55 protein-coding genes (1 of these 55 only partly in view) are annotated in these 57,671 nt (G+C 36.6%); 26 read left to right on the top strand and 29 right to left on the bottom strand.

Translation table 11 applies throughout. The annotated features are described in order from the left end of the window. Window positions 1–65: 65 nt before the first annotated feature. Window positions 66–1,388, bottom strand: a complete 1,323-nt coding sequence (locus tag GQR59_RS04065; RefSeq protein ID WP_160060809.1) for a DUF6602 domain-containing protein — start codon at window positions 1,386–1,388, stop codon at window positions 66–68. Between the two features lie 442 nt (window positions 1,389–1,830). On the opposite strand from GQR59_RS04065, the gene GQR59_RS04060 reads away from it, so the two are divergent. After that, window positions 1,831–2,130 (top strand): 2OG-Fe(II) oxygenase, encoded by a 300-nt coding sequence (locus tag GQR59_RS04060; RefSeq protein ID WP_160060808.1) that lies wholly within the window; start codon window positions 1,831–1,833, stop codon window positions 2,128–2,130. Window positions 2,131–2,290: 160 nt separating this feature from the next. On the opposite strand, the gene GQR59_RS04055 is transcribed toward GQR59_RS04060, so the two are convergent. Continuing rightward, complete coding sequence (locus GQR59_RS04055; protein WP_160060807.1) at window positions 2,291–3,229, bottom strand: CPBP family intramembrane glutamic endopeptidase; 939 nt, start codon at window positions 3,227–3,229, stop codon at window positions 2,291–2,293. Window positions 3,230–3,313: 84 nt separating this feature from the next. After that, the gene (locus GQR59_RS04050; RefSeq protein WP_160060806.1) at window positions 3,314–4,570 is read right to left on the bottom strand and encodes a hypothetical protein; all 1,257 of its coding nucleotides are present in this window, start codon (window positions 4,568–4,570) and stop codon (window positions 3,314–3,316) included. A 395-nt stretch (window positions 4,571–4,965) separates the two neighbouring features. Here GQR59_RS04050 and GQR59_RS04045 point away from each other — a divergent pair, with 395 nt between their 5' ends. The 4 genes from GQR59_RS04045 (at window position 4,966) to GQR59_RS04030 (ending at window position 8,854) form a co-directional block, all read left to right on the top strand. Continuing rightward, window positions 4,966–5,937, top strand: coding sequence for a DUF2157 domain-containing protein (locus tag GQR59_RS04045; protein ID WP_160060805.1), 972 nt, complete (start codon window positions 4,966–4,968; stop codon window positions 5,935–5,937). Next, window positions 5,934–7,067 carry a DUF4401 domain-containing protein gene (locus GQR59_RS04040; protein WP_160060804.1) on the top strand — a complete coding sequence of 378 codons (1,134 nt, stop codon included), beginning with the start codon at window positions 5,934–5,936 and terminating at the stop codon, window positions 7,065–7,067. The genes GQR59_RS04045 and GQR59_RS04040 overlap by 4 nt, the downstream gene beginning before the upstream one ends. Continuing rightward, complete coding sequence (locus tag GQR59_RS04035; RefSeq protein ID WP_160060803.1) at window positions 7,057–7,563, top strand: GDYXXLXY domain-containing protein; 507 nt, start codon at window positions 7,057–7,059, stop codon at window positions 7,561–7,563. Before GQR59_RS04040 ends, GQR59_RS04035 begins: the two co-directional genes overlap by 11 nt. A 1,030-nt stretch (window positions 7,564–8,593) precedes the next feature. After that, on the top strand, window positions 8,594–8,854 hold the full coding sequence (locus tag GQR59_RS04030) for a hypothetical protein (RefSeq protein WP_160060802.1): 261 nt from the start codon (window positions 8,594–8,596) through the stop codon (window positions 8,852–8,854). Between the two features lie 443 nt (window positions 8,855–9,297). On the opposite strand, the gene GQR59_RS04025 is transcribed toward GQR59_RS04030, so the two are convergent. Further along, a complete protein-coding gene (locus tag GQR59_RS04025) occupies window positions 9,298–10,476 on the bottom strand; it encodes a cystathionine beta-lyase (RefSeq protein ID WP_025563199.1) in 1,179 nt (392 codons plus the stop codon). A gap of 269 nt (window positions 10,477–10,745) precedes the next feature. On the opposite strand from GQR59_RS04025, the gene GQR59_RS04020 reads away from it, so the two are divergent. Beyond that, entirely contained in the window at window positions 10,746–11,249 is a 504-nt protein-coding gene (locus GQR59_RS04020; RefSeq protein ID WP_160060801.1) for a YcxB family protein, read from the top strand. 74 nt (window positions 11,250–11,323) lie between these two features. Here the strand turns inward: GQR59_RS04020 and GQR59_RS04015 are convergent, their stop codons facing one another. Continuing rightward, window positions 11,324–12,193 (bottom strand): LysR family transcriptional regulator, encoded by an 870-nt coding sequence (locus GQR59_RS04015; protein ID WP_160060800.1) that lies wholly within the window; start codon window positions 12,191–12,193, stop codon window positions 11,324–11,326. Window positions 12,194–12,294: 101 nt separating this feature from the next. Between GQR59_RS04015 and GQR59_RS04010 the strand changes: the two genes are divergently transcribed. Beyond that, complete coding sequence (locus GQR59_RS04010; RefSeq protein ID WP_201288013.1) at window positions 12,295–13,500, top strand: MFS transporter; 1,206 nt, start codon at window positions 12,295–12,297, stop codon at window positions 13,498–13,500. A 200-nt stretch (window positions 13,501–13,700) separates the two neighbouring features. On the opposite strand, the gene GQR59_RS04005 is transcribed toward GQR59_RS04010, so the two are convergent. From GQR59_RS04005 to truC, 4 genes are all read right to left on the bottom strand, one after another. Further along, a complete protein-coding gene (locus GQR59_RS04005) occupies window positions 13,701–14,030 on the bottom strand; it encodes an NGG1p interacting factor NIF3 (protein WP_236546643.1) in 330 nt (109 codons plus the stop codon). A 35-nt stretch (window positions 14,031–14,065) separates the two neighbouring features. Next, window positions 14,066–14,470, bottom strand: a complete 405-nt coding sequence (locus GQR59_RS04000) for a hypothetical protein (RefSeq protein WP_160060799.1) — start codon at window positions 14,468–14,470, stop codon at window positions 14,066–14,068. A gap of 100 nt (window positions 14,471–14,570) precedes the next feature. Then, complete coding sequence (locus tag GQR59_RS03995) at window positions 14,571–15,506, bottom strand: hypothetical protein (protein WP_160060798.1); 936 nt, start codon at window positions 15,504–15,506, stop codon at window positions 14,571–14,573. Between the two features lies 1 nt (window position 15,507). Beyond that, window positions 15,508–16,281 carry a tRNA pseudouridine(65) synthase TruC gene (gene truC / locus GQR59_RS03990; protein WP_160062384.1) on the bottom strand — a complete coding sequence of 258 codons (774 nt, stop codon included), beginning with the start codon at window positions 16,279–16,281 and terminating at the stop codon, window positions 15,508–15,510. A 533-nt stretch (window positions 16,282–16,814) separates the two neighbouring features. Here truC and GQR59_RS03985 point away from each other — a divergent pair. From GQR59_RS03985 to GQR59_RS03945, 9 genes are all read left to right on the top strand, one after another. Then, window positions 16,815–18,056 carry a glycoside hydrolase family 88 protein gene (locus GQR59_RS03985; RefSeq protein WP_160060797.1) on the top strand — a complete coding sequence of 414 codons (1,242 nt, stop codon included), beginning with the start codon at window positions 16,815–16,817 and terminating at the stop codon, window positions 18,054–18,056. 282 nt (window positions 18,057–18,338) lie between these two features. Beyond that, window positions 18,339–18,992, top strand: coding sequence for a PEP-CTERM sorting domain-containing protein (locus GQR59_RS03980; RefSeq protein WP_160060796.1), 654 nt, complete (start codon window positions 18,339–18,341; stop codon window positions 18,990–18,992). A 721-nt stretch (window positions 18,993–19,713) separates the two neighbouring features. After that, on the top strand, window positions 19,714–20,598 hold the full coding sequence (locus GQR59_RS03975; protein WP_160060795.1) for an NAD(P)-dependent oxidoreductase: 885 nt from the start codon (window positions 19,714–19,716) through the stop codon (window positions 20,596–20,598). 587 nt (window positions 20,599–21,185) lie between these two features. Beyond that, the gene (gene katG / locus GQR59_RS03970; RefSeq protein WP_160060794.1) at window positions 21,186–23,339 is read left to right on the top strand and encodes a catalase/peroxidase HPI; all 2,154 of its coding nucleotides are present in this window, start codon (window positions 21,186–21,188) and stop codon (window positions 23,337–23,339) included. 457 nt (window positions 23,340–23,796) lie between these two features. Further along, window positions 23,797–24,843 carry a DUF3549 family protein gene (locus GQR59_RS03965; RefSeq protein WP_160060793.1) on the top strand — a complete coding sequence of 349 codons (1,047 nt, stop codon included), beginning with the start codon at window positions 23,797–23,799 and terminating at the stop codon, window positions 24,841–24,843. Between the two features lie 14 nt (window positions 24,844–24,857). Next, complete coding sequence (locus GQR59_RS03960; RefSeq protein ID WP_236546642.1) at window positions 24,858–25,175, top strand: DUF3301 domain-containing protein; 318 nt, start codon at window positions 24,858–24,860, stop codon at window positions 25,173–25,175. Between the two features lie 11 nt (window positions 25,176–25,186). Beyond that, window positions 25,187–25,531 (top strand): hypothetical protein, encoded by a 345-nt coding sequence (locus GQR59_RS03955; RefSeq protein WP_160060792.1) that lies wholly within the window; start codon window positions 25,187–25,189, stop codon window positions 25,529–25,531. A gap of 2 nt (window positions 25,532–25,533) precedes the next feature. Then, the gene (locus GQR59_RS03950; RefSeq protein WP_160060791.1) at window positions 25,534–26,310 is read left to right on the top strand and encodes a Zn-ribbon-containing protein; all 777 of its coding nucleotides are present in this window, start codon (window positions 25,534–25,536) and stop codon (window positions 26,308–26,310) included. A gap of 10 nt (window positions 26,311–26,320) precedes the next feature. Further along, window positions 26,321–26,857 carry a CreA family protein gene (locus GQR59_RS03945; protein WP_160060790.1) on the top strand — a complete coding sequence of 179 codons (537 nt, stop codon included), beginning with the start codon at window positions 26,321–26,323 and terminating at the stop codon, window positions 26,855–26,857. A gap of 408 nt (window positions 26,858–27,265) precedes the next feature. Here GQR59_RS03945 and hemH read toward each other — a convergent pair whose 3' ends face one another. From hemH to GQR59_RS18960, 9 genes are all read right to left on the bottom strand, one after another. Beyond that, window positions 27,266–28,303: a ferrochelatase gene (gene hemH, locus GQR59_RS03940; protein WP_160060789.1), complete on the bottom strand. Its 1,038-nt coding sequence runs from the start codon at window positions 28,301–28,303 to the stop codon at window positions 27,266–27,268. A 328-nt stretch (window positions 28,304–28,631) separates the two neighbouring features. After that, window positions 28,632–29,384 (bottom strand): bifunctional 2-polyprenyl-6-hydroxyphenol methylase/3-demethylubiquinol 3-O-methyltransferase UbiG, encoded by a 753-nt coding sequence (gene ubiG, locus GQR59_RS03935; protein ID WP_160060788.1) that lies wholly within the window; start codon window positions 29,382–29,384, stop codon window positions 28,632–28,634. Between the two features lie 164 nt (window positions 29,385–29,548). Further along, on the bottom strand, window positions 29,549–29,818 hold the full coding sequence (locus tag GQR59_RS03930) for a DUF3081 family protein (RefSeq protein WP_160060787.1): 270 nt from the start codon (window positions 29,816–29,818) through the stop codon (window positions 29,549–29,551). 646 nt (window positions 29,819–30,464) lie between these two features. After that, window positions 30,465–31,799, bottom strand: a complete 1,335-nt coding sequence (locus GQR59_RS03925) for a DEAD/DEAH box helicase (protein ID WP_160060786.1) — start codon at window positions 31,797–31,799, stop codon at window positions 30,465–30,467. A gap of 187 nt (window positions 31,800–31,986) precedes the next feature. Continuing rightward, complete coding sequence (locus tag GQR59_RS03920) at window positions 31,987–32,319, bottom strand: DUF406 family protein (RefSeq protein WP_236546641.1); 333 nt, start codon at window positions 32,317–32,319, stop codon at window positions 31,987–31,989. Window positions 32,320–32,439: 120 nt separating this feature from the next. Further along, on the bottom strand, window positions 32,440–34,917 hold the full coding sequence (locus GQR59_RS03915; protein WP_160060785.1) for a glycogen/starch/alpha-glucan phosphorylase: 2,478 nt from the start codon (window positions 34,915–34,917) through the stop codon (window positions 32,440–32,442). A 354-nt stretch (window positions 34,918–35,271) separates the two neighbouring features. Beyond that, on the bottom strand, window positions 35,272–36,924 hold the full coding sequence (pgm, locus tag GQR59_RS03910) for a phosphoglucomutase (alpha-D-glucose-1,6-bisphosphate-dependent) (RefSeq protein ID WP_160060784.1): 1,653 nt from the start codon (window positions 36,922–36,924) through the stop codon (window positions 35,272–35,274). Window positions 36,925–36,962: 38 nt separating this feature from the next. After that, window positions 36,963–37,241: a hypothetical protein gene (locus GQR59_RS18965; RefSeq protein ID WP_442966176.1), complete on the bottom strand. Its 279-nt coding sequence runs from the start codon at window positions 37,239–37,241 to the stop codon at window positions 36,963–36,965. A gap of 5 nt (window positions 37,242–37,246) precedes the next feature. Further along, entirely contained in the window at window positions 37,247–37,603 is a 357-nt protein-coding gene (locus GQR59_RS18960) for a hypothetical protein (protein ID WP_442966175.1), read from the bottom strand. A gap of 152 nt (window positions 37,604–37,755) precedes the next feature. Between GQR59_RS18960 and GQR59_RS03900 the strand changes: the two genes are divergently transcribed. From GQR59_RS03900 to fur, 5 genes are all read left to right on the top strand, one after another. Next, window positions 37,756–38,541 (top strand): alpha/beta fold hydrolase, encoded by a 786-nt coding sequence (locus GQR59_RS03900; RefSeq protein ID WP_160060783.1) that lies wholly within the window; start codon window positions 37,756–37,758, stop codon window positions 38,539–38,541. Between the two features lie 402 nt (window positions 38,542–38,943). After that, complete coding sequence (locus GQR59_RS03895) at window positions 38,944–39,165, top strand: DUF2788 domain-containing protein (RefSeq protein WP_160060782.1); 222 nt, start codon at window positions 38,944–38,946, stop codon at window positions 39,163–39,165. Between the two features lie 64 nt (window positions 39,166–39,229). After that, window positions 39,230–39,508, top strand: coding sequence for a LexA regulated protein (gene ybfE, locus GQR59_RS03890; RefSeq protein WP_160060781.1), 279 nt, complete (start codon window positions 39,230–39,232; stop codon window positions 39,506–39,508). Window positions 39,509–39,518: 10 nt separating this feature from the next. Then, a complete protein-coding gene (fldA, locus tag GQR59_RS03885; RefSeq protein ID WP_160060780.1) occupies window positions 39,519–40,046 on the top strand; it encodes a flavodoxin FldA in 528 nt (175 codons plus the stop codon). 28 nt (window positions 40,047–40,074) lie between these two features. Then, the gene (gene fur, locus GQR59_RS03880; protein ID WP_160060779.1) at window positions 40,075–40,512 is read left to right on the top strand and encodes a ferric iron uptake transcriptional regulator; all 438 of its coding nucleotides are present in this window, start codon (window positions 40,075–40,077) and stop codon (window positions 40,510–40,512) included. 60 nt (window positions 40,513–40,572) lie between these two features. Here the strand turns inward: fur and GQR59_RS03875 are convergent, their stop codons facing one another. The 7 genes from GQR59_RS03875 to clcA form a co-directional block, all read right to left on the bottom strand. Beyond that, on the bottom strand, window positions 40,573–41,904 hold the full coding sequence (locus tag GQR59_RS03875) for an IS4 family transposase (RefSeq protein ID WP_160060778.1): 1,332 nt from the start codon (window positions 41,902–41,904) through the stop codon (window positions 40,573–40,575). A 218-nt stretch (window positions 41,905–42,122) separates the two neighbouring features. Then, window positions 42,123–43,235 carry a TAXI family TRAP transporter solute-binding subunit gene (locus GQR59_RS03870; protein ID WP_236546640.1) on the bottom strand — a complete coding sequence of 371 codons (1,113 nt, stop codon included), beginning with the start codon at window positions 43,233–43,235 and terminating at the stop codon, window positions 42,123–42,125. Further along, window positions 43,232–44,566: an amino-acid N-acetyltransferase gene (argA, locus tag GQR59_RS03865; RefSeq protein WP_160060777.1), complete on the bottom strand. Its 1,335-nt coding sequence runs from the start codon at window positions 44,564–44,566 to the stop codon at window positions 43,232–43,234. The genes GQR59_RS03870 and argA overlap by 4 nt, the downstream gene beginning before the upstream one ends. Before the next feature lie 141 nt (window positions 44,567–44,707). After that, window positions 44,708–45,334, bottom strand: a complete 627-nt coding sequence (locus GQR59_RS03860) for a trimeric intracellular cation channel family protein (protein WP_160060776.1) — start codon at window positions 45,332–45,334, stop codon at window positions 44,708–44,710. Between the two features lie 222 nt (window positions 45,335–45,556). Continuing rightward, window positions 45,557–45,907 carry an iron-sulfur cluster insertion protein ErpA gene (erpA, locus tag GQR59_RS03855; protein WP_160060775.1) on the bottom strand — a complete coding sequence of 117 codons (351 nt, stop codon included), beginning with the start codon at window positions 45,905–45,907 and terminating at the stop codon, window positions 45,557–45,559. Window positions 45,908–45,985: 78 nt separating this feature from the next. Next, a complete protein-coding gene (locus GQR59_RS03850) occupies window positions 45,986–46,708 on the bottom strand; it encodes a DUF6776 family protein (protein ID WP_160060774.1) in 723 nt (240 codons plus the stop codon). An 11-nt stretch (window positions 46,709–46,719) separates the two neighbouring features. Further along, a complete protein-coding gene (gene clcA / locus GQR59_RS03845; RefSeq protein WP_160060773.1) occupies window positions 46,720–48,144 on the bottom strand; it encodes a H(+)/Cl(-) exchange transporter ClcA in 1,425 nt (474 codons plus the stop codon). A 213-nt stretch (window positions 48,145–48,357) separates the two neighbouring features. Here clcA and hemL point away from each other — a divergent pair, with 213 nt between their 5' ends. The 4 genes from hemL (at window position 48,358) to rraB (ending at window position 53,382) form a co-directional block, all read left to right on the top strand. Next, window positions 48,358–49,635: a glutamate-1-semialdehyde 2,1-aminomutase gene (gene hemL, locus GQR59_RS03840; protein ID WP_160060772.1), complete on the top strand. Its 1,278-nt coding sequence runs from the start codon at window positions 48,358–48,360 to the stop codon at window positions 49,633–49,635. A gap of 284 nt (window positions 49,636–49,919) precedes the next feature. Then, the gene (gene parC / locus GQR59_RS03835; protein ID WP_160060771.1) at window positions 49,920–52,199 is read left to right on the top strand and encodes a DNA topoisomerase IV subunit A; all 2,280 of its coding nucleotides are present in this window, start codon (window positions 49,920–49,922) and stop codon (window positions 52,197–52,199) included. A 3-nt stretch (window positions 52,200–52,202) separates the two neighbouring features. Continuing rightward, window positions 52,203–52,946, top strand: coding sequence for a 1-acylglycerol-3-phosphate O-acyltransferase (locus GQR59_RS03830; RefSeq protein WP_160060770.1), 744 nt, complete (start codon window positions 52,203–52,205; stop codon window positions 52,944–52,946). 70 nt (window positions 52,947–53,016) lie between these two features. Continuing rightward, complete coding sequence (rraB, locus tag GQR59_RS03825; RefSeq protein ID WP_025563312.1) at window positions 53,017–53,382, top strand: ribonuclease E inhibitor RraB; 366 nt, start codon at window positions 53,017–53,019, stop codon at window positions 53,380–53,382. A 230-nt stretch (window positions 53,383–53,612) separates the two neighbouring features. Here rraB and GQR59_RS03820 read toward each other — a convergent pair whose 3' ends face one another. From GQR59_RS03820 to GQR59_RS03805, 4 genes are all read right to left on the bottom strand, one after another. Continuing rightward, window positions 53,613–54,020: a DUF2750 domain-containing protein gene (locus GQR59_RS03820; RefSeq protein ID WP_160060769.1), complete on the bottom strand. Its 408-nt coding sequence runs from the start codon at window positions 54,018–54,020 to the stop codon at window positions 53,613–53,615. 8 nt (window positions 54,021–54,028) lie between these two features. Continuing rightward, a complete protein-coding gene (ubiK, locus tag GQR59_RS03815) occupies window positions 54,029–54,343 on the bottom strand; it encodes a ubiquinone biosynthesis accessory factor UbiK (RefSeq protein WP_025563314.1) in 315 nt (104 codons plus the stop codon). A gap of 208 nt (window positions 54,344–54,551) precedes the next feature. After that, entirely contained in the window at window positions 54,552–55,433 is an 882-nt protein-coding gene (gene ilvY / locus GQR59_RS03810; RefSeq protein WP_160060768.1) for an HTH-type transcriptional activator IlvY, read from the bottom strand. Window positions 55,434–55,497: 64 nt separating this feature from the next. Then, window positions 55,498–56,367: a sulfurtransferase gene (locus GQR59_RS03805; RefSeq protein ID WP_160060767.1), complete on the bottom strand. Its 870-nt coding sequence runs from the start codon at window positions 56,365–56,367 to the stop codon at window positions 55,498–55,500. A gap of 303 nt (window positions 56,368–56,670) precedes the next feature. On the opposite strand from GQR59_RS03805, the gene ilvC reads away from it, so the two are divergent. Beyond that, window positions 56,671–57,671 carry the 5' portion of a ketol-acid reductoisomerase gene (gene ilvC / locus GQR59_RS03800; protein WP_137298003.1) on the top strand. Its footprint extends 484 nt past the window's final position, so only the first 1,001 of its 1,485 coding nucleotides appear in the window; the start codon lies at window positions 56,671–56,673; the stop codon falls past the right edge of the window.

Here is a 57,671-nt window from a genome sequence, read left to right as displayed (position 1 = left end):
AAAATGTGTAGCGAAGCGAAACGTAACCCACTGTTTTAGTTCCGTTTAATTGCTTTGTTATACGTTTATTCCACGAAGATTATATTCATATAACTAGGGGTGATATTATTGTTTTCACACCACAAATCAAATTTTTCGCTTTCCGATGAAGCATATCCACTTCCGTCATCATTAGTTAAAACATGAGTCAAATTATTAATAGGTCTTAAATAACCTCCATCAACCATGAATTCTCGGCTATTAGTTAAAGAATCGATAACATTTTCTAAAGTAGAGCTTTCACTGTTTTTAAGATACTCTTGCATTTCATTATCTAATGGCAAATAACCACCCTGCATAGCCATAATATTAATGGCGGCCATTTCTGCGGAACCTAGATGATGTGGGTACCATGTAGTATCATCTTCTCGCTTTAAATATTTTTCCTTCATTTCTATAGTTTCATATAACCAGCCTACTCGCTCTCCGATTTCTTTAGGAAGAGCTAATAGTAAAGGTTTAATATTATCCATATGGAGACCATCGTCCCATGGCATCTTTATATTGAAATATATTGAAATTTTCGACCAAATTAATTCTAGAATCATTTTGGCTGGATTATGTCTTGTTGAAAAAGATACAACCCAAGAATTTTTATCTTTAAAAACAGAGAAAGGAATACCATTACTTTTAACAATGCAATATTCATTAGATGTAACCAATGTAGGAATGCTTGGAACCCCTGCTCCTTGAGCACCTTTTTTAGATTTTTCATCAAGGATATCTAGAAAAGCAGTTCTTAAGCCTTTTTCACTTTTATATCCTTCATAGCCATGAATTATACTAACAGGAGCAATAGATTCTTGGACTAATGAATAAAACAAAAGTGCATCACATTTTGAAAGAGAGTGAAGATCTAAGTATTTTTCAGGAGCAATCTTCCCTGTCATTTGTGAAAAAATCTTCCTCGCAACTGTGATATCAGGTTCAAATTTTCCACTTCTGAGCTTGTTTTCAAAATGTTGAGAAAATTTCTTTCTTATTTTACCCAAGTGTTCAAAAGCATCTAAATAGTCTTTTTTTCTGAGAGTTTTCTTTACTTCAAATATACAAAGTATGTTTTCTATTTCATATATATATTCATCTGTTAATCCATACTTAACACCAACCCCATGAACAAGCATGCAATCGATCTGCTCCGGCAACATTTCACCTCCTACAGAAACAAATCCAGACACGACTTGTAAATTCAAATTTTCAGGAAGAATAAAAGATTGATCAATTCCATTTTTTGTAACCTTTTCATATGCGCTACCTAAAGTTGGCATATGAGGCATTTTAAAACCTTTTAATTTTGTAGTTTCTTCTTGAATAAATAATTCTAATAGTTGGGAAGCTTTAATTATCATTGATGAACTCTATTTTTAAAAACGTATAACAGCTTTATTAACTCACAAAATGTCACTTTAACCGCGAAAACACGACAAGAGTTAATGATTAAAATATTACATAACTCTACGTTGATTTAACGATAAAACAAAGAGATATAATAAAGTTATGATTTATTAATCATGGTGAAAGGTAGCAGACTGTCATAATTGTGGTGGAAAGACTGCAAATTAGAAAATAGATGAGAATTTATTCGTCGTTTAATTTTTTGAAAGCTTTAACCATCATTCAATGTAACGATGTCTCCCCTTTATACTTAAGATTTTCCAAATGAGACAATCCTTTTCACATCGTAACAAGCAAACTATTTGGTTATATCTCATCGTATTTTGATATCACTAAGCTAACGTATTACAAGGTGACTCAATGCTACAATAAAGCCGTAAACAACGTGGAGATAATATGACGGCAACCATTAAAAACAAAACCATTTTTTATAGTAAGCTATTTTCAATAAACCTAGTGACCTACCCTATTAACCACAGTGTGATGAACCATGTCGATAATGTACAAAAAGGGCGTTATTACAAACTCAATTTAATCTTGGTACAACCAAAAGTGGGTGGTGTGTTTAAGTGTACAAAATGCATTATTAACTTATTTAACCGTGTGTATTTATTTAGACCCGACAGGTACGAACACAGCGTCACTAAAATCGAATCAGGAAAGCGTGTCCTGCTCAGTTTTGCACTCAATATATAAGCTTTGTAAAAAGGTTTACCTTCACATAAGAAAAGCAAGATCGCCGCTAAGGCAAAACACCAAGTAAATAAACGTCTAAATGCTTCAATGAGTTCAGGCTAACAATACTGTAAATAAAACCTAAGTTGATCGGATGAGCGCAGACGACCCCTCTAAAAAATCAAAGAGGGGCCACCTCTCCTATCATCGGATAAGTAAACAAAAAGAAGTGTGAAACATTCACTAACCAATGACACAAAATAGCCCATTCTAACCGCTGTGTTTTATAAAAAATATAACTGTAACCAAAACCTGCCACACCTGATACCAACACATAACTCCATCCCCCTATAAAATGCGCCAAGGCAAAAATAGCTGCCGTTATAAGCGGTGCAAAAATAGCTAAACGTTTAACTGTGATTAATTGCGACAACTTAGTTTGTAACAAACCTCTAAAGAACGCCTCTTCAGCAACACAGGTAAACAAAAGATTAATAGCAATAAAGGCTAACCAAAAGTCTGGCACTTTAGGACTAAACCCAACGAGCCCAATCATTAACGCTACCGTCAAGGTCGCTAACACGGTACAAATAATAATGAAAAAAGGCTGATTAAGTTTTGTTACCGTACTGATTTTTACTGTAGTTGTATTTGAGGCTGTAGTTGTATTTGAGGCTGTAGTTGAGGGTATAGTTGTATCTAAGGTTTTAGTTGTTTGGCTCTTAGCAAAAAAGTAAGCACAAACCAACAATCCCGCCATTCCCTTATCAAAGTTAGCATAAAGGGTATAAGGAATGGCATCGCTGGTGATCAGCTCATTAATAACAATAGGTAAGTTATTAAAACCGGGTACGACATGCACGGCTAATGCCAATGAACTGGTGATAAAAGCAGTACTTGATATTGCCCGTATGATTGGCTGTTTTATGTAAAGCGCGCCATGATATAAAGCGACATAAACCACGATACCCACCAACCCAACAGTATCTATATGTTGTTCGACGTAACCACTAACAACACTCAAAGCCATTAACCATAACCAAAGCGGTTGCTTGATGATTGATACTTTACAGTATGGAAAAACACATAAAATCGATAACGCTAATAGATAAAAAGTCATTTTATTAGTTACTGCTTATTGGTTGTTTTTACGCTGTTAGATTGACCGATTTTTAACGGCTGTTTTTAACAGCCGACTTTACTATTAAGGCGTTTCGCCTAATAAATAAGCGCCAACTGGCTTTTGATAAGCTTCATAGTTTGCTTTTGGGGTTTGAGTTATTCTATTTTCAATTTCTATCATAATATCCATTTCATCTGCACTCATATAACCTTCATCTTGAGTCGTTGACCAAGTAATACCCGCGCCAGCATCAGTAATCTTACGAGTAAAACGATAGGCTTGCTCGATCCCAAAGACTAAATCAGACCTTGAACTACTCCATGTACTTCTAATAGGAAACCAACCGTGCTTAAGTGCTTTTTTATTGCCGTTGTAACTATCCCAAGGAGTCTCTTGCATATCTGGAATCGTATATTCTTCGTAACCCCAAGAGTTAGGGGGTGCACCTCGCCCTAGCGGTGTGATATGACCAGCAGTAAAGTCTCCGTATTCGTTGGTAGGTACATGTTTTATTATTTTATAATCAGTGTCATCTTGATCATCTAAACCATCACTATCAACATAAAGATACTCGCCACTGGCATCGGTAAAATACGCTTTTTTTTCATTGATGCCAATCGCTAACGTTGGGTCGACGCTGCGTAACGTATCAACAAAATCAGATAGTGAACCTGGTAATTTCCTCACATTATCTAACCAATAGCCATCCACTAAACCATCAAACCTTTTGGCATAACCCTCTACTAAATAGCGCCAAGCAGCACCTTCATCACCATTCCATTCAGTATTATAGTACTCTTCCCATGCGGCTTTTATCTCACGTTCATTTTCAGGATCATTATCAGTGATCATTGATGGCCCTGCTGCATTTAAATATAAAATAACTTTTTTGCCCGCCTTTCGATAAACATTAATCACATCAAAAATGATTTGTTCATTTTCAAGCCGAGGAACCATATCTGGATGGATAGCGGCTACATCAACATTGTCGTTATCACGTAATGTAAAAAGAAAAGCATGAGCAGGATGAGTGAAAGAAGTGATGACATGTCCTGATGAAGGAAGATTTTTAACTATCTCTTCTGCACCAGCAACCCAGTGAGCAGATCCGGCATCGACGGATTGATCAAGCTTATAGCCACCATCAACTCTTTGCGTTATGCCCCAAGAACCTGCTAACCAACTTGCATTTTCTTCACTGTACTTTTCGTCAATATACTCTTCTTCAATATCTAAGGCTGAATCATTAGATTGAGCAGGCGTGCTATTACAGCCAAGTATGCCAACAATAGTAATGACAAACAGTAAGGTACATTTAAGTTGTTTTTTTATTATCATCGAAAGCCTATTTATAATGTGTATTTAATCAATTGGGTTAACAGTAGTAAACCTATTATTTATGCTCTCAGTAAAAGCCAAAATAGTGAAGAAAACATGTCATATTCAATATGTTCAACCATAGCCAAGGTGTGTTTATGATTGATACTTTACTGTATCGAAAAGCACATAAACTCGATCATACGAACAGATGAAAACTATTCATTTTTTTGTCGGTCACTTGTTGAAAAGCAGACTCGGCCTTTAAAGCTAAGTGCATCGAGTCACTCTACTTATTAATGAGTAGTAAGTCACCAACTATAACAGCCACTATCGAATCTTAAAATTGTACTTAACATCCGTATTTAAGTTATCTTTGATGTAAACTAGACAAAAACATCATCAGGGAAGAGGCAATGCCATCATCACGCCACATTGTTAGTGATTTTATAAAGCGCGGTTACGTCCAACCAGCGCAGATCAATGATGCACTTAACTGTACGCAAGTTTCACCTACTATAAACAGTTGGTTTAAGTTTATCGACCGATTATTACTGTGTTTAGGGGCGCTAAGCTTGGCTTTTTCTGTGCTCTTTTTTATTGCCTATAATTGGGATGATTGGGGGCGTTTTGGAAAGTTTGCTTTAATAGAATCATTGCTTGTTGCCACTATATTTACCTATTGGCTTGCCAAAAAAGACAGTCTAAAAGCACAAATAAGTTTATTAGTGAGCTGTTTAATGGTCGGTGTGTTAATGGCTTTTTTCGGACAAACGTATCAAACCGGCGCAGATCCTTGGACTCTGTTCTTTTTTTGGGCTGTTCTGATCACACCTTGGGTTGTTATCGCTCGCTTTGCGCCATTATGGTTGAGTTGGTTAGGTTTATTAAATATTGCTTTAAGCCTCTACATTGATAGTTTTGGCCTTCCTTTAACGTTATTTTTATCAGCTGATGGTAATCTCTGGATTGCACTGTTTTTTCTGAACAGTATTGCATTAACTACATTGGAACTGAGCAGCCGACGCTTCACCTATTTATCGCCTCGTTGGTTAGCTCGAAGCATCGCTTCATTAGCAGGCTTTATGATCACCTTTATTGTGGTTGATACGATAATAGATTCACACAATACTAGCTTATTGCCTTTCTTATTTTGGGGAGTCTTTATTGCCGCGTTATATGTGGTTTATCGTCATCTTCGACACGACTTATTTATGCTCGCAGGCGGCTGTTTATCAAGTATTGTTGTTATTATCACGGCTTGTATCGACAATTTGAATGAGGATTATATTGAAGGATTCTTTCTACTGACGTCAGTGTTAATCATTGGTCTGACGAGCTTAGCGACCATTTGGTTGAAAAAAGTCAATAAGGAGATGTTGTCATGAAGATACAACAAACTCAACAGCAAATACTATGGCAACAACTTCAAGAGAAAGCCTTAGTCAATGGCGAGTTTCAGCCTGCAGAGACATTAGATTCACCTTGGTTTATAAAGCTCTTACTGGCTTGTTCGGGCTGGTTTGCCTCACTATTTATCTTGGGCTTCTTTTTGCTCACTTTACAAGACTTGGTGGAAAACAGTGCCGTTTGTTTAGTCGTCGGCTCTGGAATGATATTAATGGCTTATCAAATGTTAAAAAATAAGCCATCTGAATTCCTAGAGCACCTTATGCTTGCCTTTAGCTTAGCCGGACAAGCATTGATCGCTTGGGCTATTTTTATGATTGATAATACGGTCTTTTCAGCATTTCCTTGGTTTGCTATTTTAATTATACAAAGTAGCTTAAGCCTGATCATGCCGCATTATATACATCGCGTTTGCTCTGCTTTTTTTGCAAGTATTGCATTAACCATTTGTTTTCATTATTTGCAGCTTTCTGCATTTACTTCAGCAAGTTTATTATTATTGGCATTATTTTTAGTACTCAATGAATGGCGTTCAGTAAAATGGCAATCTACTTTTGAAGCAATTAGCTATGGCATTATATTGTTACTTATTCCGCTCAAAGCCTCTTATATCATTGGTTATGACCTTGCTTATTGGTTAAATGAAACCACATTAGAGCAGTCATGGTATTACTATTTAGATGAACTATTATTACTCTTCACTATGCTTTATTTAATCGTCACTTTAATGCAACGTAGCCAGCATTATTTTCCGTTTAACACTAAATTAGCCATTATTGGCGCGACTATCTGCTTATGCCTTTTATCCATGCAAGCCTCTGGTATTACTATTGGTTTTGCTCTATTGATAGTTGGATTTTCAAACAGTAATAAAGTCTTACAAGGATTAGGAATAACCTCATTACTCTTTTATATCTCCAGTTATTACTATTTATTAACGCTTACCTTGTTAGAAAAATCAGTCATTTTATTAATGATGGGGTTATTCATATTGGCGATTCGTTATGCTTTATTAAAATGGCTGAATCCGATGCAGATTCATTCGGATTCGTCAGAACTTTCTCATAAACAGCTTAATCCACAGCAAGGAGATAACGATGCAATCTAAGATCGTAATAGGCATGTTGTTGGTTATTTTAGCGGTGATGAACTTTTCAATTATCGGTAAAGAGCAGCACTTAAAACAAGGCGATACCGTATATTTGAAACTAGCACCTGTAGATCCTCGCTCGTTAATGCAAGGCGATTATATGGCGCTACGCTTTGATGCAGCGGACCAACTTTATAATGCACTCCAATCAAGCTCTAACAAAGCCTTAAAAAGCACACATGATGGGCAAATCGTAGTGAAATTAGATGATAATAAAGTAGGTACTTTTCAAAGAGTTTACCAAGGGAAACCGTTACAAGAAAATGAACTTCTACTTAATTATCGTGTACGCGACGATAATATAAAATTCGCCACTAACGCTTTTTTCTTTGAAGAAGGTACAGCTGAACTTTATGAACAAGCCCGATATGGTGAGTTCAAAGTCAGTGAAAAAGGAGAGCTACTATTGAATGCAATGTTTACCGAGCAGTTAACTGAAATCAAAGTAGAGTAAAAACGGTAAGTCACCACGAAGCCGCTGCGCTGCAAGATGAAAGCGAAGAAAATCCACAAAATTGATTAATATTAATGTATTGACCTAACCTTCTTTACTCTTCGTGCCTTCGTGGTTAATTCGCTTTTGATTTTAAGAGACTGTAACCAACCACGAAGCCGCTGCGCTACACGAAGAGCACGAAGAAAACCGACAAGATACAAGATTGATTAATATTAATGTGTTGAACTAACCTTCTTTACCCTTCGTGACTTCGTGGTTAAATTGCTTTTGACTTTAAGAGCCCCTAATCAACCACGAAGCCGCTGCGCTACACGAAGGGCACGAAGACCCCCCACAAGATTGATTAATGTTTTTAACCTAATCTTCTTTACTCTTCGTGCCTTCGTGGTTAAATTGCTTTTGACTTTAAGAGCCCCTAATCAACCACGAAGCCGCTGCGCTACACGAAGGACACGAAGAAACCCCACAAGATTGATTAATATTAATGTTTGTTGAACTAACCTTCTTTACCCTTCGTGCCTTAGTGGTTAAACCGTTTTTGAATTTAAAAGAAGTAATCAACCACGAAGCCGCTGCGCTACACGAAGGACACGAAGAAAACCGACAAGATTGATTAATATTAATGTGTTGAACTAACCTTCTTTACCCTTCGTGACTTCGTGGTTAAATCGTTTTTGAATTTAAAAGAAGTAATCAACCACGAAGCCGCTGCGCTACACGAAGGACACGAAGAAAACCGACAAGATTGATTAATATTAATGTTTGTTGAACTAACCTTCTTTACCCTTCGTGGTTAAACCGTTTTTGAATTTAAGAGACTGTAACTAACCACGAAGCCGCTGCGCTACACGAAGGTCACGAAGAAAACCGACAAGATTGACTAATATTAATGCTTTTGACTTAACCTTCTTTACCCTTCGTGACTTCGTGGTTAAATTGCTTTTGACTTTAAGAGCCCCTAATCAACCACAAAGCCGCTGCGCTACACGAAGGTCACGAAGAAAATCGACAAGATTGAGTAATATTAATGTTTGTTGAACTAACCTTCTTTACCCTTCGTGACTTCGTGGTTAAATCGTTTTTGACTTTAAAAGACGGTAACCAACCACGAAGCCGCTGTGCTACACGAAGGACACGAAGAAAACTGACAAGATTAATTAATATTAATGTTTTTGAACTAACCTTCTTTACCCTTCGTGCCTTCGTGGTTAAACCGTTTTTGAATTTAAAAGAAGTAATCAACCACGAAGCCGCTATGCTGCAAAATGCAAACGAAGAAACGCCATAAGATTGATTAATATTAATGTTTATTGAACTAACCTTCTTTACCCTTCATGCCTTCGTGGTTAATTCGCTTTTGATTTTAAGAGACTGTAACCAACCACGAAGCCACTGCGCTACACGAAGGGCACGAAGAAAACTGACAAGATTGATTAATATTAATGTTTTTGATTTAGCCTTCTTTACCCTTCGTGACTTCGTGGTTAAACCGTTTTTGACCTAACCTTCTTTACCCTTCGTGCCTTCGTGGTTAAACCGTTTTTGACCTAACCTTCTTTACTCTTCGTGCCTTCGTGGTTAAACCGTTTTTGACTTAACCTTCTTTACCCTTCGTGCCTTCGTGGTTAAATCGCTTTTGACTTTAAAAATAAATAGCTTAATAAAAAACACAAAAAAGGAGCCAAAAGGCTCCTTCAATATTAATACTCAATTAGAATGCTATTTACAAAACTACTTATTTAAAACGGCATTGTAACGCTCAAAGCCCGCTTCTAAATCTGCGATCAAATCTTCAGGGCTTTCTAAACCGATATGTAAACGAATAAGCGGTTTGCTGCTATCCCATTTAGTTACAGTTCTAATTTTATCAATCCCCGATACACTCAAAATCAAGCTTTCAAATCCACCCCATGAAAAGCCCATTTTAAAGTGATGCATGTTTTCTACTAAGGCCGTTAATGACTTGCTGTTCCCTTCTTTTAATACAAAAGAGAATAAACCGTTAGAAGCAGTAAAATCGCGTTTAAAAAACTCATGCCCAGGACAAGTTTCAAAAGCAGGGTGACGAAGGTGATCGACTTCAGGACGTGTTGCTAGCCAATTAGCGACTTGCAGCGCATTTTTTTCATGCTGCGCCATTCTCACGCCTAATGTACGTAAACCACGGCTAGCTAAATAAACATCATCTGGTGACGTACATTGTCCCATTAAGTAACTGTTTTCACGCAATTGTTCCCAATGAGCTTCATTCGACGTAGCGGTACCCATCATGACATCTGAATGCCCTACTATGTATTTGGTTGCCGCTTGAATAGAAATATCAACGCCCATATCAAATGGACGAGAGTTGATTGGTGAAGCCCATGTGTTATCCAACATCACCACTAAACCATGTTCGTGAGCAATTTTGCTTAATGTTGGTACATCTTGAATTTCCATGGTCACTGAACCAGGTGATTCTAAAAATAAGACTTTAGTATTGTCTTGAATAAGGTCTTTAATGCCCGCACCGATCATTGGATCGTAATACGTAGTTTCGATGCCAAATCCTGCTAATAAACTGTCACATAAAGCGCGTGTTGGTTCGTAAGCACTGTCTACCATTAACAAATGGTCACCTGATTTTAAGAAAGACATTAATGAATTACTGATAGCTGCGGAGCCTGATGGATATAACGCAGTACCAACGCCACCTTCTAGTTCAGCAATCGCAGCTTGAAATGCAAAATGTGTTGGACCACCACGGCGACCGTAAAACAATTCACCGTTAGCTTTGTTTTTAGATGCAAAACGCATATCTTCCATCGTTTCAAAGGTCATGGTTGAAGCGCGCACTACAGGTGGATTAATGACTCCGTTTGTCCATTTTTTATCACGTCCTAAACTTACTATTTGCGTTTCTTTTTTCATTTGACCTATCCATTCATCATGTTAGAAAATATATAAGAAACATATATTAACACTTCAAATAAAGATGAACAGCGACTATCTCGTCATATCTTAGTCCGTTATGTTTAACTTCAAAACATCCGCTGATTGTAAGTAAACCGAGCACCCATTAATCGTTACGGCAATCTCATACCTAGTAATCCTGTTGAATAGATTCATTGCATAACATTTCATTACTTAACATTTGATAATAGGTATAATCATTTCTTTTTTTGTCTAATAGGCTGAACATGCAATTTGAAACTCACTTCATGCTAGATCGTGAACACTATGCAGAGTGTTTTGATCAATCAATGTTATTAAAAGGGCCACAAAAACCACGCTATATTTTCATTGCAGGTTTAATCATCGCCGGTTTGTTTTTTTTATTTGCAACGGATGTACAAGGTTTATTAGCTTGGTTCTTTTTTGCTATCGCCGCGTTGGAATATTTCAGTTTTAAATACAAACGTCCATGGTGGTTAACTCGACAAATGATGAGTAAAAATGCGGGTAATAAAATCACGCTTATTTTTGATGATCAAGGTATTGAAAATAAAAGCGTTTACATCAATAACCAATTGGCTTGGCAGTCTATCGATAGCTTCTATGAAACAGATGCTGGTTTTATGTTGAACTTACATCAAGGTGGACAGCAGTATTTAAGTAAAGCTTGTTTAGATGATTCGATACAAGAGTATATTCAGCAGCAATTAAGCAGTAAAAAACAGCCTATTCCTTCTCTAGCGAAGTAATAAACTATTCTTTATCAAGCTAATAAACAGTCGCCGTTTTATAAAAAATAAAGAACAAGTGAAACAATATCCACTTAATGGTTTTGTTTCACAAACTCTAAAAAAGCTCTATCTGCTTTAGATAAATAACCTTTCTTTCTCCAAGCAATTGAGATATCCAGAAAGATAGGCTCTTCAAAGGGAATAGAGATAATATCCGGTTCTTTTTCTGTCGCGAGTTCAAGTAACGCCGTTATTGCAAAATCACGTTTTACAATCTTAAGAATCACCGCCAGTAAGTTAGTTTCAAAGGAAAAGTCGGCGGTTAATTTTTCTTGTCGACAAATATCATCTAATTTTTCACGATGAAAATATCCCTGTTTAAACATCACTAATTCCTGAGAAAAGAACTCGGCATAGCTCAGTGATTTTTTATCAGCAAACTCATGCTCAGTATTCACCACGGCAACCATTTGTGAGCGAATGAGATGTTCAGAATCTAATGCTTCAGGTAAATTTCGCGCTTGAATGATCCCGAGGTCAATTTCCCCGTCGAGTAGCATTTTTTGTATCGACTGCGCACCTGCTTCAATCATAATTAATTTCAATTTTGGATAACGACTTTTAAAGGCCATCAAGACATCAGGAAAGTAATAAGTACCCATAATACTCGGTACACCTAGCCGCACTTCACCTTTTTCCAGGCCTCTTAGTTCTTTCATGGCTAAAGTGGCATCATCTAATTGTTGGATGATTTGTTTGGCATGCCCCAATAGAATTTCACCTTCATGGGTAAGGGTTATTTTTCGTTCATTACGACGAAAAAGCTCAAGCTCTAATTGCGCCTCTAATTTTTTAATAGCCACACTTAAAGCGGGTTGTGCTATGTGTAACGCATTGGCGGCATGCGTGATGTTTTGATACTTTGCCACCGCGGCAAAATAGGTAAGAAGTCGAGTATCCATGCTATAACCAAAAACTATTGAAGTGATAATTATTATATATTTTCACTATTGTAATGAACTTGCTACTGTTTCGATCTCGTTTCCTGTTGGTGATCACATCGATGATTGAATTTCGCAGTAAAGCTTATTATAAAGTCAGTGCCGCACTCGCTTTTGGCTCATTTTTAGTTTTTTGTAATCTGTATTTATTTCAACCTATGTTGCCCGTGTTAGCAAAAGACTTTGCCGTATCTGCAACACAAATTAATTGGTTACTCGCTGCTGGCACACTCACCCTTGCAATCATGTTACTGCCATGGGCATTTGCTTCAGAGTTAATAGGTCGCCGTAAAATACTATTAATTAGTTTATTTTTATTGCCAGTTATTGGTTTAACCTCGTTGTTAACAAACGACCTGGTACTTTTAATTATAAGTCGTGCATTAATGGGCATGGCATTAGCCGGATTTACTGCAGTAGCGGTCGCTTATATGGCGGAAGAATTTACAGCCAAAGCCTTTAGCTACGGAATTGGTGCTTATATCAGTGCGAATTCACTCGGTGGTATTTCAGGGCGAATATTTGGCGGTATGATAACCGATCACTTTAGTTGGCAAACAGCAGTCGCTTGTATGGCGTTACTCAGTTTAGTCGGCGCAATATTAGTTGCGTTAGTATTACCTAAACAAAGTAATAAAACGGTAAAAAGTATTCCTACTTCTCAATATCACCACGTTATTATTCAGCATTTAAAAAATAAAAAGATTTTCTTCGCGATGTTAATTGGCGGACTTAACTTTGCGCTGTTCATGAATTTATATACGGTAGCTGGATTTCGATTAGTCAGTGAACCTTACTCAATGCCAGTGAGTATCGCGTCGATGATTTTCTTATGTTACTTGTCTGGTACGTTAAGCTCTCGATTAGTCGGTATTTGGTGTCAACGGTTTAGGCCTATTACCGGTATGTTCGTAGGGGCGACTCTAGGATTATTGGGTATGCTAGTGGCAAGTTATGACTCCTTAGTGGTCATATTAATAGGATTAAATTTATTGAGTTTTGGTGCTTTTTTCACTCACTCCCTTGCTTATGGTTGGGTGAGCCAGCAAGCTGAACATTCTAAATCTACCGCGACGGCTCTTTATCTCGTTCATTATTATGTGTCTGGCAGTTTAGGTGGTTTTTATCTGATGTATTGTTGGCAACATGGTGGTTGGACGCAGGTAATGATTGGAGCGAGTATATTATATGCCGTAGTTTTTTGCTTATGTTGGCGCTTGGCAAGTTATGCCCGAAAGCAAACGACGGCGACGTTACAAGTGCAATAATTTAAATACCACCACTTAAGGTTCAACGGCTTATCGTTGTCGTTATAATAGCGATAGTGATGGTAATTGATGTGATGAGAGTTGAAGTGATGATGCTTATAGTTATAGTCGCTGTAATGATGATAGCTGGGACGGCGAAAAAGATAGTAATCACAAATGAGAGCATTAAGAATACACTGTTTTTAACAGTCTAATGTTGTTTAGCTATCTAGTTGATCCAAAGTAATAATAGGCAATGCACCATAGGCAACTTCTTGATAGGGATGAGCTTTTATCAATGCTGTTAGCGCGGCTTTTAATAGGCTTTCTTTACAGACCATTTCAACTCTATATTCATTTAATGCGGTTAATTGCTGCTGTTGACCAATATAAGGTGTGGCATTTTCTGAAGGTTTAAACTGACCTTGCCCTAAAACTTGCCAAGCACATTGTTGATATTCTCCGACTTGTCCTGCACCTGCGTTAAACATGGCTGTTTTAACAGTTTCGAGGGATTCTTCCGGTACATAAAAGTAAATTTGATACAACATATTGGCCTTTCCTTTTAGATGTCGATATTCGCTGATCAAAGCGATGAGCGAGAGGCTCTACGGTTTACAACAGAAAACAGCAACCAACAAGGTAAGCAGACAAGTATAGTGGTCAAAATATCGAACCATGAATGATACTCGAGCAGAGTCATCACCAACCCATAAGCCATCATGCTTACAAAAGCGTAACAACCGACTTTAAAATTAACACTCAACAATGCAAATACGATGACAGCAACCGCCACCGTATGCGAACTAAAATTAGCCCCCATTGACTGCCACCAGCCAAAATACAGCTCTATAAAAGCAAAACCATAAGCATATAAATAACCTGCTACAAAAGCGATAGCAAAGCTTTTTGTCATTGCAAAACGCAAGTAATAAACACCGCATAGCGCAAGGAGTGGTGAATATAAGTCAGCCATTATGGATAGCATCATTGAGCCCTTTTTATGGCAATCGAACTGTATATAAACTGATTAAGTAAAAAGATAACTAAACACTTGTTTATAAAAACTTACTTAACATACATTGCTTATACTAATCGTTTGTCTTTTCTTGAGAGTAATCAACAGTATGGTCGCAGCTGTTCTGCTTTTCACAATCATTGATACCATCTGAATCCGTATCCCAACTTTTATGCATAGTGCTATTAGCCGAGTTGTTATCAGTAGCATTCTTATTATTAGCTGTTTTTTTATGAGTGGTCTTTTTATCAATAGTAATACGTCTAAATGCTGCATGTTGATCATCTTTTGGATCTAGTGCCACCAGCTGTAATGTCATTTTATTCGACTGTGTTGGATAATCTTCCGCCGCTTGTTTAGGTCCATGGCTTTTAAAGTGAACTTCAATCATGCCCTCTTGAACAAACACATTATCTTTAACAATACTTTTCTCTTTAATCACTATCGTTTGTTCACGAATACGATTGCCTAATAACTCAGAGCTTAAATGTGTTGCTTGTTGGCTAGCAAAATCATAAGAAAAAAGTCCGATATAATCGAAAATACCACGACCCGCCGTATTAATAACAAAAGGCGCAGCGAAATAAGTAATACCCGTTCTATTGTCAGCTAACAAACTTAACTTAGACATATTTAAAAAGACAGAACCTCTTTCATAAATAGCTTTATCCTGACCATTAGTTGCCTCCTGTTCAGTTACTTTATGTTCAGGTGAAGTAACTAAGTCTTGATAATACCCTCGAAGATAGATCTCTTGTTCGACTTGCTCTGCTTTGTCTAAACTCACTAGACGTTGATTATCAGGATACACAATCGAAACAGGATGAGGTTTAGATAACGACTGGAAAATCATTTTTTCAGTTTTATCTTCACAGCTATTTTGATCAGCATTCCAATACCCTTCAATGTTTGTGCAAGCCTCTGGTGTGTTTGCTCTATTTTGTAAAAAATACGACACAATGACGATAACAACGAATGCGACCAATACTTTACTCAAGGTTTTGAACATATTATTTCTCTACTGATAGATTAATCTCAGATAATACTCGTGCAAACTCACTTGTCAGTGGCGCATGAATATCAACTCTCTGTTCTGTTTTAGGATGGATAACACTTAAATAAGCGGCATGTAATAGTAAACGATGAATATCAAAATTGTCTCTGAACATCGTGTTATGTTTACCGTCACCGTGTGAAGTATCGCCTACAATAGGGTGTCGTAAATGTTTCATATGACGACGCAATTGATGTTTACGTCCAGTTTTAGGCACTAGTTTCATTAATGAATAACGAGCGCTTTGATAAGGTCCAACGGCAATCGGCACTTCTGTTTGTGCTAAACAACTATACTCTGTCACTGCTTCTTGTGGCGGTTTAGTCATATCTGCTTTTTTATCTGCAATTTTGTCGTATTGATATTTCAGAGGATAATCTAACAGTCCTTGATCTAAGTGCCCTCGCACTACCGCAACATAACTTTTCTCGGTTGTTTGATCGATAAACTGTTGCATTAAATGGCGTGCGCTATCTTTATCTAACACAAACAATAATACCCCTGATGTTGGTCTGTCCAAACGATGCACTGGATACACATGTTGACCTATTTGGTCACGTAGTTTTTGAACAGCAAACTCGGTTGCATGAGTATCTAACCAACTACGATGAACCAACAAGCCCGATGGCTTATTAATCGCCACAAGATAATCATCCTGATATAAAATTTCTAGTTCAGGGCTGCTACTCTCAACCACAATATCTTGTTGCTCTTCAACCGTCGCCAGCATGGTGTCGATATTATCAAGATCGTCTTCTTGATGGTCATGTAAACCAGGTTCTAATTCTGTTTGTTGTTTCATGTTACTCACTTGCAAATACATTGGTATAGAGAATGATAAGGTCATTTAGAGTGACTTTATGCTCATGCCTAAATAAGGCAGTTAAAACCTGATTATTAAAAAGGTGATAAAATTGAAAGATAATAACAATAACCACCACAAACTGCATGTTGCTATTGTTTCAAGCGAGCATTAAGACAAAAATAAAATAGTGGCTATCCACTACTACATTAATAGCCACTATTAAATAATGATATGTAAGAAATATTAATTTGATAAGCAACACAGTATTCAATAAGCTTGCTTATTAAAACCAGCACATCCATATATTCTCCACACTTAACTTATGACTTTAAGAAAACCATTACTTTGAGAAATCCATTACTTTAAGAAATCCATTACTTTGAGAAATCCATTACTTTAAGAAATCCATTACTTTGAGAAAACTATTACTTTGAGAAAACCATTACTTTGAGAAAACTATGCATCAACTTCTAATCAAAAAAATAAAGACTTCATTGCTGCCATTCATTATTTTATCGAGCGCTGCTGTATTCAATATGGCCTATGCAAACGATAACGCTCAAGAGCAAGCCTTTGACCAGAAAGTTGATAAAGCAATAGCCCTCTCATTGGCACATCTAGAAAGCAGCGTCGCACTTATAAAAGACCCCACTTTATTTCCGACTTATGCGAACAAAGAATTGGCTTGGAATTTAAATACGTCCCATAAATGGACCGCTGGGTTTTATCCTGGCAGTTTATGGCAGGCTTATAAATTAAGTGGTGATCAACGCTATCAAACTTGGGCAAAACAATGGACAGAGACTCTTGCAGATCAAGTTAATGATGATGGCAGCCATGATCTAGGCTTTAAGTTTATGTGTACTTTCGGCAATGCATTAGTATTTAGTGATGACATCGATAAAGAAAGTTACAAACAAACCATCTTAGCCGCAGCAGCAACATTAGCTAAACGTTACCAACCTAAAATAGGCTTAATAAGCTCTGATTGGGACGATAAACATTTTGAAAACTCGACGCCAGTTGTTAGCGACATTATGATGAATTTAGAGTTACTGTTATGGGCAGCAGAAAATGGTGGCGATAAAAAGTGGGCTGAATATGCGAAAACCCACGCACTAAAAACCTATAAAGATTTCGTTCGTGAAAATGGCAGTAGTTACCACATAGTAAGATACAACAAAGATTCAGGTGCAATAATTAACAAAGGAACGTTACAAGGAGATGGCGATGAAACCACTTGGTCTCGCGGCCACGCGTGGATGGTTTATGGCATGGTCGTTATGTACCGCTACACTCAAGATCCAACGTATTTAAACTACGCTAAAACCTTATCTAACTACTTTATGTCACGACTTGCTGCAGATGGCATTTCGATGTGGGATCTTGATAGTAACATTTTACAACCTGACACCTCTGCATCAGCTATCTTTGCTTCGGCATTAATTGAAATGTCTGGTTATATTAAAGAGACTGAGCAACGTGAAAAGTTCACCCAACAATACCATGTCATATTAAGCGCTTTAATGAGTAAACCTTATTTCATTGAAGACACCAGCAAAGCCCCAATCATTGATAAATCAGTTCATTATTATACAAAACCAAGTGCTATTGATGTTCCTGCGAGCTTTACTGATTATTACTTTTTAGAAGCGCTGAATCGCTATAAGCAAAGACAGCATCAAGAACACATTAATTAATGAATGAGAAAGCTTCATGTAAGGTCTAATGTAAGAGGAAGAATGACGTACCCTAATTAAGTACATCTTATTTTAACTATCTTAACGGCTATAAAATCACTTTTTTAATTATATTGCTTAAAACCTAAAAAGTGTCAGATTACTTTACAGTTAATGTTAATTTACAAAATTTATAGTAAAAAAGAAATTTAAGATCAACATGATACAACTATGGCACTTTAATTGCTTTATATCTAATATAGAGTATTAATTTAATTAAGCTAAAGAATTGGAATATAAGTTATGAAAAAAATCCTCAGTATGTTTGTTTTTTTATTAATGAGCGCTTCAGTTAATGCTTCTGCATTATATGATTCAGGGCAAGCTACAAAAAACAGCTACAAATGTGTTGCTGAAGGATGTATCGGGTCAACTGAATGGTGGGTTATTTCTGAATTTACAGCAGATCAAGATTGGGATATAACCGGATTTGAATTTTTTGCTACCGATTTTAATGACACCAACCCTAATGGAGTAGGTCTTTCAAATTACCTATCAACTAGCTGGGAAATAATTTCTGGTGATGACCCGTATGGGGCTGCTTTGTATAGTGGCACAACTAAGGCTTCAACCAGCGATGCCTATTCATTTACAGATAGATTTAATGATAGCTTTGACGTAGTTTCATTCTTAATCTCTGATTTAGAAATTCAACTAGAGAGCGGAACTTATTTTTTAGCTGAACATCATGACTTTAGTGATGAGTCTCAATTTACTGCATTAGAAACAAATGAGAAACAAACTTATTACCATACAGATAGAGCTGGTGATAGATTTACTGGCGATAGTACACACGTTGTACAAGTAATTGGTACCGTACCAGAGCCAGCATTAATCGCTATATTTGGTTTAGGTTTAATTGGTTTAGGTTTTTCTCGTAAAAAGAAAAATGTGTAAATTAATTAGCTAGAAATAATAAGGCCTCGCTTAGCGAGGCTTTTTTTTGCTCTCATTTTAATTTTCTGGTTCATCACAGATAAGTAAAAATGGTTAAAACAGTAAAGTAATGGCACTAAGAAGCGTTAGGTTAGAGCGTTTATATCAACAAAATAAAAAGCTTAGTATAAAGAAAATCCTGTTATGAACAAAAACATAGCGACATTATTAGTAATACTAATAAGCTTATTTTTTAATACTTTAAATGACACTATTCAATTATAAATACATCACTCAGTATAAATCTTTATATTTATGACCTTTCAAAAACGATTACTTAAATAAACCTCTCTTCACCTATATCTATACCTTCGACTTAAACAATCATAATCGATAAAAATACAGTAAATAGTTCATTATTAAATTTATCTAATTTTTAGACATACATATAGTTTAATTTTTTATGCTTGTGTAACATATATAACAACATGAAAATCAACTGCTTAATGCTTATTCGATATCTTTAATAGTGTGATAAATTTTATAGTGAGTAACCATAATAGTATTCACTTTGTTATTTTAATATTCCTTTGAATAACAAATTTTTAATATATTTTATGATCCAATAGTCATTATTCGTGACCTAAAAAGGATTTCAAGCTATCAAGGATTGATTAAATATAGACAGGCGGTTATCCTGCACTCTCAGGTAAACATATAATAAGACATTTAGGAGTTAGACATGACAAAACCAGTAATTGGTTTCATCGGGCTTGGCCTTATGGGCGGCAACATGGTTGAAAACTTACAGACTCGTGGTTTTCAAGTAAACGTAATGGATCTTAACAAAGATGCTGTTGCTAAAGTAATTGCTCGTGGCAATGCAACTGAAGTTGCTTCAGGCAAAGAACTAGCTGAAAAAAGTGACATAGTAATGCTTGCACTGACTACTTCAAAAGTAGTTGAATTAGTAGTTTATGCTGAAGACGGTATCTTAGCTGGTATGTCTGAAGGCAAAACATTAATTGACTTCGGTACTTCTATTCCAGATTCTACTCGTAAAATCGGCGCAGCACTTGCTGAAAAAGGCTGTGGTATGATCGATGCACCTTTAGGCCGTACTCCTGCACACGCTAAAGATGGTTTATTGAACATCATGGCTGCTGGCGATATCGATACTTTCAACAAAGTTAAACCTGTTCTTGATGAGCAAGGCGAAAACGTATTCCACCTTGGTGCACTTGGTGCAGGTCACACAACTAAGTTAATCAATAACTTCATTGGTATGACTACAGTAACAGCTATGTCACAAGCATTTGCTGTTGCAAAAGCTGCTGGTGTTGATGGACAACAACTGTTTGATATTATGTCTGCAGGCCCATCTAATTCACCATTCATGCAGTTCACTAAATTCTATGCTGTAGATGGCGAAGAAAAATTAGGTTTCTCTGTTGCTAACGCAAACAAAGACCTTGGTTACTTCAACCAAATGGTTTCTGACCTAGGTGGCGAGTCTCTAATCGCTCAAGGTACTTCTGCTAATTTACAAGCAGCTGTAGATGCTGGTCTTGGTCAAAATGACGTGCCAGTCATTTTCGATTACTTCAACAGCAAATTAGAGAAGTAATTTGAATACTCACTACATTGTCTTTCTATGAACCGATAATATAGTGAGTAAATTAAACCATTAATGAGTGACTTAATTAATGGTTTAATTTTATCTTCATATCAATCATTAGTTAATTCAACTATAACCACCTCCTGATCCTTCTGACTTGTGTTTGACATTTTGTTTTAAAATCACATAAATAATATATTTAAATAATACGTGAACTGAATACTTTCATATCTATTGTTTGTTTTTTAATCATAAAAATATTTTCACGATACCTTTCTATACCCTCTTATGGTAAATAATCTTTTATTAACCAATACTTATAACCATTGAATGCTCCTCAACCCACTGCCATCACTACTTTTATAATACTTTAAGTAAAAAAAGCACAATATTCATTTTGCTTCTATACTTAGGCAATAAAAAAAACTTACTGACGGTAAAAACAATCAAAGAACAATAATAAATAGCCTTAAGCTATCAATTTAATTGAATTAAACCACTTCACATTTAAGGTTTTATGATCAATAGTTAACCTATAGGTAGTATATTTAAACCAAACAATTTACCCCCAACATTAATCAATAGAGGATCTAAATATGTCAAATAGTAAGTGTCCAGTTATGCACGGTGGTGCAACAACAACTGAAGCAAATAAGGTTTGGTGGCCAAAAGCACTTAACCTAGATATTCTTCACCAATATGATACAAAAACAAATCCATTAGAAGCAGACTTTGATTATCGTGAAGCAGTGAAAACACTAGATGTTGAAGCGCTTAAAAAAGATATGATTTCATTAATGACAGATAGCCAACCTTGGTGGCCTGCTGATTGGGGTCACTACGGTGGTCTGATGATCCGTATGACTTGGCACTCTGCTGGTACTTACCGTATCTCTGATGGTCGTGGTGGCGCAGCATCTGGTAGTCAACGTTTTGCACCGCTAAACTCTTGGCCTGACAATGCAAACCTTGATAAAGCACGTCGTTTACTTTGGCCAATCAAAAAGAAATACGGTAACAAATTAAGCTGGGCTGATTTAATCGCTTATGCTGGTACGATGGCTTATGAATCAATGGGTTTAAATACATTTGGTTTTGCTTTTGGACGTGAAGATATTTGGCACCCAGAAAAAGACATCTACTGGGGTTCAGAAAGAGAATGGTTAGCACCAAGCGGTAGTGAAGGTTCTCGTTACTCTGGTGAGCGTGATTTAGAAAACCCACTAGCAGCGGTAATGATGGGTCTTATCTATGTAAACCCAGAAGGTGTTGACGGTAAATCGGATCCACAAAAAACAGCTAATGATATACGTGTAACGTTTGAACGTATGGCAATGAATGATGAAGAAACGGTAGCATTAACAGCCGGTGGTCATACTGTAGGTAAAGCACACGGTAATGGCGATGCTTCACAAGTAGAAGCGGATCCTGAAGGCGCAGAATTAGAAGACCAAGGCTTTGGTTGGTTGAATAAAACTAAACGTGGTATCGGCCGTGACACGGTTACAAGTGGTATTGAAGGTGCTTGGACATCTAACCCTACAAAATGGGATAATGGTTTCTTTGATCTATTACTTAACTACGATTGGGAATTGAAAAAAAGCCCAGCTGGTGCAACACAATGGGAGCCAATTGATCTTCCTGAAGATAAAAAACCAGTTGACGTTGAAGATTTAACAACACGTTATAACCCAATGATGACTGATGCCGATATGGCAATGAAAGTCGATCCTGAGTACCGTAAAATTTCAGAGAAATTTGCTCAAGATCAAGACTACTTTTCAGAAGTATTTGCTCGAGCATGGTTTAAACTAACGCATCGTGATTTAGGTCCTAAAGCACGTTACATTGGTCCAGACGTACCAAAAGAAGAACTAATTTGGCAAGACCCTGTACCAGCTGGTAATACTAGTTACGATGTTGAAGCCGTTAAAGCAAAAATTGCTGCAAGTGATTTAACAGTCAGTGAATTAGTAACAACAGCATGGGATAGTGCAAGAACTTACCGTGGTTCAGACAAACGCGGTGGCGCAAATGGCGCTCGTATCCGCCTAGCACCACAAAAAGATTGGGAAGGTAATGAACCTACTCGTCTAGCTAAAGTATTAACAGTACTTGAAGCTATCGCAAGTGAAACGGGTGCAAGTGTTGCAGATGTGATTGTTTTAGCCGGTAATGTTGGTATTGAGAAATCAGCAAAAGAAGCAGGTTTTGAAGTAACTGTACCATTCTCAGCAGGTCGTGGTGACGCAACAGCTGAAATGACTGATGATGAGTCTTTTGCTGTACTTGAACCTGTTCATGATGGTTTCCGTAACTGGCAGAAACAGCATTACACAGTAACACCAGAAGAAATGTTGCTTGACCGTACTCAATTGATGGGCTTAACAGCACCTGAAATGACAGTATTAATTGGTGGACTACGTGTTATAGGTACTAACTTCGGTGGCACTAAACATGGTGTATTTACAGATAACGAAGGTGCATTAACAAATGACTTCTTTGTTAACTTAACTGATATGAGTAACTCATGGATCCCAACGGGCCGCAACTCTTATGAGATTCAAGATACTGCAACAAAAGCAGTTAAATGGACAGCGACTCGTGCAGACCTTGTATTTGGTTCTAACTCAATTCTTCGTTCATACGTTGAAGTTTATGCTCAAGACGATAACAAAGAAAAATTTGTTAAAGACTTCGTTGCAGCATGGGCTAAAGTAATGAATGCAGATCGTTTTGATTTAGCTTAATTCGAGAATATAACCATCGCTATTAATTAATATTAAATGGTAGCGATCAGTTTAACCTCTAATTACTAGCCTAAAGATTGAAAAACTACAAATCCCTGATGTTCATTCATTAGGGATTTTTTTTGTTTAAATTTTGCTTATGACAATAGATTATGTGCGGTTAATTAACGTATTAGGTGAGCTAATACGATGGGTTATGCATTCTACTTTTATAAAATATGGAATTATTCATTAAACCACACAACAATTCAGGAAATTTAGAATAGGTGATTACTTTCTCCTCTAGAACAAGTAAGGCGATTTTTTAAGTAAAATGCACCTTACTCATCAAATGACTATAGGGTTTTAGTTAACTGATTTTTTATTAGAAATCCCCGAGAGTTAGACATAACGACATAGAGGTATGAGGCATACCCGTATATAATCGCCCCACCATTAATAACAAAGATATTTTTTCATGAGCATGAATACCCTAACCAATTTTTTAGAACAAGCCCAATGCCAATACCGTGTATATGATTTAGGACGTATTGTGCAGAAAGTCAGTAACAGCGAATTCCAAAAAGTGGCCAATAATGAACAGGCTTATCCTTACCCTATTCAACAACATGCTTTTATTGCGTTAACTTTTTGGCAAGTTGCAGCTCAGAAAGAACACTATGTTTGGTTTTTGAAAATGCCATTAGACGAACAAGGTTTAATGAAAATAACCGCTCAAACTAGCTTTATTCGAATGGTCGTTGAAGCTATGGGTGAAGATCTAACCGCTAAAATAAGTGATAAACTACAAGAACGTTTAGCGAGTAATCCATTTGTATTCAAACCGAGTGCTGAAAAATTAGCTATTTTTAATGCCAACATCAATAGTGCCTTTATACGCCCTGCTTCTTCTTTTTACCCTTTAGTACAAAGCTACTTTTCAGGCGAACAAGACTGGCAACAATGGCAAACATTAGGTTTCCAAGGCTTTGCAGATTTAGGTGCTCGCCTAAATTATGATAATAACCAACAAAAAATAATTAATGCGTTGGATCATTTGCCAGAGCAACCATTGCAAACGTTATCTCTATGCCTTGAGAATCAAAGTGACATCAATACTGAACTAGCTGAAAAAATAACCCAACAAGCAACAAAACGCCTACAGTTAGGTCAAGGCACAACGGCTATTTTATTATTAAGAGCCATTGCCAGTGCGAATGCACAGGGTATGACTAAACAATTATTAAATGAACAATTTTCATCAACGCTTGTACATGAAGCTGACTGGTACATTACTATTGCAGGGCGTTGTTGGGCTCAGTTAGAAGATGAAACACTATTAAATCGTTATTTTGAAGCCTTAGCAATACATCAACAAGCATTGTTCCCACAACTTTTTGCAGACTTAGTCGCTATCCCTGCATTAAGAGATAAAGTATTAAAACAATTACGTTTAACCGCTCGTTCACCTGCGTTATCACAGGCGATTGGTTTATTATTTTCAGGATTGAAAGAAAACACTTAAGGATAGGTTATATAATGATATGGGATTTATTGTTCATTCTCGTAATGGTATTGGTAGGCACCACCATTTGGAAATTGCGTCAACAATCTGAACTAGCTAAGAAAATGATCGAACAGCATTGTAATAAGCTTGAATTACAACTACTGTCTTTTGCTCGCTCACGTTTTAACTACAAATTAGGCAGTGATTTTTTACAAGCCAGTTTTGTATTTGAATTTAGTAGTGATGGCGATAATAATTATCAAGGTACACTCACCTTAAACGGTTTAGTTAAACCACGCTTTCAATTGCCAGCTTATCGTCTTGTTGACGATGAAAACCCATTTTTTTAAAAGGTTAGTTCATGGATCGTATTATATTAGTTGCACAGCAACTTGCTAAAGAAGGCAAAACACCTAACACTGCTTTAATCAAAGCTCGTTTACCTAAAAACACGCCTTTACCAGCTATTATTCAAGGCTTAAAACTATGGCAAGACAATCCTAACAAACAGATTAACACACCGACTGAACCGGCTTTAACAGGCGCAACAGCTCAGCAAATAGTCGGCAGTATTGATGAAATAATTAACAGCAAAATTGCCCAAGCTATTACCCCATTAAAAGAAGAAATTAGTCTATTGAAAGCACAACTTGAAACATTGAACAATAATATCACGACCAAATCACCTGAAGCATTGGAAGAATAAACGTGTTTATTAAAGAATTAAGCTTTGAATGCTACGAAGATACGCAATATGCAGCCGTTGAACGTGCAATTAATAATTATTTAGACATGCTCCGTTATAATGGACAAATTCTTGGTCGAGAATTCCCGGTGGCAATGCAAGGAGCCGTTTTTACAACACGATTAGTTTGTCCAGAAGAGCATAGTTTAAGTGCTAGCTTTAACAGTCCTCAAGTAACACATGCTTTAAATGGGCTAACTAAAGCAGGGCTACTCACTCCTAAAATTAAAACCATTGCAGAAGATTTAAACTCGCAACAGTGTGCGACTAATTTCACACCAAGCTGGCAAATTCTTTATACTACTTTTTTAGATACTTGCTCACCTATTCGTTGTGGCGAAACGCTGGCTCCTATTCCACTTTACCGAACACCTGAAGAAATCAGTAATGGAGATAGGAAAAGTGCTATCAAATGGCAAGAGGAATGGGTGAACTTAGACGAATTACAAATGAATGGCTCTGCAGTGTCTAGTGCAGCATTAAAAGAACTAGGCGAAGTAAGCAGTAAATTTTTTCACCGTGGCACTAACCTGTGCAAACGCATTCAATATATTACTAAAGTACCAACCTATTATTATCTGTACCGTGTTGCAGGTAAGTCACTGCAAGAAGAACAAAATAGACCTTGTCCAAGTTGTGGTGGGGAATGGAAATTAAAAGCGCCGTTATTTGAGATATTTGATTTTAAATGCGACCAATGCCAGTTAGTATCTAACCTTTCTTGGGACTTCAAAAAATAGGATCATCTACATGTTAAAAAAATTAAAAATGATAGGCATTATATTGCTAATACTTATTATCAGCTTCTTTGTATTAAAGGGATGTTCTGATGATGAAGTGGGAGATGTAAGTTTAGGTTTATTCACTACTCAAGATATTAAATTGAATATGCTAAAAGATCCGATTGTAACCGGTGTGACTTGTCATGTTGCATCAATAGAAGCAGATCTTAGTTTCTCTGACCCAAGTGATAGCGCGATTGCTTGTCGTCAAACAGGACCAATCACTTCTGCAATGATAGCTGAGATTGATAAGAGCAAATCTGGTGATGTAGTATTTAAAAAATCTAAGAGTATTTTCTTCAAAACGATGAAAATAAGACGCGTTTATGATAAAGAAAACCAAACACTTATGTATGTTTCTTACTCTACTAAAGAAACATCTGGCAGCTTTAAGCATAGCCTTTCTACTGTCCCTTTATGGGGAACTGATGCTTACCAATCTTCAACAAAAGCATCATCAGAAACGACCAAAGAAATAGCGACAGAACTAACAATAGAAAAATAACTATAGCAGGCATTAAAGGTTATAAAAGAAAATCATTAACGCCTTTAAAGACCGCTTTATAGAGTTAAAAAACCTCGTCGAGTAATCACTCTCCGAGGTTTTTTATTGGGTCTTATACCAATCACACTAATTAACTGATCTATTTTACTGGTTAAAATAACTTATTTCTTCGTTGTAAATTTCGTAAAGGGAACAACCATTAAAGAATTAACATCCTTTGGTTAATTCTCCGATAGACGATTAACGAAGTTAATCTTCGAAAGGCTCAATTTACGCCTTAAACTAAGTCATTTTTCCTACGCAAAATTTAGATCACTTATTTAATGTAATCGGTATTACAAAGCGCTTTTATAAAATATGAGTAACAGCTAAAAGCCGTTACACTTATTATGCGAACCGAGGAAAAGATTATAAGTTAGGCTTTAATACATCTAACATCGCTTCAATATGATCGTCACGATCATTTAATGCTGCAATATAACGGTACTTCTCACCACCCGCCTCTTCGAATATTTCTCTATTCTCACCTTCGATCTCTTCCAATGTTTCCAAACAATCGGCACTAAAAGCGGGACTGATAATTGCTATGTCTTTAATACCTTGCTCAGGTAAACCTTGCAATGTCGCATCGGTATAAGGTTTTAGCCATTCAGCCTTGCCAAAACGACTTTGGAAAGTACTAATAACATTTTCTTTATCTAGCTGTAGATCTTTATCTAATGTTAGTTTTTCAACCACTAAACGTGTTGTTTGTAAGCATAAACAATAATAAGGGTCACCATTATCTAAAAATAACTTTGGCATACCATGATATGAAAAAACGAGTTTTTGTGGCGTCCCGTGTTTCTTCAAATCCTCACTGATACTATTCGCTAACGCATCGATGTAAGTTGTATTTTTATGATAACCATTAATGAAATGTAATTCAGGCACCCAACGCCATTTACGCAAAACATTGGAAACAGCATCGAATGTAGAGCCTATCGTAGGGCTTGAATATTGAGGATATAAAGGTAATACAACAATGCGAGTAAAGCCTTTTTCACGCAACTCTTCTAAACCAGATTCAATGGAAGGATTACCGTAACGCATACTCATAACCACTTCGGTATTTTCGTACCCTTGTTGCTTTAAAAGCGCACTTAATTTATCTCGTTGAAGACGTGTTATATGGGTTAAAGGCGATCCATTTTCAGTCCAAATGCTTTTGTAGAGTTTTGCAGAACGTTTAGGGCGTATTCTAAGAATGATGCCATGTAAAATAATCATCCAAACTAGGCGTGGAATTTCAACAATACGAGGGTCGGACAAGAATTCTTGTAAATAAATTCTCACCGCTTTAGTGGAAGGCTCATCAGGACTACCTAGATTAGTTAGCAGAATACCTGTTTTTTGATTAAAACGATCTTTATGAGGGTTATCGGTAATTCCTGAAAAACGTGACACACAAGGCTCCTTCTGAGCATATAATTTTTAACGGTGACGACTTATAACGAGTCGATAATGATTTCAGATCACTTTGTAGTTAAGTTTATTGCTAAGTATTAGCATACACTTAACAATAATCTTTAATTTTAATTCTTAGTAAGAATTTTTAGAAACAGTTCTTACTATTTAGAAACAATTCTTAGTAATAATGTTTAGTAATAGTGCTTAGTAACAGTACTTAATAAGAAATAGACAGTAAGCATAGAATAAAGCTTTAATTTAAAATATCCAGAATACATATATAAAGAAAAGTAATTTAATAGTGCGTTAATCGTTAATAAAAAGACTAAGCAGGCTTTATTACAGCCATAACATAATTAACTGATAAGTCTGACTTCGATAATGACCATCGCCATAATAATGGATTAAAAATAAACCCTCTTTTATCGATCAATTCCAGACGTGTAACTTTAAACATATCAGCAAGCTCGGGCGGTCTAATAAACTTATGCCACTGATGTGTCCCAGCAGGTAACCAACGCATTACTCTTTCAGCACCAATAATAGCGACTAAATAGCTTTTGGGGTTACGATTGATCGTAGAGCAAAGCATCAACCCACTTTTATTTAGTAATGCTTCACAAGCGTTTAGAAGTGCTTGTGGAGAAGCAACATGTTCGATGACTTCCATATTAAGGATCACATCAAACAACTCACCTTCATCAACTAGAGCTTCTGCCATGGTATTACGGTAGTCTATCGTTAAACCAGATTGCTTAGCATGAACTTGTGCAACAGGAATATTCCTTGCAGCAGCATCTGCACCTACCACTTCAGCACCTAAACGTGCCATAGGCTCACTTAACAGCCCACCACCACAACCAATATCTAATAATCGCAAACCTTTAAAAGGCTTTGTACTATTTAAGTTTCGATTAAATTGTGTCGCTATTTGCTCAACGATATATTCAACACGCAAAGGATTCAACATGTGTAAAGGTTTAAACTTTCCTTGCGGATCCCACCATTCATCAGCCATTGCTTCAAATTTAGCTACTTCCGACGCATCAACTGTATTGGTGGATGTTAACTTACTCATACTATTCCTTGTCATTAGTAGTAGGTTTAGATATCAGATATTGAAATATGCAAAGAAAGTAAACTATTGCATATTATGAATAAATCACTGAAGGGTGAATTAATACTTATTTTAATTGAAGAATGTACTAGTAGATTTATTATTTATCTGAGTTGCTTTTCTAATTAAAAGCTTTCTTTATCATCTATCATTTTAGATATCTTTTTAAAAAACACTTTCTGAGTGTCTTCATCTTCATAATCCATATCAAATGCACCATGGAATAATAAAGTCACGGTCAGATCTTTAAATGATAACCAACAAGTGTATCCGTCAAAATCCTGAGACGCTTTTACGCCTGAAAGTTCATAGACACCATCAGTCTTTTTTCCTTTAGTCGTGACTAAATCAAAAGCCTGTAGCAAATCTCGTTTTCTTAATTTATTTACGTCCATAAATCGTGCCTCTTTAGTTATTGAGTGTCGATATTATTTAATTCAGCGATAAGCCCATATCAATCAACCTCGTTTCTTCAATGCACATCTTGTCCTTATCTAACTTACACAATAAATGCATATCACTTAAGTTATTAATATCATAATTAGCACTGTAATTAATACGAATGAACAAAGAAAAAGATCAAATCTGTCAGACTTCTTAAAAAAGAAAAATGGCTAAATATTAGACAAACCTCTACTGATACCAAAAGAATTAATAAGGTGATCATTCTTGCTGGTTAAAATCCTCCCTAACTGCGTTGTGAGTTTTGAAGTGAGAACAACTATCTCCTACAACTCACGCCTTATTAGTGTTAATTTTTCCTACGCAATCTCTGATCACTTATTTAATTCCATTGGTATGAAGAAGTTCGTTAGAAAGAAAAGAAGGAGAAGAGAAAAGTGGTAGTTGATGAGTTAAAACAGTTTAAATAGTTTAAATAGTTTAAAAATAGTTAAGCATCAAAGATCAAAGCTTAATAAATAAAGCGGAAGTTTAAGAAGCAAAAAAAATGCCTCAATGATCACTCATTAAGGCATTTTTTAGATCCTGAAAATAATGCTATTACTTTGATATAGTAGCGATCAATCACTACTTAAAAAATTAATCTTCCGAATCATCAACAATGATTCTTTTCTTACGGCGCATTGGTGCTTCACCTACATCCACAGACTCATGGAAAACATTTTCTTGTTTTTTAGTGCTTATTTTTGCTTTTTTAGCGATCGGTTTTTGTTTATTTTCAACGACTTTTTTCGCTTTGAACACTTTCTTCTGTACTGGTTTTAAGCCTTTAAATTTCGGGTTAACCCCTTCCACTTTGTCAAAAGTAATCGTTTGAGCAACAAAGCTTTCTACTTTTTTAAAGTTATCCCAGTCTTTAGGACCGATAATAGAAATAGCATCGCCTAACTCACCCGCTCGACCAGTACGTCCTATACGGTGAATGTACTCTTCAGTATGCTTTGGAATATCAAAGTTGAAGACATGACTTACATGTATTAAATCTAAACCACGTGAAGCAATATCAGTCGTCACTAAGATTTTATCTTTTCCGCGTGAAAAAGAATCCATGATCTTATTACGATTTGCTTGTGTTAAATCGCCATGCAGCGCGACTGCTGACATTCCTTTTTCTACTAATATTGCACTTAAACGTTCAGTATCAGCACGGGTAGCGGTAAATATAATCGCTTGATTGATTTCTTCTTTGTTTAAGAAGTGAAATAACAGTTTTTCTTTTTGGTTAAGATTATCTGCTAAATAAAAGCGTTGAGTAATTTCACTATGTTGTTGATTCTCTTCTCCCACTGCAATACGCACAGGCGCTTTTAGTAGGTGGCCAGCAAACTCATTCACTTCACCATGACCTAACGTCGCAGAGAACATTAAAGTCTGACGTAGACGATGGTTAGCCGCTTCATTAATCGCCGTTAATTGCTCAGCAAACCCTAAATCCAACATACGGTCAGCTTCATCTAAAATCAGTAATTCTAAACCCGGTAAATGCAATAGTCCTTTTTTAAGGTGATCAACGATACGCCCTGGCGTACCCACAATAAAATGCGGATGTTTATCGATTGCTTTTACTTGGTCATTAAAGTTCTCACCACCCAAGACTAAAATTGATTTAATACTGGTGTTAGACACTAATAAACGTAGTTGTGCATAAACTTGTTTAGCAAGTTCACGTGTTGGCGTTAAAATTAATACGCGAGGATCACGACGAGTCAGCGCACGTGTTTTTAATACACGTTGCATAGCTGGTAATAAATAAGCGAGCGTTTTACCTGAACCTGTTTTAGATGATGCTAAAAGATCTTTCCCAGAGACAGCAACCGGAATGGCTTCTGCTTGAATTTGTGTTGTTTCAGTAAAACCTAAATGTGAAACGGAAGTGATCAAACGCTGATCTATGGGTAAATCTTTAATTAGCAATGTATGCTCCAATAAACAGTAAAAATAATAAATTAAAGAGTGAGTATAAACGATTAAGCAGAAAAACAAGAAATGAAGTTTGTAATAACAATGAGAAAAGTGCAGATTTTATGTAAAACAGCGAAAAAAGATTAAAAAGGGAATCAACAACACGTTGACTCCCTTCTCTCGTTATTAAGAAAAGTCGTTAAATTGCGCTTAATCCCATTTCGAAAATAAGCTTTTCAGCCGTACATTCAAATTGCAAAGTGACTTCGCTTTCAATAGTAGATTCTACTTCTTTATAATCCACCGTTATTTCGACTGTTTCAAAACGTGCTTTAGCCGCTTTAATATATTTTTCAGCTAATGCTTCAACACTTTCTTTAGTCGGGCCAGAGAACGGTAAAACAAGCTGTGTATCATCTTCTGTAATAACACTACCCAGTTCAACGATTGTGCCGCATGCTTCACAGACCTCATTTTCTTGAACCTGATTTTTTTGAGACGTTTCTTTTGAAAGCATATCTTTTGAAAACATAATGACCTCTTACTGTAGTGACTTAAACTGCGGTTATTCAATAGAAATTATTGTAGCTTGCTTTAAATAAAAAAGGCGACACATTACGTGTCGCCTTTTACCTTTTAATGATTTAAATCATTAAGCTGTCGGAAATTTTTCTAATTTCCAAATTTTACTTGCATAGTCTTCAATTGAGCGATCTGAGTTAAACTTACCCATCGCACCTGCATTTAGAATGGCTTTTTCAGCCCAAGCAGATTGATCACGATAAAGCGTATCGATATCTTGATGAGCTGCAACATAAGATGCGTAATCAGCAAGACATAAATATTCATCGCCCCATTCTAATAAACTACGTTTAATATCAGATAATAAACCAGCATGACCAGGGGTAAAGAAGTCAGTATCTAACCAATCAAGCACCGCTTTCAGCTCTGGATTTTTATAGTAATAATCATAAGGATTATATCCACTTGCTTTTAATGCTTTTACTTCATCAACGCTTAAACCAAAGATAAACATATGTTCAGCACCAATTTCTTCAGCCATCTCAATATTTGCACCATCCATTGTGCCGACGGTTAGTGCGCCATTTAATGAGAACTTCATATTACCGGTGCCAGATGCCTCAAGACCCGCCGTTGAAATTTGCTCTGAAACATCTGCAGCAGGAAACATTTTTTCTGCAAGAGAGATACGATAGTTAGGTAAGAAAACAACTTTTAATTTGTCTTTAATACGTTCATCGTTATTCACTTTATCTGCAATTTTATTTAGTGCAAAAATAATCTCTTTTGCCATGTGGTAACCCGGCGCTGCTTTTGCACCAAATAAAAACACACGAGGCACCATGTCATAGTCAGGATTTTCAAGTAAACGTTTATATAAGGTTAAAATATGTATCAAGTTTAATTGCTGACGTTTGTATTCGTGCAAACGTTTAATTTGCACATCAAAAATAGCATCGACAGAGACTTCAACGCCGGTTGTATCTTTAATGATTTTAGCTAATCCCACTTTATTTTGTTTTTTAATGTCCATAAAACGTTTTTGGAAAGCCGCCTCTTTTGCTTTTGGAAGAATGCCTTTTAACTTATCTAAGTTAAGCACCCAGTCATCACCAATGGTTTCATCTAATAACGTTGCTAAACCAGGATTACAGGCTTTCAACCAGCGACGTGGCGTAACACCATTGGTCACATTAACTAATTTACCAGGGAATAATTCATGGAACTCAGGGAAGAGATCTGTTTTAACAAGCTCTGAGTGTACTGCCGCTACACCATTTACTTTATAGGCGGTGATTACGCATAAGTTGGCCATGCGCACCATACGTGGTTGAGATTCTTCAATGATAGAGAGTTTTTGTTTTTTCTCGTCATCGCCAGGCCATTTTTTCTCAACAATATTAGTTAAGAATTGAGCATTAATTTCATAGATAATTTCTAAGTGGCGGGGTAATACTTTTTCAAACAGAGCAACAGACCATTTTTCTAATGCTTCAGGTAATAACGTATGGTTGGTATAAGCGAAAGTTTCTTGGCAAATTCCCCATGCTGTCGCCCAATCTAAATTCTCTTCATCAATTAAAATACGCATTAATTCAGGGATAGCAATCGTTGGATGCGTATCGTTTAATTGAATAGCAACTTTTTTAGGCAACAATGACCAATCTTTATTCGCACGTTTAAAGCGACGTAAAATATCTTTCACTGAACAAGCACAAAAGAAATATTGTTGAATTAAACGTAACTCTTTACCCGCATCTGTTGAGTCATTTGGATAAAGTACTTTGGATACTGTTTCTGCTTTTGATTTTTCGACTTGTGAATCAACATAACCGCCTGCATTAAAGACATCCCAATCAAATGCTTCATGAGCACGACTTTCCCATAAACGTAGAATATTAACGGTTTTAGCACCATAACCTACAATGGGGATATCCCATGGAACACCTTTTAATTTTTGACCAGCATGCCACACTTTTCTAGGGCCGTCTTTTTGATCAAAAACCGTTTCAACATAACCATATAAAGGAACAAATTGAATTGATTCAGGACGACAAATTTCCCATGGGTTGCCATATTCACGCCATGTGTCAGGACGCTCGATTTGGCGACCGTCTTGAAACTCTTGTTTAAATAAACCATGCTCATAATGAATACCGTAACCAATCGCTGGATATCCAAGCGTCGCTAGCGAATCAATAAAACATGCAGCAAGTCGACCTAAACCGCCATTACCTAATGCCATATCTGGTTCTTCATCGCATAATTCGTATAAGTCCTTACCTAATGCTTTTAATGCATCTTCAGTGACTTTAAACACTTCTAAGTTTTGGAGATTGTTAGATAACAAGCGTCCCATCAAAAACTCAAGCGAAAGATAATTAACCGCACGCGTATCTTTCTTTGAATGATTTTGTTGGGTTTGCGTTAATTTTTCAAATACCAGTTCATTAACTGCCTGACAGGTTGCATTCCACCATGCTTTATTATTTGCTTTATATCTATCTGTACCAATCCCTTTACGTAGACGATCGATAATCGCTTGTTGCATTTCAGCACTCGTTACTGAAGGTACTGCTACTGATTCTTGATTCTTTTTAATCGCCATATTAGACCTACTAGCTAAGTGTTAAGTGAAATATCATCATGTATAAAACGTTTTGATAAGAGATAAGAACAGTGGAATGAAAGAAGAAGTTTTATGGAAGATAAATTACCTTTCAACATTCCAGTCAAAAAATAAACAATAAAAAGGAAGAGAAACCTTTATCGTTGAATATTTAATGTTCTATTGAATCTAAGATCTGAATAAAATAACGAGATCAAGATCACAATAATGATTAGTATAGACTAAGGATTTTATTTTAATGAATTTTAAAAGTATTTATAAACGCCCAATAAAAAGGCAGAGTAAAAACTCTGCCTTTATTTTATTCAGCTTATTGAGGGAGTGATAAAGAAATTAAATCCCTGCTTTAGCGAAAGCCTGCGCAACAATTTCTTGCGCTTCTGTTTGAATCTGCGCGATATGTTCTTCACCTAAAAACGACTCTGAATATATTTTATAAATATTTTCAGTTCCTGAAGGACGAGCAGCAAACCATCCGTTTTCAGTGGTCACTTTTAACCCGCCGATAGCAGCACCATTGCCAGATGCATGAGTCAATTTCGCAGTTATTTTCTCACCTGCAAGTGTTTCAGCTTCAACCATCTCAGGGCTTAAGTTAGCCAATACGCGTTTTTGCTCTGGTGAAGCAGGTGCATCGAAACGTTGATAAACAGGCGCTCCGAATTTAGCAGTAAATTCTGCATAATGTTCACCTGGATCTTTCTTAGTGACAGCAATAATTTCAGCCGCTAATAACGCAAGAATAATACCGTCTTTATCAGTACTCCAAACCGTACCATCTTTACGTAAGAACGAAGCGCCGGCACTTTCTTCGCCACCAAAACCAAAGCTACCGTCAAATAGTCCATCTACAAACCATTTAAAACCAACAGGAACCTCAGATAGCTCACGTCCTAACTCATTCACAACTCGATCAATCATTGAGCTTGAAACTAATGTTTTACCCACAATCGCTTTTTCAGACCATTGTTTTCTATGCGTGAACAAATAGTTAATCGCAACCGCTAAATAATGGTTAGGATTTAATAAACCAGATGATTTAGTCACAATACCGTGACGGTCATAATCAGGATCATTAGCCACCGCAACATCAAATTTATCTTTTAACTTGATTAAACCAGCCATCGCATAAGGTGATGAACAATCCATGCGGATTTTGCCATCTTTATCTAATGTCATAAATGAGAACGTAGGGTCAACACGATCATTGACAACTTCAATGTTTAAACCATAAGTTTTAGCAATCACAGGCCAGTAAGCAACGCCTGAACCGCCTAACGTATCAACACCAATTTTAATGCCTGATTTAGCAATCGCTTCGAGGTCTAATACATTGATTAAATCATCAACATACGGTTGGATATAGTCATACTCTTCAACTAAATCAGACTGCATCGCTTCATCGAAGTCTGCTTGCAAAATATCATCATAATTATCATTTAATATTTCATTAGCACGATCTTGAATAAGTTTAGTGACATCGCTATCTGCTGGGCCGCCATTAGGTGGGTTATATTTAAAGCCACCGTCTTCAGGAGGATTGTGTGAAGGAGTAATAACAATTCCGTCAGCCAGTGAATCTGGATTAGCTTTGTTATATTGCAAAATAGCATGAGAAATAACTGGCGTAGGTGTATAACCACCACCCTTTTGAACCACTACTTTGATACCATTTTCAACCAGTACCTGTACTGCTGAAATGAAAGCAGGCTCAGATAATGCGTGCGTATCTTTACCAATAAAAACAGGCCCTGTATACCCTTTCTCTTTACGGTACTCAGCAAGAGCTTGTGTTATGGCAAGTATATGCAGTTCAGTGAATGCATACTTAAAAGAGCTACCTCGATGGCCAGAAGTACCAAAAGCGACTTGTTGCTCTACAACATCAACATCAGGAAGATTAACATAGTATGCAGACACTAATTTCGGAATATCAACTAAATCACTTACTTGTGCGGGTTGACCTGCGCGTGGATGAATTGCCATAAGTACCTCAGATTGTGGTGAAAATAAATTAAATTAAATTAAATTTCTTCTTTTATTCGTTCAATCAAATGATGTGGGTATCCCATTGAAGCCATCATTTGCGTCAAAATAATACGTTTACGACCAGTATTTGCATTGGTAATCACCCAATAAGGTGTATTTGGAATGGTTCTTGGTTTGCTTGCTTTGAATTGAGCTAACTCTTCTTCATTATCGGAGTTTAATAATTCATCTAAATGCGTGCCAAGATAAGCACGAGTACGACCTTTGGTTTTTTCTGCGGCATCAATAAACGCTGCCTTTTTTTCAAAGTACATAGTCGTTAAGCATCATCATAAATTTTGGTAATAATCGGCTCTGATGTAAAAGCCTTGTCACCAAATAATTGACTCACACTCTTATATTCATAATCATCACTGTCATTAATTGAATCGATATCTTCTGAACTTTTTTTGTTAAGTTCTGAAGTAGATAATACAGGTTTTACAGTATCGTTTGTCTTATTATGAAGATCTTGCTGAGCTGTATTAACAACGCTCTTGGTTACATTATTCGTAACATGACTATCTTCAGATAATGCTAATAAACGACGAAGAATTTGTGAGGGAGTTTCGCCGAAGGCTTCAATATTATTTAAAATATATTTATATAGATCATCTTCTATTTCGATCGTTTTCATTATTTCCCCATTACGTGACTTATTTTTTCGTCGCAGTGTTTGATACAGTAAGCTCAAATGATAATGACGAGCACTATCTAAATACTTTCAGCTTTAATGCATAATTTGCTATTATTTCTAACTTTATTTATTTTCACTTAAAATGAGCGTTTATGCTACTAAATTACCAATTAAAACAATCTTCCAAACATGAAACAGTTAATAAAAGTGAGATTATTTTTATAATTCATGGCTTATTTGGTAGTTTGTCTAACCTTTCCAGCTTAGGAAAAGAATTACAAAATAATTTTGATGTCATTTTAGTTGATGTACGTAACCATGGTCAAAGTGACCGAAGTACAACAATGACTTACCAAGAGATGGCCAATGATATCTTTGAAGTAGCAGATTCGCTAAACATTGATACATTTTCAATACTAGGCCATTCGATGGGAGGGAAGATTGCAATGACTTGTGCTTTATTACAGCCCAACCGCATTAATCGCTTAGTCGTTGCCGATATAGCGCCAACGTCACATGTTGACAGACACAGCGATGTGTTTACAGGTTTACAAGCGGTCAGTAACTCGAATGTTAAAAATAGAGCAGAAGCTGATACCGTGTTAGCAAATTATGTAGAAACACCTGAAATTAGACAGTTTTTATTAAAATCTTACCAACGCGGTGATAACGGTTTTCGATTTATTTATGATGTAAATAATTTATACAAGAATTACTCTTTGATTCGAGATTGGCCAGAACAACATAACCATTATGATAAGCCAACGTTATTTATTAAAGGTGAATTATCTGATTATATTGATCAAGCAAGCCAACAATCAATCATTACGCTATTCCCAAATGCGAAGCTTAAAGTCATTAACGCAACGGGACACTGGTTACATGCAGAAAAACCAAAAACCTTTAACCGTTTAGTGATGAACTTTTTTGCTCAATAAATCGACATAACATAAACATATTTGTCTATTTTCGATGGCATCTAGATCAGATACCCGCTATCATTCAGAATGCAAAATTCAAGCAAGCCATGAAGTAAATATTTTCTAGGTAAAATTAAAGACCTAGCAACTTTACTCAAGGCTTTCTAATCATGGTTAAATGCAAGCAGCTAACCATGGTTAATAGAGGGTTAACGCGTTAACCACTCTGAATACAACTAAAATGTTTGCCTCAATACTTACTTTGTAAGTCGTTAGTTTAAAAATCAACTTGATATGACAATATAAATAAAGGCTTAATAAGCGCTCCAGTTATATTTTATCAGTGATTTAAACTAATAATTGGTGCAAGTATATTGAATGGCGACAGCTATATATTCATTTTTTAAAAGAAGTTAAAATATGCTGCAAGAATATACTGAACAAATTGAAAAGATTGGGCTCTATGGTTTCTATCTTTTACTTTTTTTATTTATTGGTTTGGCAATTCAAGACGTATTAAAAAAAGGTAATGTGCCGAAGTTTGGTCGCAACGTAGTGTGGGCAGTTTTATTTTTTGGTTGTATTGGTTTTATTTCAAAAGCAATAATTGAAATTGTATGGGTTAATTCAGGCATTGGTTAAATAATTAGCTCAGTGATTGTATTGTAAAGTAAGTGTTGTTAAGTAAGAATTGTTAGGTAACAAAATGGCAAAGGAATCATTTGATCGTATTACAAGCGATCTATTTGCAAACGAGGTACGCCGAGGCAGACCTAAGAGTAACCCTCATTCTCGTCAAGTTCAGCTAAAGATCAATAAGCAGAAGCAGACGTTACGAGACAAACAAAACGGTTTGAAACGAATCGAATTAAAAGTAGATAATGATTTATTTGAAAAATTAAATGCATTATCTGATACACAATCAATAAGTCGTGCAGAATTAATCACTCAACTTCTTCACGCACAGTTAAATCAAATAAATTAAGGTATAAAGTATGTCTAGCGTAGGTATTTTCTTTGGCAGCGACACAGGTAACACTGAAGCAGTTGCAAAAATGATACAAAAAGAATTAGGTAAAAAGTTAGTAGAAGTAAAAGATATCGCTAAAAGTAGCAAAGAAGATATCGCTGAATTCAGCCTTATTTTATTTGGTATTCCAACTTGGTACTACGGTGAAGCGCAATGTGATTGGGATGATTTTTTCCCTGATCTAGAAGATATCGACTTTACTGATAAATTAGTGGCTATTTTTGGTTGTGGCGACCAAGAAGACTATGCAGAATACTTTTTAGATGCAATGGGCCAATTAGGTGACATAGTTGAAAGTAAGGGTGCTATTATTGTTGGTAACTGGCCATCTGAAAGTTATGATTTTGAAGCATCAAAAGCTTCAATCGATGATAGTACTTTTATTGGTTTAGGTATTGATGAAGATCGCCAGCCTGAATTGACTGCATCACGTGTAAAAGCATGGTCAGAGCAGATTTATAATGAAATGTGTTTAGCGGAATTAGCCGATTAAATTCAAAATACAGCAGTTAGGAAACGACATGAGTAATGAAAATTTAGCCCTAAAAGAAGCGGGTTTAAAAGTAACATCACCACGTTTAAAGATTTTAAGTTTATTACAGTTGCCAGAGAATCAGCACTTAAGTGCCGAAGACCTCTACAAGAAACTACTTGAACAAGGTGATGAAGTCGGTGTAGCAACTGTGTATCGCGTTTTAAATCAGTTTGATGATGCGGGTATAGTGACACGTCATCATTTTGAAGGCGGAAAATCCGTTTTTGAATTAACTCATCAAGAACATCATGACCATTTAGTATGTTTAAAATGTGGTGAAGTAATTGAATTCAATGATCCACTGATTGAAGATCAACAAAACCTTATTGCAGCTAAATATGGAATTAAACTGACTAACCACAGTTTATATCTTTATGGTGAGCCAGTTGATGGCGAATGTAATCATAAGAATTATAAAGTTTAGACTTTGTAATTCACATTTTAAACAATAAAAAAGCCTGTTTCTAAACACAATGCCGTTCGGTTAAGAGATATTAGGCTTATATCTTAACGGATACCTTGATGGTATATAAAGCACTGAACGTGAAAACGTTCGGTGTTTTCTTTTTTTAGGCAAAATAAAATGCTTAACATCTTCTCGCATAAGTCGAAGTTTTTTGGGAATAGTGCCATCGCCTGATAAAGCGTAGCCACGGATTTGCATATCTATTATACAAATAGCTGAAGTAAAGCTAATACGGGTGGGTTCAACGTTTGCTTCTTGAGCTATATGTACCATCTCAAGCCTAATTAGATTATAACCAAGCAACACTCCCCACAACTCTTGCTTTACCCCTTCTGGAAACCGACTTCGTAAGGTTATTTCGCCATTGAGTTGGTTATTTTTAAGTTCACCAAAGCTCTGCTCTATTTCCCAACGTTCCCAATAAACAGTTAACAATGCCTCCATGGTATAAAGCTCGGAATCAATGAGTGAAGTAATAAAACCTTTAATTTCCCCTTTGGGTTGCTTATAACAAATCATTCTAGCTTGCCAAGTTTCTGGTAATGTTGGATTTTTGGCACGCGCCTGGGGAGAAACAGGCATTTCAATCAATAAGTCATTATCTGCATATCGCTTAATAACTTCATACCTAATGCTCTTTTTTACGGGCGTTAACCAGTGAGCATTGATGCCAAATTGTTGCCAATTTAGCATTAAATCAGCTGAAAAATAACATCGGTCAAATAATGTTAAGGAGTCTTCGGGAATATCTGTAAGCAAGCGTTTTGCTAACGTTGTTTCTCCGATGTCACAACTATCAAAGGCAGCGCCAAGTAACATTCTTGTTTGTGTTGAATGTAAGGAAACCATACGTAATTGAGGGTATACAGGATGTTTTTTTGAAATAAAACCAAATTCAGCTCTATTTTCAGGTGTGTCTTGAGCTCTAAATGTAGTGCCATCAACTGCGAGTAAATTTAGTCCTAATGAATGTGGCTTTGAAATAATGGTCTCATGCCATGCAGCGCACGTCGTACTAAACAGATAACTCATTGGTAACTCACCTAAGCGTTTGCGACAGTCTGTTAATACGCTAGAAGCAACATGGGTGTATGTTTCATCTGGGTTTATTTGCAGGGCAATATCTAAGGAGCCACAAACTTCTTTAATAGAATGGTTGCGCATCAAGCCCATCATAATGATGAGCCAGACAGCTTGCTCTGCTGGTAAACGACGACGTCGAATACTTGCTTTTTGTGTTTTAAATAATGCCTCTTCGATCCATTTTGTATCGATAGCAGTTAAAACATTGTTGTATGAATCTTGATTTTCAAATGACTCATAAACTAATTCCATTTCTTGATTAAACAAAAAAAATCCCCAACCTTTAATAAGATTGAGGATTATGATCTATCTGTAAAATCGTTCAAGTTTTCTTAACAGATCCTTAAACGATCGGCATTATGTTTCTAAACAGGCTTTTTTATATCTTCTCTTTTGGTCTAACTATACTTATGGCAATTTAGTTAATACTAACTAGTACTCACTACACATCTATCTGTCATCTCAAAAGATGAACTGCACAAAGGTTACTCTGCGTTGGTAATAACATGACCTAGAGGTTCCCCTTTAACGGCAACCTTATCAATATCGTCTTTGATTAAGCCAACCTCTTTATAGTAACGCAATGCACCTGGATGCAGCGGTGCAGAAAGATATTGGCTGACCATCGCCCGTTTAGATAAGTCCTTAAAAGAAGGATGTAATTGAACAAAAGTATCGTGATTTTCAAACACTGCTTTTACTATTTCATAAGCAATATGTTCAGGTAAATCTGTTGTGGTAACAATTGTTGCTCCAACACCAAATGTTTCGGTTTTATTAGGACTTCCACGGTACATGCCACCAGGTATATTAACCGCTTCATAATAACGGAGAGTTTTTATTAATTTAGATATTTTAGGACCCGTAACATTGACCAACGTCGTTTGACAAGCACTACTCGCTTCTTTAATAGAACTGTTTGGATGCCCTACTACATAAATAATGACATCTATTTTCTTATCACATAGAGCCTGAGCTTGTTCACTAGGTGTTAGGTAAGTTATTTCAGAAAAGTCAGCGTCCCCCCAACCGTAGAGATCAAGAAGCATCTCCATTGTTGCTCGTTGCCCTGAGTTTGGTGCTCCTATATTAACGCGTTTTCCTTTAATATCTTCAAAGCTCTTAATATTGGCATCTTTTCTAGCAAGCACAGTAAAAGGTTCTGAATGCACTGAAAAAAGTGAACGTAGCTTTTTAAATTCCCCTTGCTCTTTAAATAAAGAGGTTCCTTGATAAAAATGATATTGCCAATCAGATTGAGCGACCACCACGTCAATATTTTTATCTTTTAAAGCTCTTAAGTTATAAATCGATCCAGGTGTGCTTTTAATTTCACAACGAATATTATCTATTACTCTGATTTTATTTACTAAATAGCAAATTGCGCCGCCTGTTGGATAATATACGCCACTAATTCCGCCAGTGCCGATTGAGATATATTCTACTTTTGCAGATGCAGTTGCTTGAAAAAAAATCAGTAAAAAACTAATTAAAGCAATACGTGAAGCTAAAAATAAGCGTCTCAAAATAATAAATTTAGAGCACCTAGAATGACTGTTAGAGACTAATTTCTCAGTCATTTTTTTTATTTTCATCATATGATTTTTTTTATCAACACTTTTGAATTGCGCTTCAAGTTATACATTTCTTTTTTAGCTGCGGGCAATTGGTTAATTTCAGCAAACGAAAAACCTCGCTCTCTAAACCAATGAATACTTTGTGTTGTTAATACAAAAATGGTGTCGAGACCTAATTGTCTTGCCTTACGCTCAACATGTTCAACAAGATTATCTGCACGGGCAGCACGACGATACTTTGGATGACTAACTAAACAAGCTAGCTCACCCATTTTATCGTCCATGAAAGGATATAGCGCAGCACAACCGATAACCATGCCATCGCGTTCAACGATCATAAAAGATTCAATTTCATTTTCTAATAATTCACGAGAACGTTTAACTAAAATACCTTGCTTTTCTAATGGTTCGATAAGCTGCAGTAAACCACCAATATCATCAATAGTGGCAGTACGGATTTGCTCATAGCTTTCTTTAACGATTTGAGAACCAGTACCATCTCGGGTAAAGAGTTCTTTTAACAAGGCTCCATCTTGGTGATAGCTAATTAAATGACAACGCGCCACATCAGCTTGACAAGCAGCAACAGCGGCACGTAAAAAGCGTAATGTACCAGAGGCTTGTCCCGATTCTTTCTCTATCGCATCAATATGTACTTGTGCTTGCTCTGGTAACAACTCTGAAATAACGTTACCGTTTTCGTCTAATACACCTTGATTAGAACAAAAACCAATTAACTTATCTGCTTTGATATCAATCGCAACTTGTGTTGCCACTTCTTCTGCAAGTAAATTGAATACTTCGCCAGTCACTGAGTATCCAATAGGAGAAATAATAGGAATGGCACCTGAAGACAGTTGAGATTTAATACCTTCAACATCAATACGGCGAACCTTACCTGCATGACAAAAATCAATGCCATCTTTAACACCTATAGGTTGGGCAGTGACGACATTACTAATTACTGTACGAATAGCCGCACCTTGCATCGGTGAATTAGCTAAGCCCATAGAAAGACCTGCTTGTAGTTCAATTTGAACCGCACCAACAGCCTGTTTAATAAGTGACAAACTACGATCGTCGGTAATACGCAAATCATTATGAAATTGACTGCTATGTCCGTGCATATCAAGTTGTTTTTGTATTTGAGGGCGAACGCCGTGCACTAACACTAACTTAACTCCCAAGCTATTCAGCAAGGCAATATCATTAATGATGTATTGAAAGTTATCTGTTTCTAACGCTTCACCACCAATCATTAACACGAATGTTTTATGGCGATGTGCATTAATATAAGGAGCTGAATTACGAAACCAATTAATCAGTTGTGTTGAATTTGTTACTGCTTCCATGTGCCTACCTATTAATCACAACAATCTAAGATACATTTAGGTGTTAGAGTTTATCAACTTGGAGTTTATGTTTGCAAAACAATTGTTTAAAGAATGTTAAATAAACTCAAAAATTTTAACTTTAATATTCTAGTGGCTATATTACGCTTCTCTGTCATTACTGAAAACAGGTAATGAAAGATGGTAATAAATAGCACATAACCTTAATGATAACGTACCTAACATGGCAACAACCATCGAGAAAATAGGCCCTAACTCAATATAATCACAAAGAACATATAAAGCGCCACCTAAAATAGAGGCTGTTGCATAAATTTCTTTTTGTAACACGAATGGGATTTGACCGCTCAATATATCCCTTATCATGCCACCGACAACACCCGTAATACATCCCATCACAATGGCAACAGGTCCACTAAATCCAAACATTAATGCTTTTTGTGCGCCAATAATGGTAAAAATAGCCAAACCAAAGGCATCGAAAATAGGTAATAAGTAAGCGGGGAACCGATGTATACGATGCAACCATAATACACTTAAAAGCGCAGTGATAAGAATAACGTAGATATAAGTATTATCTTCAATCCAAAATACAGGAGTGGCGCCCATCATCATATCGCGAAGCGTACCACCACCAACAGCAGTGACTCCAGCTAATACACTGATACCAAAAGGATCCATACGTAGACGAGTTGCGACTAACACGCCAGAAATGGCACAGGTGATCATACCAATCAAATCTGATATGTAGATGAAATTATCTAACATGTTATTCCTTATTCCCTTAAAGCACTTAGCCATTTTAGGCGCATGTTAAACTATCAGTTAACTTAGTTGCAACCTTATATATTGCTATATTATAAAGAAAATAAGTCACAAGATTACAGTAGATTAGTTTTATATAAAAATAAGAAAAATAGAGGTGAGTTAGACATGCTCACCTATCAAAGTAAGCATGTTTATTTTAATTGTTAACGCTAGAATCGATGTTTAGATAGAGAATGAAGAGCCACAACCACAAGTTGCAGTTGCATTTGGATTGTTAACTAAGAAACGAGAACCTTCAAGGTTATCAATAAAATCAACCGTGCCACCAACAAGATATTGTAAGCTCATTGGATCAACAGATAATGTCACACCACTATTTTCAATTAATGTATCATCATCATTTGTTTTTTCATCAAACGTAAAACCGTATGAAAAGCCTGAACAACCACCACCAGTTACATAAACTCGTAGTTTAAGAGAAGGATTATTTTCTTCTGCGATCAATGCTTTAACTCGATTTGCTGCGCTATCACTGAAATAAATCGGTAATGCAATTTCCACTTCGCTTGTCATTTTATTTCTAGTCCTATTAATTTGCCTAAAGCCATTATCTAATACCTGACCAATTTGTTCAAGTATTAGAAGGATCTATTATTCAGCCTGAGTAGGCAACTCTTCAAGTAATGATCCTTTGTTTTCAATGAAACCTTCCCAATCGTATACTTTCTCAATACGTTGGGCGCGAGTCCAATTTGTACGATTAGCTTCCGCAACAACAAATACTTGTCCAACTTTAATTTCTTTAGGTAAAGTGAAGTTTCCTTTTAACGTTTGAAAGTACTGAAATTTAAAAGAAGATTCAAAGTTTGAATCGATTTCACTCAATTTAACGTCTTTTGTATCTATTTCACCTTCATCTGTATCAGCAAATGTAATTTCGATTTGCCCACTTAACTCACGACGCCCTTGTTGAGCTTGCATTAACACTAGCTCATACAACCAAGTCCCCTCTTCTTCACCCTTACTTACAGAGAATGAATAAACATTTAAACCTGTCACTGATAATTCAGGTGCAACAACTTGCTCATAAAAATATAATTTATCATTGCTCGCATCTAAGGCTTTATTCAACTCTTTATTTTCATTTTTTAAAACATCATGAATTTCTCGCTCGGCATTAAACTCGGCCTGAATAAAATTCAAACGTTCTGTGAGCTGAGTATTTTCTGTGGTTAAGCTCTCTGCATCCAACTCTAGTAATTGAACTTTATGTTGTAATATATCTTGTTTAAATTTACCAACCATAAAGCCAAAGTAGATACAGATTAAGCTGATCACCAGCCATTTAAAAAAGCTTATTTTAAAACCTTTCATGCGATTCCTTCTTATTTCTTATACTTACTATATTTGCCAAGAATACGGAACATCGCTTTATCTGTTGTTTCTTGACGTTTTGCACGCATCGATAGTTTTAATGTTCTTTCTAATAACTGTGTATAAATAGGACGACCACCTAATGTTTGAGCCACCATAGTTGCTCCTAAACAAGTTACAATTAATGGTAAAATCATTTCATAATTACTAGTCATCTCTATTACTAATAAAATACCTGTAATAGGCGCTCGTACTGTTGCGGCGAATAACCCTCCCATACCAGCAATCGCAAAGGCACCGGGTTCTGTAATCAGATCTGGAAATAGTGCTTGCGCGATAACACCAAATAACATCCCAAATAACGTACCTAAAGCTAGAGTCGGAGCGAATACACCACCGGGTGCACCAGAACCAAAACTTAATAAGGTAGTAAATGTACGTAATATGAATAAAAGTAGTAACCCACCAGCAAGATACTGACCACCTTCAACATGAGGAATAAGCTCGATACCACTGAATGCAATATCAGGTTCAACTATCGTTAAAGCACCAAATACGGCACCAAGAAATAACCCAATACCAACAAAACGCCAGCGTTGATTTTGATGAATAGATAAGTACATATCTTGCGTCGCAAGAATCATTTTATTAAAAAAGAGACCAATCACACCAAAACAAAAACCTAAAACAAGATAAAAACCAAGTGTATGCAGATCAGGGTGAGAATATTGTGTGACAGTCACAACCGCATCTTGGTTGGTGAATAGGCGCATTACGATAGTCGCCATCACCGCACTCATAAATACGCTCTTAGTGGAAGTTAAACTATAATTAAATTGCGAACGCATCTCTTCAATAACAAACATAATACCCGCTAAAGGCGCATTAAAAGCAGCCGCCAAACCTCCTGCTGCACCAGCGGCGAGCAGTGCTTGTGCATCAACTTTATCTACTTTGAAAATATCTGAAATCATTCGTCCAATATTAGCGCCAAGCTGCACGGAGGGACCTTCGCGACCTAATGCCATCCCGCTGCCTAAGGCTAATAAACCACCAAAAAATTTAACAGGGATAACACGTTTCCAGCGCACTGGACGCATCCCCTCCATTGCACCTTCAATTTCAGGGATACCGCTACCGCCAGCTTCAGGTGCAAATCGATGTGTAATATAAAAAGCAATACCCACCATTATTGATGAAATCGGCACGGCAATGACCCATAAAGGTACTTCTCCACCACCATAAGTATGAATTAACTCCAAACGCATTTCTGAGACCCAAATAATACCATGGTCAAATAATGCAGAAATACTGCCAGCCAAGAGACCAATAAAAATAGATAACCAAATTAATAAAGCACTATTTTTTCTAGTAAAAAAGCGGTCAATAAAGCTTTTTATTCCATTAATACAAGCTGCTGGCAATGCTATTTTCATAAATGTGATACGACCTAAAACAAAAAATGAAGAAAAAACCAATATTATAACAATAAAATCTTTTAAAAGACTTATTACTTGTCATGTTAACAAAAAAATTACAGAGACACTCCTGTTAAAGATCATTGAATTATAAACTTTCCCAGTTGCATCTTCATTTATCATGGGTATATTGCAGTTTCACTCAATTTAAAAATAATTAATGGGATGCTTATGAGCAAATCAACTGAACTGTTTAACCGTGCACAATCAATTATTCCTGGTGGAGTAAATTCTCCAGTTCGCGCATTCAACGGCGTAGGTGGCGGCCCTTTATTTATACAAAAAGCACGAGATGCTTATATCTATGATGTAGATGATAAACAATACATTGATTACGTTGGTTCATGGGGACCAATGATTCTAGGTCATAACCACCCTGCGATTAAAAAAGCAGTTATTGATGCTGCAGAAAATGGACTTAGTTTTGGTGCGCCAACTGAAATCGAAATCATTATGGCAGAAAAAGTACAACAACTAGTCCCATCAATGCAGCAAGTGCGTATGGTCAGTTCAGGCACAGAAGCAACCATGAGTGCGATTCGTTTAGCACGTGGCTTTACTAACCGAGATAAAATCCTTAAATTTGAAGGTTGTTACCATGGTCATGCAGACTCTCTATTGGTAAAAGCAGGTTCTGGTGCATTAACACTTGGTCAACCTAGCTCTCCAGGTATTCCTGCAGATTTTGCTAAACATACATTAACAGCTGACTTTAATGATTTAACCTCAGTTAAAGCCTTGTTTGAAGCCTACCCAGATGACATTTCTTGTATCATTGTTGAACCAGTAGCCGGCAATATGAACTGCATTCCTCCTGCTGACGGTTTTTTACAAGGTCTACGTGACATCTGTGATCAATATAAAGCACTGTTAATCTTTGATGAAGTAATGACAGGTTTCCGTGTTGCGTTAGGTGGTGCTCAAGCGCATTACAACATTAAACCAGATTTAACAACATTAGGTAAAGTCATTGGCGGTGGAATGCCTGTAGGTGCTTTTGGTGGTAGCCATAAAGTAATGCAACACATTGCACCGACAGGACCTGTTTATCAAGCCGGTACATTATCAGGTAACCCTATCGCAATGCATGCAGGTTTAGCTGCATTAACTGCATTAGACACACCTGAATATGCACAGCTAGCGATAAAAACGAAGCAATTAGCAGAAGGCCTAAAAAAAGTTGCTGAAGAAACAGGTGTCCCACTAGCAGTTAATTATGCTGGCGGTATGTTTGGTTTCTTCTTTACTGATCAGCCACAAGTCACCAACTTTAAACAAGTGTGCGCGTGTGATGTAGAAAAATTCAAAAAATTCTTCCACTTAATGCTAAAAGAAGGCATTTACCTTGCTCCATCTGCTTATGAAGCTGGATTTTTATCACTTGCCCATACAGAACAAGATATTAGCAATACATTAATTGCAGCTAAAAAAGCATTTTCACAGTTGTAATACGAATAGTATAAATAATAACGTCAAATTATAAATAAATAAGATCTAGTTTAAGTAATCAGTATCAGACTCATTGCTTAACTTAGATCTTTTATTTTTACACCCTATAATATCTCTCATTATCACTTCCTTATCTATTGTCCCCTGTTCCCATTATTTTCGTATTCTTTTGTTCAAATTTATTACATTTAATACACACTATTTCATTTCTATTTCAGTCTTCGAATACAAGTGCGGTATACTCTACTCCAATATATCTATTATTTATTACAAGGCTGTAAAATATGAGTGAAGTCATAGACATGAGTTTAGAAGGCATAGAGCAATTATCGCTCGCTAAGTTTACCGAAGATGCCTATCTCAACTATTCCATGTACGTGATCATGGATCGAGCTTTGCCACATATTAGTGATGGTTTGAAGCCCGTTCAACGACGCATTGTTTTCGCAATGTCTGAACTCGGTTTATCAGCGTTAGCAAAATATAAGAAATCAGCTCGTACTGTTGGTGACGTATTAGGTAAGTATCATCCTCATGGTGATAGTGCTTGTTATGAAGCCATGGTATTAATGGCTCAACCCTTCTCATACCGTTACCCACTAATTGATGGTCAAGGTAACTGGGGTGCACCGGATGATCCAAAATCATTTGCTGCGATGCGTTATACCGAATCGCGTTTATCTGCTTTCTCTGAATTATTATTATCAGAAATTGGTCAAGGTACTTGTGATTGGAAACCTAACTTTGACGGCACGTTAAAAGAGCCCGTTTTATTACCTGCGCGTTTACCCCATATCCTATTAAATGGTATTACCGGTATCGCCGTTGGTATGGCAACCGATATCCCGCCACATAATGCCCGTGAAGTCGCTAATGCATGTTTACACTTAATTGATAATCCTAAAGCTTCGTTAGAAGATCTAATGGAGTTTGTACAAGGTCCAGATTACCCGACTGAAGCGGAAATCATTACCCCACGTAAAGAGATCGTCAACATCTATCAAACAGGCCGCGGTAGTTTTAAAAGTCGTGCGGTGTTTGTTGTTGAAAATGGTGAGATTGTCGTTACTGCATTACCACATCGCGTATCGGGTGGTAAAATATTAAAAGAAATAGCTAAACAAATGCAGGATAAAAAACTGCCAATGGTGGCCGATTTACGTGATGAATCAGATCATGAGAATCCAACACGTTTAGTCATTATTCCACGCTCAAACCGTATTGATGTCGAAGCATTAATGAATCACTTGTTTGCTTCTACTGACTTAGAGGTTAGCCACAAAGTAAACCTGAATATGTTGGGCCTAAACCAACGTCCAAGTGTTAAAGGTTTAGTGACTATCTTAACGGAGTGGTTGGTTTATCGCCGTGCTACCGTTCGTCGTCGTTTACAACATCGTTTAGATAAAATCCTAGCACGAGTACATATTTTAGAAGGCTTATTAATTGCCTACTTAAATATCGATGAAGTGATTGAAATCATTCGTACTTACGATGATGCAAAAGCAGAGTTAATATCTCGTTATTCATTATCAGATACGCAAGCTCACGCCATCTTAGAGATTAAACTTCGCCAACTAGCGAAACTTGAAGAAATTCAAATTCGCAGTGAAATGGCAGAGTTATCTGAAGAGCAACAGAAACTAGAGTTACTATTAGGTTCAGACAGACGCTTAAATACGTTAGTTAAAAAAGAGATAAAAGCCGACGCTGAAAAATACGGTGACGATCGCCGTTCTCCAATGGTAGAAAGGTTAGAAGCAAAAGCATTAACTGAAAAAGAATTGATGCCAAGTGAAGCGGTCACCATTGTATTATCAACTCAAGGTTGGGTTCGTAGTGCTAAAGGTCATGATGTTGACCCACAAGCACTTAACTTTAAAGCCGGTGATGAATACCTAACCAGTTGCCAAGGTAAAAGTAACCAAAGCTGTATCTTTATTGATACGTCTGGTCGAGCTTATTCATTAGATGCACACTCTTTACCTTCAGCAAGAACTCAAGGTGAACCATTAACAGGCCGCTTTAACCAAAATGAAAATGTACCTTTTGCTTGTGTCTTAATGGGCGATGATTCAGATCGTTATATCATTAGTAGTGACCATGGTTACGGTTTTGTGGCTAACCTAAGTGATATTAATAGCCGCAATAAAAATGGTAAAGCCCTGATCAACCTAACAACCAATGCATTATTAGTTGCACCACAAAAACTATCAAAAAATGCAGAAGACCTCTGTTTAACCATCAGTAATGAAGGTCGTATGTTAATTTTCCCTGTTGCAAGCTTACCAAGCTTAAGTAAAGGCAAAGGTAATAAGATGATCAACATAATGACAGCCAAAGCGACTAAGCGTGAAGAGTTTGTTACTATGCTGAAAATCATATCACCAGAGAGTGCTGTGACCTTACATGCAGGCAAACGTAAGCTAACACTCAAACCAAATGATTTAGCGCATTACCAAAGTGAGCGTGGCCGTCGTGGTAATAAACTGCCTCGTGGATTACAACGTGTTGACAATATTGAAGTCATCACATCAGAAAATGAACAAGAAGAGATCCTATAAACTATGTTATTTATTATCAGAGCAATTTTAATTATTGTTGCCGTTATTTTAATGAGTGTGTATTCACTGTTTTACTGTATTTTAAGCCCACGTAATCCTAAAAACACCTACCATTTTGCGATGTTATTTAGCAAAATGTCACGATTAGTTGGACTGAAAGTCACTATCCGAGTACCTGAAAGTGCTAAAAATAATGGCTCAGTAGTTTACATTGCTAACCATCAAAATAACTATGACATGGTGACAACAACAGGTGCAGTTCAACCAGGCTCAGTGACTATCGGCAAAAAAAGTTTAGTGATGATCCCTTTCTTTGGCATTATTTACTGGTTAACAGGTAATATCTTGATTGACCGTGACAATAAAGATAAATCAAAAAATACGATCACTGATGTGGTTGATCAAATGCGCGACAAAAACTTAGGCGTTTGGATATTTCCAGAAGGTACTCGTAGCCGTGGTCGTGGTTTAATGCCATTTAAAATGGGTGCATTCCACACTGCATTACAAGCAGGCGTTAACGTTGTGCCGACCGTTGTGTCTAACACTCACCAACAAGTCAATTTAAACCGTTGGGACAATGGCGAAGTAATTGTTGAAATGTTGGAGCCTATTGATATTACACAATATAAAAAACGTGAAATTCGTCGCCTAATGAATGATTCATATGACATTATGTTAGCTAAATATAAACAGCTTAACAAAGAAGTGAATCGTCCAGATTCTAATACTAATTGTTGTGATTAATTAAACCATTTCCATTCATTGCATAAACCATGAATGGAAGTTGTAAACCTTGATATAGAAGAGATAAAAAATGTCAGAAGAACTTACACATGAAGAATTATTAGCGGAACTTGCAGAAGAAACAGCTGATATTGTTGAAGCTATTTTAGAAGATGGCAGTAATCCTGATGCGGTTTACATGATTGAGCATCACCTCTCTTGCGATAACTTTGACGTATTAGAAAAGGCAGCTATTGCTTGTTTCAAAAAAGGCTATGAAGTTACAGACCCTGAAGAGCTAGAGCTAGAAGATGGTTCAATCATTCTAAGCTTTGATGTTGTTGTTGAAATGAATTTGGATGAAGAAGCTATTTACGAAGACGTTGAAAGACTCGTCGCATTAGCACAATCGTTTGGTATTGAATATGACGGTTGGGGTACTTACCCAGAAGAATAAACATTAATCTTCGCTAACGGTCGCCTATAAAAAAACCAAGCTCATTGCTTGGTTTTTTTATATCTACTTTTTCTTAATAAACTTAGAAACTTTTTCTTAATAAACTTAGAAACTTTTTCTTAATAAACTTAGAAACTTTTTCTTAATAAACTTAGAGACTATTTCTTAATAAACTTAGAGATTAACGCGCTAATAAAAATTGTGAATAAAAAACACTCTAAATAAATTAACTATGCACCAGCAGATTCTGTCTGTTCAGCTTCCGATTCTAAATCATCGGCTTGAAACTTTTCGACCAATGCATTTTTTAATACCATTGCTTCAATTTCTAAACCACATAACTCTTCATCCCAGTTTACCCCAGCAAACACTTGTTGCTTCTGCATACCGTCTAACCATGAATCAAAAAACACATCTAACGCAATACTTTCTACTTTATAGTTAGCCCACTCTTCTGCTTTTAATTTTTCAGCTAATGTTGCGTCAGACCAAAACAAATAAACAGCAGTTGCATCTTTATTGTCATGAGCATGGCAATTTGCCCAGCCTAGAGTTTCATCAAATAAACCAAACAACTCACCTTCAGCGGCCGCTTGTTCAACAAATAATTCTGCGTTTTTTAAATATTGCTCTTTCATTTGTTTTCCTACTTATCTTGTTCAGTCGTATTGATACTACTTTCTGCTTTAGCGTCTGCACTACTTTCAGAAGCAGCACCATCTAATTTTTTTTCTAATTGTGCAAACTTTTCTTCCATTGCATTCAATTTTTCACGCGTGCGTAATAACACATGTGTTTGTACATCAAACTCTTCACGGCTTACCATATCTAGCTTACCTAGTTGCGCCTGTAAAACTTGTTTGATCTTACGGTCAATTTCATTACCAAAGCTTTTTACACCTTCAGGCATTGCATCACTGACTTGCTTTGCGATTTCTTCTAACTTCTGCGGATTAAACATAAAAAGCTCCTTAATTAATAAGCGCATTGTAAACGCCACACTTGATAATTTCTACGGGAATATAATCAAACTTTGTTTTTCATTTCGATTTTTGATTTAATTTTACGTACATTTAGCGTAAATACTCTTAATATTAATACACTAAAAAAGTACATTAAGCCTTAACACCACTGGAAAATGACAATCAATAAAATTGAAAAAATCTGTTTTAATCTTCAACACACTTTAAAAAGGCTTCGATTAAAGGTTCAGTTAAACGCGTTTTATGACAACAAACGCCTAAATTAAATGAAGCTAACTGACCTACATCGGATAGATTTTGAACGCGATCTCGTACCGGGCTATTTTCAATAACCACATCCGGCGCTACGCCGACACCACACCCTAATGCGACCATACTAATAAGTGCTTCATGCCCTGCTACTTTTGCATAGATATGTGGCTTGCCAATTTTAAGAGAACGGAACCAAGTATCAAACCGACGCCTGATTGCACCATGTTCAGGCAAAATAAAAGGTATCGCTTTCCAATCTATAGGGGATTGATGGATTAGTTTTGTAGCCACACACGCTGTCGTCGGTGCAATAATTGATAAAGGAATTTCAGCTAATTGACTAAAGTGCATCCGAGTAGGAAAGTTATCAGGGTAAGCTGTGATAGCAAAATCAACTTGATGTTGCATCACTTGCTCAATGGCAACAGCGCTATCGCCTGTTGTTAATTTAATATCTACATTAGGGTGATTACGTCTAAAACGATCTAAGATCGGAGGGAGATGGCTATAGGCAGCAGTAACCGAGCAATATAAATTAATTTCACCTTCTAATTCATTAGTGCCTTGCGAAATGGAATGTTTTAACAACTCCCATTGTTCAATTTGTTGAAGTGCAAACTGTTTAAAAGCGACGCCAGCTTCCGTTAACAAAACGGAACGGTTATCTCTAATGAGCAAGCTTGCTCCAAGATCTTCCTCGAGACGTTGAATTAAACGGCTTAAAGTAGAAGGACTAACATGCATTGCTAATGCTGTTTTAGAAAAGTGTAAGCTTTGACTTAAATGTACAAAGGTTTGTAATGCCTTAATATCCATTTAACGAGTATTTCTTATCTTGAGTATTTTTACACCTAACATATCTACACCACACACTTTTACATTATACATTTTTACATTGCACGACAGGTAGCGTTTCATTTGCGCCCCATTCACTCCATGAACCATCGTAAACACTTAATGCATCATAACCTGCTAATTTAGCTGCTAATGCCAGAATACAAGCAGTCACTCCAGAACCACAGCTAAATACCAAGCGTTGCTTTTGTGGCATTAATGCTTCAAATATTTGTGCTAGTTGGTAAGCATTCTTCATAGTTTGGTTATTTAAGATTTCGCTAATAGGTAAATTAATAGCCGTCGGCATATGCCCTGAGCGCAACCCACTTCGCGCTTCTGGTACTTTACCTAAAAAGCGGTCTTTAGAGCGCGCATCAATAATGGCGACTTGTTCATCTTCAATTGCTTCATAAACATCGTCTTTAGTACTAATAAGATCGGCTTGGTATTTCGCTTTGAAATTACCTTGTTTACGTTGTGTTGTCTCGGGTGAATCAGTGTTGATCGTCAACCCCGCCTCTTTCCAAGCTGGTAAACCACCATCTAATACCGCTATATTATTAAACCCCATGGTTTTAAACATCCACCACACTCTTGGGCTAGAGAAAATACCTAAGCTATCATAAACAACAATCACACTATCATTATTGATACCCAGCATTTGCGCTGATAATTCGAAATGTTGTGGTGTTGGCATCATATGAGGTAAAGAAGCTTGTTGATCACAAACTTCGCGATCAAAATCAAAAAATCGAGAATTATCAATTCGCTCGTTTAACCACTCCTGATAGCCGTTACGTTGGGTCAACGGCATATGCCAACTTGCATCCAACAAAATCAAATCAGAATGGCTATGATGCTCAGCTAACCATTGGATAGAAACCAAATTGCCTGGCAACACCAGTGAATTCATAAAAACCCCTTTAATAACAAACGCTTGATTTAAAGTAATCAAGTTACTCACAAATAAATATAAAACAATAGTAATGTCAAAGAATAACTCAAGATACCCCCATGCTCACACTTGTATGATAAAAAAGGTATCTATTTTCAAAAACTGCAATATAAGCCCATAGTATATTTCATTTTATGCAACGTAACATTGCTAATATATCATTTTGCGCAATATTACTTATACGTTATAGTGACACCCGAAATTAAATGACACCAAATTTAAGTCATTTACCCTTATTATTTATTTTGGAGCGCAGCTAACATGGCTAACTACTTTAATACTCTTCCTCTACGTGAGAAGTTACATCAACTAGGTCAATGTCGTTTTATGGATCGCAGCGAATTTGCTGACGGTATTGAAGCATTAAAAGGCAAAAAAGTAGTTATCATCGGCTGTGGTGCTCAAGGTTTAAACCAAGGTTTAAACATGCGTGACTCTGGTCTTGACGTATCTTACACATTACGTGCTGCAGCAATCGCTGAAAAACGTCAATCTTGGAAAAATGCGACAGAGAATGGTTTCACAGTAGGTACTTACGAAGAACTAATTCCACAAGCTGATTTACTATGTAACCTAACGCCTGACAAACAGCATACAGCTGTAGTTGGTGCGGTTATGCCTCTTATGAAAGAAGGCGCAACACTAGCTTACTCTCACGGTTTCAATATCGTTGAAGAAGGTATGCAAGTACGTGAAGACATCACAGTAATCATGTGTGCACCTAAGTGTCCTGGTTCAGAAGTACGTGAAGAATACAAACGTGGTTTCGGTGTTCCAACACTAATCGCTGTTCACCCAGCAAATGATCCACAAGGCCACGGTCTTGCTTGGGCTAAAGCATACGCATCTGGTACTGGTGGTGATCGTGCTGGTGTTCTTATGTCTTCTTTTGTTGCTGAAGTTAAATCTGACCTAATGGGTGAGCAAACTATCCTTTGTGGTATGTTACAAACTGGCGCAATCTTAGGTTACGAAAAAATGGTTGCTGACGGTCTTGAGCCAGCATACGCTTCTAAACTGATTCAATACGGTTGGGAAACAGTCACTGAAGGCCTTAAATACGGCGGCATCACTAACATGATGGATCGTCTATCTAACCCAGCTAAAGTTAAAGCATTCGATATGTCTTTAGAACTTAAAGATATCTTACGTCCGCTATTCAACAAGCACATGGATGACATCATCGAAGGTGAATTCTCTGCAACTATGATGGCTGACTGGGCTAACGATGACGTTAATCTTCTTAAATGGCGTGCAGCTAC

Origin of the sequence: Psychromonas sp. L1A2, assembly GCF_009828855.1 — a bacterium.
Lineage (GTDB): Bacteria > Pseudomonadota > Gammaproteobacteria > Enterobacterales > Psychromonadaceae > Psychromonas.
Note: the sequence above shows the minus strand (reverse complement) of the source record. Positions and strands in the feature narration are given on the sequence as shown.

Bases quoted from the DNA above. Each gene is read 5' to 3' on its own strand.
- GQR59_RS04065 (WP_160060809.1), bottom strand. From the start codon at position 1,388: ATGATAATTAAAGCTTCCCAACTATTAGAATTATTTATTCAAGAAGAA.
- GQR59_RS04060 (WP_160060808.1), top strand. From the start codon at position 1,831: ATGACGGCAACCATTAAAAACAAAACCATTTTTTATAGTAAGCTATTT.
- GQR59_RS04055 (WP_160060807.1), bottom strand. From the start codon at position 3,229: ATGACTTTTTATCTATTAGCGTTATCGATTTTATGTGTTTTTCCATAC.
- GQR59_RS04050 (WP_160060806.1), bottom strand. From the start codon at position 4,570: ATGATAATAAAAAAACAACTTAAATGTACCTTACTGTTTGTCATTACT.
- GQR59_RS04045 (WP_160060805.1), top strand. From the start codon at position 4,966: ATGCCATCATCACGCCACATTGTTAGTGATTTTATAAAGCGCGGTTAC.
- GQR59_RS04040 (WP_160060804.1), top strand. From the start codon at position 5,934: ATGAAGATACAACAAACTCAACAGCAAATACTATGGCAACAACTTCAA.
- GQR59_RS04035 (WP_160060803.1), top strand. From the start codon at position 7,057: ATGCAATCTAAGATCGTAATAGGCATGTTGTTGGTTATTTTAGCGGTG.
- GQR59_RS04030 (WP_160060802.1), top strand. From the start codon at position 8,594: ATGTTTGTTGAACTAACCTTCTTTACCCTTCGTGACTTCGTGGTTAAA.
- GQR59_RS04025 (WP_025563199.1), bottom strand. From the start codon at position 10,476: ATGAAAAAAGAAACGCAAATAGTAAGTTTAGGACGTGATAAAAAATGG.
- GQR59_RS04020 (WP_160060801.1), top strand. From the start codon at position 10,746: ATGCAATTTGAAACTCACTTCATGCTAGATCGTGAACACTATGCAGAG.
- GQR59_RS04015 (WP_160060800.1), bottom strand. From the start codon at position 12,193: ATGGATACTCGACTTCTTACCTATTTTGCCGCGGTGGCAAAGTATCAA.
- GQR59_RS04010 (WP_201288013.1), top strand. From the start codon at position 12,295: ATGATTGAATTTCGCAGTAAAGCTTATTATAAAGTCAGTGCCGCACTC.
- GQR59_RS04005 (WP_236546643.1), bottom strand. From the start codon at position 14,030: ATGTTGTATCAAATTTACTTTTATGTACCGGAAGAATCCCTCGAAACT.
- GQR59_RS04000 (WP_160060799.1), bottom strand. From the start codon at position 14,470: ATGATGCTATCCATAATGGCTGACTTATATTCACCACTCCTTGCGCTA.
- GQR59_RS03995 (WP_160060798.1), bottom strand. From the start codon at position 15,506: ATGTTCAAAACCTTGAGTAAAGTATTGGTCGCATTCGTTGTTATCGTC.
- truC (WP_160062384.1), bottom strand. From the start codon at position 16,281: ATGCTGGCGACGGTTGAAGAGCAACAAGATATTGTGGTTGAGAGTAGC.
- GQR59_RS03985 (WP_160060797.1), top strand. From the start codon at position 16,815: ATGCATCAACTTCTAATCAAAAAAATAAAGACTTCATTGCTGCCATTC.
- GQR59_RS03980 (WP_160060796.1), top strand. From the start codon at position 18,339: ATGAAAAAAATCCTCAGTATGTTTGTTTTTTTATTAATGAGCGCTTCA.
- GQR59_RS03975 (WP_160060795.1), top strand. From the start codon at position 19,714: ATGACAAAACCAGTAATTGGTTTCATCGGGCTTGGCCTTATGGGCGGC.
- katG (WP_160060794.1), top strand. From the start codon at position 21,186: ATGTCAAATAGTAAGTGTCCAGTTATGCACGGTGGTGCAACAACAACT.
- GQR59_RS03965 (WP_160060793.1), top strand. From the start codon at position 23,797: ATGAGCATGAATACCCTAACCAATTTTTTAGAACAAGCCCAATGCCAA.
- GQR59_RS03960 (WP_236546642.1), top strand. From the start codon at position 24,858: ATGATATGGGATTTATTGTTCATTCTCGTAATGGTATTGGTAGGCACC.
- GQR59_RS03955 (WP_160060792.1), top strand. From the start codon at position 25,187: ATGGATCGTATTATATTAGTTGCACAGCAACTTGCTAAAGAAGGCAAA.
- GQR59_RS03945 (WP_160060790.1), top strand. From the start codon at position 26,321: ATGTTAAAAAAATTAAAAATGATAGGCATTATATTGCTAATACTTATT.
- ubiG (WP_160060788.1), bottom strand. From the start codon at position 29,384: ATGAGTAAGTTAACATCCACCAATACAGTTGATGCGTCGGAAGTAGCT.
- GQR59_RS03930 (WP_160060787.1), bottom strand. From the start codon at position 29,818: ATGGACGTAAATAAATTAAGAAAACGAGATTTGCTACAGGCTTTTGAT.
- GQR59_RS03920 (WP_236546641.1), bottom strand. From the start codon at position 32,319: ATGTTTTCAAAAGATATGCTTTCAAAAGAAACGTCTCAAAAAAATCAG.
- GQR59_RS03915 (WP_160060785.1), bottom strand. From the start codon at position 34,917: ATGGCGATTAAAAAGAATCAAGAATCAGTAGCAGTACCTTCAGTAACG.
- pgm (WP_160060784.1), bottom strand. From the start codon at position 36,924: ATGGCAATTCATCCACGCGCAGGTCAACCCGCACAAGTAAGTGATTTA.
- GQR59_RS18965 (WP_442966176.1), bottom strand. From the start codon at position 37,241: ATGTACTTTGAAAAAAAGGCAGCGTTTATTGATGCCGCAGAAAAAACC.
- GQR59_RS18960 (WP_442966175.1), bottom strand. From the start codon at position 37,603: ATGAAAACGATCGAAATAGAAGATGATCTATATAAATATATTTTAAAT.
- GQR59_RS03900 (WP_160060783.1), top strand. From the start codon at position 37,756: ATGCTACTAAATTACCAATTAAAACAATCTTCCAAACATGAAACAGTT.
- GQR59_RS03895 (WP_160060782.1), top strand. From the start codon at position 38,944: ATGCTGCAAGAATATACTGAACAAATTGAAAAGATTGGGCTCTATGGT.
- ybfE (WP_160060781.1), top strand. From the start codon at position 39,230: ATGGCAAAGGAATCATTTGATCGTATTACAAGCGATCTATTTGCAAAC.
- fldA (WP_160060780.1), top strand. From the start codon at position 39,519: ATGTCTAGCGTAGGTATTTTCTTTGGCAGCGACACAGGTAACACTGAA.
- fur (WP_160060779.1), top strand. From the start codon at position 40,075: ATGAGTAATGAAAATTTAGCCCTAAAAGAAGCGGGTTTAAAAGTAACA.
- GQR59_RS03870 (WP_236546640.1), bottom strand. From the start codon at position 43,235: ATGATGAAAATAAAAAAAATGACTGAGAAATTAGTCTCTAACAGTCAT.
- argA (WP_160060777.1), bottom strand. From the start codon at position 44,566: ATGGAAGCAGTAACAAATTCAACACAACTGATTAATTGGTTTCGTAAT.
- GQR59_RS03860 (WP_160060776.1), bottom strand. From the start codon at position 45,334: ATGTTAGATAATTTCATCTACATATCAGATTTGATTGGTATGATCACC.
- erpA (WP_160060775.1), bottom strand. From the start codon at position 45,907: ATGACAAGCGAAGTGGAAATTGCATTACCGATTTATTTCAGTGATAGC.
- GQR59_RS03850 (WP_160060774.1), bottom strand. From the start codon at position 46,708: ATGAAAGGTTTTAAAATAAGCTTTTTTAAATGGCTGGTGATCAGCTTA.
- clcA (WP_160060773.1), bottom strand. From the start codon at position 48,144: ATGAAAATAGCATTGCCAGCAGCTTGTATTAATGGAATAAAAAGCTTT.
- hemL (WP_160060772.1), top strand. From the start codon at position 48,358: ATGAGCAAATCAACTGAACTGTTTAACCGTGCACAATCAATTATTCCT.
- parC (WP_160060771.1), top strand. From the start codon at position 49,920: ATGAGTGAAGTCATAGACATGAGTTTAGAAGGCATAGAGCAATTATCG.
- GQR59_RS03830 (WP_160060770.1), top strand. From the start codon at position 52,203: ATGTTATTTATTATCAGAGCAATTTTAATTATTGTTGCCGTTATTTTA.
- rraB (WP_025563312.1), top strand. From the start codon at position 53,017: ATGTCAGAAGAACTTACACATGAAGAATTATTAGCGGAACTTGCAGAA.
- GQR59_RS03820 (WP_160060769.1), bottom strand. From the start codon at position 54,020: ATGAAAGAGCAATATTTAAAAAACGCAGAATTATTTGTTGAACAAGCG.
- ubiK (WP_025563314.1), bottom strand. From the start codon at position 54,343: ATGTTTAATCCGCAGAAGTTAGAAGAAATCGCAAAGCAAGTCAGTGAT.
- ilvY (WP_160060768.1), bottom strand. From the start codon at position 55,433: ATGGATATTAAGGCATTACAAACCTTTGTACATTTAAGTCAAAGCTTA.
- GQR59_RS03805 (WP_160060767.1), bottom strand. From the start codon at position 56,367: ATGAATTCACTGGTGTTGCCAGGCAATTTGGTTTCTATCCAATGGTTA.